At 42.3% G+C, this 57,671-nt stretch carries 46 protein-coding genes and 3 pseudogenes (1 of these 49 running past the window's edge); 28 read left to right on the top strand and 21 right to left on the bottom strand.

Translation table 11 applies throughout. The annotated features are described in order from the left end of the window. Positions 1–661, top strand: partial view of a D-alanine--D-alanine ligase gene (locus tag HWQ36_RS09210; protein ID WP_292700961.1) — the 3' portion only. 329 nt of this gene lie to the left of the window's left edge; only the last 661 of its 990 coding nucleotides appear in the window; the start codon falls outside the window, past its left edge; the stop codon is at positions 659–661. A 306-nt stretch (positions 662–967) separates the two neighbouring features. Here HWQ36_RS09210 and HWQ36_RS09205 read toward each other — a convergent pair whose 3' ends face one another. From HWQ36_RS09205 to HWQ36_RS09195, 3 genes are all read right to left on the bottom strand, one after another. Further along, positions 968–2,344 carry an MATE family efflux transporter gene (locus HWQ36_RS09205; protein WP_292700958.1) on the bottom strand — a complete coding sequence of 459 codons (1,377 nt, stop codon included), beginning with the start codon at positions 2,342–2,344 and terminating at the stop codon, positions 968–970. A gap of 331 nt (positions 2,345–2,675) precedes the next feature. Next, a complete protein-coding gene (obgE, locus tag HWQ36_RS09200; protein ID WP_292700956.1) occupies positions 2,676–3,704 on the bottom strand; it encodes a GTPase ObgE in 1,029 nt (342 codons plus the stop codon). Positions 3,705–3,771: 67 nt separating this feature from the next. Continuing rightward, a complete protein-coding gene (locus HWQ36_RS09195; protein ID WP_292700953.1) occupies positions 3,772–4,440 on the bottom strand; it encodes a Mo-dependent nitrogenase C-terminal domain-containing protein in 669 nt (222 codons plus the stop codon). A 298-nt stretch (positions 4,441–4,738) separates the two neighbouring features. Here HWQ36_RS09195 and HWQ36_RS09190 point away from each other — a divergent pair, with 298 nt between their 5' ends. From HWQ36_RS09190 to HWQ36_RS09165, 6 genes are all read left to right on the top strand, one after another. After that, a complete protein-coding gene (locus tag HWQ36_RS09190) occupies positions 4,739–5,839 on the top strand; it encodes a glutamate--cysteine ligase (protein ID WP_292700950.1) in 1,101 nt (366 codons plus the stop codon). Positions 5,840–6,362: 523 nt separating this feature from the next. Then, a complete protein-coding gene (locus HWQ36_RS09185) occupies positions 6,363–6,719 on the top strand; it encodes a hypothetical protein (protein WP_292700947.1) in 357 nt (118 codons plus the stop codon). Between the two features lie 475 nt (positions 6,720–7,194). Beyond that, positions 7,195–7,734 carry a Dps family protein gene (locus tag HWQ36_RS09180; RefSeq protein ID WP_292700944.1) on the top strand — a complete coding sequence of 180 codons (540 nt, stop codon included), beginning with the start codon at positions 7,195–7,197 and terminating at the stop codon, positions 7,732–7,734. Between the two features lie 154 nt (positions 7,735–7,888). After that, positions 7,889–8,656, top strand: coding sequence for a ChaB family protein (locus HWQ36_RS09175; protein WP_292700941.1), 768 nt, complete (start codon positions 7,889–7,891; stop codon positions 8,654–8,656). Between the two features lie 341 nt (positions 8,657–8,997). Continuing rightward, entirely contained in the window at positions 8,998–10,227 is a 1,230-nt protein-coding gene (locus HWQ36_RS09170; protein WP_292700938.1) for a transposase, read from the top strand. A gap of 245 nt (positions 10,228–10,472) precedes the next feature. After that, the gene (locus tag HWQ36_RS09165) at positions 10,473–11,495 is read left to right on the top strand and encodes an alcohol dehydrogenase catalytic domain-containing protein (RefSeq protein ID WP_292700935.1); all 1,023 of its coding nucleotides are present in this window, start codon (positions 10,473–10,475) and stop codon (positions 11,493–11,495) included. 336 nt (positions 11,496–11,831) lie between these two features. Here the strand turns inward: HWQ36_RS09165 and HWQ36_RS09160 are convergent, their stop codons facing one another. Together HWQ36_RS09160 and HWQ36_RS09155 are read right to left on the bottom strand one after the other, a co-directional pair. Continuing rightward, on the bottom strand, positions 11,832–12,842 hold the full coding sequence (locus tag HWQ36_RS09160; protein WP_292700932.1) for a hypothetical protein: 1,011 nt from the start codon (positions 12,840–12,842) through the stop codon (positions 11,832–11,834). A gap of 499 nt (positions 12,843–13,341) precedes the next feature. Continuing rightward, the gene (locus HWQ36_RS09155) at positions 13,342–14,961 is read right to left on the bottom strand and encodes a glycosyltransferase family 39 protein (RefSeq protein ID WP_292700929.1); all 1,620 of its coding nucleotides are present in this window, start codon (positions 14,959–14,961) and stop codon (positions 13,342–13,344) included. A 503-nt stretch (positions 14,962–15,464) separates the two neighbouring features. Between HWQ36_RS09155 and HWQ36_RS09150 the strand changes: the two are divergent. From HWQ36_RS09150 to HWQ36_RS09120, 7 genes and pseudogenes are all read left to right on the top strand, one after another. Beyond that, positions 15,465–15,608, top strand: a pseudogene (locus HWQ36_RS09150) (transposase); the annotation flags it as partial. Between the two features lie 386 nt (positions 15,609–15,994). After that, on the top strand, positions 15,995–16,408 hold the full coding sequence (locus tag HWQ36_RS09145; protein WP_292700926.1) for a secondary thiamine-phosphate synthase enzyme YjbQ: 414 nt from the start codon (positions 15,995–15,997) through the stop codon (positions 16,406–16,408). A 291-nt stretch (positions 16,409–16,699) separates the two neighbouring features. Next, positions 16,700–17,449, top strand: coding sequence for a hypothetical protein (locus HWQ36_RS09140; RefSeq protein WP_292700923.1), 750 nt, complete (start codon positions 16,700–16,702; stop codon positions 17,447–17,449). Positions 17,450–17,627: 178 nt separating this feature from the next. Continuing rightward, entirely contained in the window at positions 17,628–18,416 is a 789-nt protein-coding gene (locus tag HWQ36_RS09135; RefSeq protein WP_292700921.1) for a Nif3-like dinuclear metal center hexameric protein, read from the top strand. A 258-nt stretch (positions 18,417–18,674) separates the two neighbouring features. Then, a complete protein-coding gene (locus tag HWQ36_RS09130; protein ID WP_292700918.1) occupies positions 18,675–18,893 on the top strand; it encodes a hypothetical protein in 219 nt (72 codons plus the stop codon). Positions 18,894–18,942: 49 nt separating this feature from the next. Continuing rightward, positions 18,943–19,077 carry a hypothetical protein gene (locus HWQ36_RS09125; protein ID WP_292700916.1) on the top strand — a complete coding sequence of 45 codons (135 nt, stop codon included), beginning with the start codon at positions 18,943–18,945 and terminating at the stop codon, positions 19,075–19,077. A 409-nt stretch (positions 19,078–19,486) separates the two neighbouring features. Next, positions 19,487–19,798, top strand: coding sequence for a DUF6679 family protein (locus tag HWQ36_RS09120; RefSeq protein ID WP_012408115.1), 312 nt, complete (start codon positions 19,487–19,489; stop codon positions 19,796–19,798). 188 nt (positions 19,799–19,986) lie between these two features. Here HWQ36_RS09120 and HWQ36_RS09115 read toward each other — a convergent pair whose 3' ends face one another. The 3 genes from HWQ36_RS09115 to HWQ36_RS09105 all read right to left on the bottom strand — a co-directional run bounded on the left by HWQ36_RS09115 (position 19,987) and on the right by HWQ36_RS09105 (position 27,526). Continuing rightward, positions 19,987–21,657: an MBL fold metallo-hydrolase gene (locus HWQ36_RS09115; protein ID WP_292700909.1), complete on the bottom strand. Its 1,671-nt coding sequence runs from the start codon at positions 21,655–21,657 to the stop codon at positions 19,987–19,989. 1,207 nt (positions 21,658–22,864) lie between these two features. Next, positions 22,865–25,582 carry an S-layer family protein gene (locus HWQ36_RS09110; protein ID WP_292700907.1) on the bottom strand — a complete coding sequence of 906 codons (2,718 nt, stop codon included), beginning with the start codon at positions 25,580–25,582 and terminating at the stop codon, positions 22,865–22,867. A 141-nt stretch (positions 25,583–25,723) separates the two neighbouring features. Beyond that, positions 25,724–27,526, bottom strand: coding sequence for a ShlB/FhaC/HecB family hemolysin secretion/activation protein (locus HWQ36_RS09105; RefSeq protein WP_292700904.1), 1,803 nt, complete (start codon positions 27,524–27,526; stop codon positions 25,724–25,726). 920 nt (positions 27,527–28,446) lie between these two features. On the opposite strand from HWQ36_RS09105, the gene HWQ36_RS09100 reads away from it, so the two are divergent. Then, positions 28,447–28,638, top strand: a complete 192-nt coding sequence (locus HWQ36_RS09100) for a hypothetical protein (RefSeq protein ID WP_292700901.1) — start codon at positions 28,447–28,449, stop codon at positions 28,636–28,638. A gap of 90 nt (positions 28,639–28,728) precedes the next feature. Further along, a complete protein-coding gene (locus tag HWQ36_RS09095) occupies positions 28,729–29,880 on the top strand; it encodes an AI-2E family transporter (RefSeq protein WP_292700899.1) in 1,152 nt (383 codons plus the stop codon). A gap of 630 nt (positions 29,881–30,510) precedes the next feature. Here the strand turns inward: HWQ36_RS09095 and HWQ36_RS09090 are convergent. The 5 genes and pseudogenes from HWQ36_RS09090 to HWQ36_RS09070 all read right to left on the bottom strand — a co-directional run. Continuing rightward, complete coding sequence (locus HWQ36_RS09090) at positions 30,511–31,764, bottom strand: transposase (protein WP_292700897.1); 1,254 nt, start codon at positions 31,762–31,764, stop codon at positions 30,511–30,513. Between the two features lie 413 nt (positions 31,765–32,177). Next, complete coding sequence (locus HWQ36_RS09085) at positions 32,178–33,011, bottom strand: DUF928 domain-containing protein (RefSeq protein WP_292700894.1); 834 nt, start codon at positions 33,009–33,011, stop codon at positions 32,178–32,180. Between the two features lie 55 nt (positions 33,012–33,066). After that, positions 33,067–35,403, bottom strand: coding sequence for a CHASE2 domain-containing protein (locus tag HWQ36_RS09080; RefSeq protein ID WP_292701087.1), 2,337 nt, complete (start codon positions 35,401–35,403; stop codon positions 33,067–33,069). A 183-nt stretch (positions 35,404–35,586) separates the two neighbouring features. Then, positions 35,587–36,555 (bottom strand): DUF1822 family protein, encoded by a 969-nt coding sequence (locus HWQ36_RS09075; RefSeq protein WP_292700891.1) that lies wholly within the window; start codon positions 36,553–36,555, stop codon positions 35,587–35,589. 397 nt (positions 36,556–36,952) lie between these two features. Continuing rightward, positions 36,953–37,402, bottom strand: a pseudogene (locus HWQ36_RS09070) (transposase); the annotation flags it as partial. On the opposite strand from HWQ36_RS09070, the pseudogene HWQ36_RS09065 reads away from it, so the two are divergent. From HWQ36_RS09065 to HWQ36_RS09050, 4 genes and pseudogenes are all read left to right on the top strand, one after another. Next, a pseudogene (locus tag HWQ36_RS09065) lies at positions 37,383–37,631 on the top strand (DNA-binding response regulator); the annotation flags it as partial. The pseudogenes HWQ36_RS09070 and HWQ36_RS09065 sit on opposite strands and share 20 nt — an antisense overlap. A gap of 136 nt (positions 37,632–37,767) precedes the next feature. After that, a complete protein-coding gene (locus tag HWQ36_RS09060) occupies positions 37,768–38,622 on the top strand; it encodes a uroporphyrinogen-III synthase (RefSeq protein ID WP_292700888.1) in 855 nt (284 codons plus the stop codon). A gap of 102 nt (positions 38,623–38,724) precedes the next feature. Continuing rightward, a complete protein-coding gene (locus HWQ36_RS09055; RefSeq protein WP_292700886.1) occupies positions 38,725–39,024 on the top strand; it encodes a ferredoxin in 300 nt (99 codons plus the stop codon). A 451-nt stretch (positions 39,025–39,475) separates the two neighbouring features. After that, entirely contained in the window at positions 39,476–39,796 is a 321-nt protein-coding gene (locus HWQ36_RS09050; RefSeq protein ID WP_292700883.1) for a multidrug efflux SMR transporter, read from the top strand. Between the two features lie 351 nt (positions 39,797–40,147). Here the strand turns inward: HWQ36_RS09050 and HWQ36_RS09045 are convergent, their stop codons facing one another. Together HWQ36_RS09045 and HWQ36_RS09040 are read right to left on the bottom strand one after the other, a co-directional pair. Continuing rightward, on the bottom strand, positions 40,148–41,167 hold the full coding sequence (locus HWQ36_RS09045; RefSeq protein WP_292700881.1) for an iron ABC transporter permease: 1,020 nt from the start codon (positions 41,165–41,167) through the stop codon (positions 40,148–40,150). Between the two features lie 318 nt (positions 41,168–41,485). Further along, positions 41,486–42,112 (bottom strand): 4Fe-4S single cluster domain-containing protein, encoded by a 627-nt coding sequence (locus tag HWQ36_RS09040; RefSeq protein ID WP_292700878.1) that lies wholly within the window; start codon positions 42,110–42,112, stop codon positions 41,486–41,488. Between the two features lie 194 nt (positions 42,113–42,306). On the opposite strand from HWQ36_RS09040, the gene HWQ36_RS09035 reads away from it, so the two are divergent. The 4 genes from HWQ36_RS09035 to HWQ36_RS09020 all read left to right on the top strand — a co-directional run bounded on the left by HWQ36_RS09035 (position 42,307) and on the right by HWQ36_RS09020 (position 46,653). After that, on the top strand, positions 42,307–43,500 hold the full coding sequence (locus HWQ36_RS09035; protein WP_292700875.1) for an NAD(P)/FAD-dependent oxidoreductase: 1,194 nt from the start codon (positions 42,307–42,309) through the stop codon (positions 43,498–43,500). 223 nt (positions 43,501–43,723) lie between these two features. Then, positions 43,724–44,371: an HAD family hydrolase gene (locus HWQ36_RS09030; protein ID WP_292700872.1), complete on the top strand. Its 648-nt coding sequence runs from the start codon at positions 43,724–43,726 to the stop codon at positions 44,369–44,371. An 86-nt stretch (positions 44,372–44,457) separates the two neighbouring features. Beyond that, on the top strand, positions 44,458–45,600 hold the full coding sequence (locus tag HWQ36_RS09025) for an alkaline phosphatase family protein (RefSeq protein WP_292700870.1): 1,143 nt from the start codon (positions 44,458–44,460) through the stop codon (positions 45,598–45,600). A gap of 192 nt (positions 45,601–45,792) precedes the next feature. Continuing rightward, positions 45,793–46,653 carry a Tab2/Atab2 family RNA-binding protein gene (locus HWQ36_RS09020; RefSeq protein ID WP_292700867.1) on the top strand — a complete coding sequence of 287 codons (861 nt, stop codon included), beginning with the start codon at positions 45,793–45,795 and terminating at the stop codon, positions 46,651–46,653. 230 nt (positions 46,654–46,883) lie between these two features. Here HWQ36_RS09020 and HWQ36_RS09015 read toward each other — a convergent pair whose 3' ends face one another. Beyond that, complete coding sequence (locus HWQ36_RS09015) at positions 46,884–47,051, bottom strand: hypothetical protein (RefSeq protein ID WP_292700865.1); 168 nt, start codon at positions 47,049–47,051, stop codon at positions 46,884–46,886. Between HWQ36_RS09015 and HWQ36_RS09010 the strand changes: the two genes are divergently transcribed. Together HWQ36_RS09010 and HWQ36_RS09005 are read left to right on the top strand one after the other, a co-directional pair. Next, positions 47,050–48,363 carry a TldD/PmbA family protein gene (locus tag HWQ36_RS09010; protein WP_292700863.1) on the top strand — a complete coding sequence of 438 codons (1,314 nt, stop codon included), beginning with the start codon at positions 47,050–47,052 and terminating at the stop codon, positions 48,361–48,363. The two genes, HWQ36_RS09015 and HWQ36_RS09010, sit on opposite strands and share 2 nt — an antisense overlap. 217 nt (positions 48,364–48,580) lie before the next feature. After that, a complete protein-coding gene (locus HWQ36_RS09005) occupies positions 48,581–51,190 on the top strand; it encodes a chloride channel protein (protein WP_292700862.1) in 2,610 nt (869 codons plus the stop codon). 1 nt (position 51,191) lies between these two features. On the opposite strand, the gene HWQ36_RS09000 is transcribed toward HWQ36_RS09005, so the two are convergent. After that, complete coding sequence (locus tag HWQ36_RS09000) at positions 51,192–51,383, bottom strand: hypothetical protein (protein WP_292700860.1); 192 nt, start codon at positions 51,381–51,383, stop codon at positions 51,192–51,194. Positions 51,384–51,423: 40 nt separating this feature from the next. Then, complete coding sequence (locus tag HWQ36_RS08995) at positions 51,424–53,526, bottom strand: serine/threonine-protein kinase (protein ID WP_292700858.1); 2,103 nt, start codon at positions 53,524–53,526, stop codon at positions 51,424–51,426. Between the two features lie 646 nt (positions 53,527–54,172). Between HWQ36_RS08995 and HWQ36_RS08990 the strand changes: the two genes are divergently transcribed. Continuing rightward, complete coding sequence (locus HWQ36_RS08990) at positions 54,173–54,316, top strand: hypothetical protein (protein WP_292700855.1); 144 nt, start codon at positions 54,173–54,175, stop codon at positions 54,314–54,316. Between the two features lie 160 nt (positions 54,317–54,476). Here the strand turns inward: HWQ36_RS08990 and egtC are convergent, their stop codons facing one another. Then, positions 54,477–55,265 (bottom strand): ergothioneine biosynthesis protein EgtC, encoded by a 789-nt coding sequence (egtC, locus tag HWQ36_RS08985; RefSeq protein WP_292700852.1) that lies wholly within the window; start codon positions 55,263–55,265, stop codon positions 54,477–54,479. Here egtC and HWQ36_RS08980 point away from each other — a divergent pair. After that, positions 55,264–56,031, top strand: coding sequence for a nucleotidyltransferase domain-containing protein (locus tag HWQ36_RS08980; protein WP_292700849.1), 768 nt, complete (start codon positions 55,264–55,266; stop codon positions 56,029–56,031). The genes egtC and HWQ36_RS08980 overlap by 2 nt on opposite strands. A 276-nt stretch (positions 56,032–56,307) precedes the next feature. Here the strand turns inward: HWQ36_RS08980 and HWQ36_RS08975 are convergent, their stop codons facing one another. Together HWQ36_RS08975 and HWQ36_RS08970 are read right to left on the bottom strand one after the other, a co-directional pair. Continuing rightward, positions 56,308–56,634, bottom strand: a complete 327-nt coding sequence (locus HWQ36_RS08975; RefSeq protein ID WP_292700847.1) for a type II toxin-antitoxin system RelE/ParE family toxin — start codon at positions 56,632–56,634, stop codon at positions 56,308–56,310. Continuing rightward, positions 56,631–56,855 carry an addiction module protein gene (locus tag HWQ36_RS08970; RefSeq protein ID WP_292700844.1) on the bottom strand — a complete coding sequence of 75 codons (225 nt, stop codon included), beginning with the start codon at positions 56,853–56,855 and terminating at the stop codon, positions 56,631–56,633. The genes HWQ36_RS08975 and HWQ36_RS08970 overlap by 4 nt, the downstream gene beginning before the upstream one ends. Positions 56,856–57,671 lie beyond the last annotated feature (816 nt).

Below are 57,671 nucleotides of genomic sequence, written 5' to 3'. Positions count from 1 at the left end.
CAAAGCCCTTGCTAAAAGAGTACTGCGCGATCGCGGTTTGCCTACAGCCCCCTTTGAAGTAGTGAGTACCACCGCCGAAGCCGCAGCCGTATCGCTGCCAATGCCACTTTTCCTCAAACCTGTGGCGGAAGGCAGTTCTAAAGGGGTAACAGGGTGTTCTCTTGTCAAAGAACGCGAAGAGCTAGTAAATACTTATCAAGTATTACGCGAATTTTTTCAGCAACCCATACTGGTAGAAACCTTTCTTCCCGGTAGAGAAATGACAGTGGGTATTGTTGGCAACGGAAGCAACTCACGGGTAGTAGGTGTGATGGAAGTAATTTTTACAGATCAAGCAGAAACCTCCGCCTATACCACCCTCAACAAGGATGAGTATCTAGAACGGGTATCTTATCGTTTGCTCATAGATCCCGAACCACTGGCAGCACAGGCAAGGCAGCTAGGGCTAGATGCTTACCATACTCTTGGTTGCCAAGATGCTGCCCGCGTAGATTTGCGCTGCGATGCTAGCGGTGTGTTGCAGTTTATGGAGGTTAACCCATTACCAGGGCTACATCATATCCGCTCAGACTTGCCAATTATGGGACGTTTGGGTGGTGTGACATACACAGAAATCATTGCTAAAATAGTCAATTCTGCATGGCAAAGGTACAAAGGTTGAAGTTTTTAGGGCAGTTCAAGCAAACTCAATCTCATCCCAATTCTCCATGAAAATGCACTTGATTTTAATTAAACGAACCGCAAAGTACGCAAAGTATGCAAAGTATGCAAAGTAAGAGATGAGTCAATACGGTTCGGTTAAGATTTTTTGATGAAAATTTTAGATCACAAAGATGCGATAAATCGCTGTCAAGACGAAAGAAGATTATTGTAGAGACGGCGATTCATTGTATCTCTTGCCTTAACCGAACAGTATTGAGAGATGAGTTATCTAATAGCGGTAAAAGAGTAATTATTAAGTGCAAGTTTACAGAGAATCAATTTCAGAAGTCAAAAGATAAAAACGCCAAGTTAAAAGCACTGCACCCATGAGTAGCCCTACTACTAAACCCAACCATAAACCTATAGCACCCCAGCCGAAAGGGAATGCCATCAAATAGCCCCCACCTAGACCCACTCCCCAGTAAGCGAACATAGTGATTAACACTGGCACTTTGGTATCCTTCAATCCGATCAAAGCACCAGCAGCAATAGTCTGAATAGAATAAAATATCTGGACTAGTGCCCCCACAGCGAGGAAAGAAATTGCAGTTTTAACTATCTCGATATTATCTAGATTACTGGTGTCTAAAAACATTGCCACAATATAGTTGGGAAACAGCCAAAAAACTAGTGCCACAATGCTTACAAAGGGAGTAACAAACGCAATGCAGACAAATCCCGCTCTGCTTGCACCCTTGAGATCATTTTGTCCCTTCAACTGTGCTACTCTCATGGTGACGGCATAGGAAAGACCTATAGACACCGTTTCGACAAAACTTTCTGTCTCAATAGTAATTTCATGGGCTACTAAAGTCTCTGTCCCAAACCACCCCATCATTAAAGCAGTGGCAGTGAATACTCCAATTTCTGCTCCATACTGCAACCCCAAGAAGCATCCAGTTTGGAAGATATCCATAAACATATCTTTATCGAAGTGATGCAGAGCCGAATCAAGTTGGTAGTTTTTAAAGTAGTTATCGAAGCAAATCCAACTGGCGGTGGCGATAAAATTCAGCCAAAAAATGAGTGCGCTTGCCCAACCTATACCAGCTAAACCCAGAGTTGGCAAACAAAATTTGCCAAACATTAATACGTAATTAGCACCCGCATTTAATAATAGTCCAGACACCGTAATTACTGTTAAGAATTGGCTGCGATTGAGGGCAGAGCTAACTTCTTTTAAGATACAAAAACCAAGAGCAGCAGGAAACCCCCAAACAATAGACCGTAAATATGTTTGAGCCAACAACACATTGCTTTCTTCTTGACCAGTAAGCAGCAAGATATAGTCAAAGTGCCAAATAATAAACATCACAGGTAAGCACATCGTCACAGCTAACCAAATTCCTTGACCAGTAGCACGGCTAACTTGGTCTATTTTCCCTGCACCAAAGGCATTTGCGACACTCACACCTGCGGCTGAAAGAATAGAACGACAAACGGAAGCTAGAGTCGAAAAGGTAACAGCACCTAAAGCACCCGCAGCTAAAGCTTGGCTGTTAAGTAAGCCCATCATCACCCCATCCAATAAAGGAATACCCGCTTCTAATATTTGAGTAATTACTAGAGGAACTGCCAATTGTAGACAGGCTTGGATTTCTAATATCAGTTTTGACTTAAATTCTTTTAAAGTTAACTCCATTAGGGTGCTAAAAAAGTAACACTTAATATATTAAGATATTTTAATATTTAGATGCTATTTATAAAGTAGATATAAAGGTGAGTAAAAATCAAAGCTTACCATGATTTCTTGTTGTATTGCTGTCATAAATTACTACTTCCTACAAAAAACCTATGCAGAAGTATTGAACCAAAGCTTGCCTTTATTAATCATTCTTTGATGGAAAATAGACCTCGCTGTAGGGACAATTCACGAATTGCCCCTACGACAGATACAGTTTTTCAAATCATCTATATTTGGTCTTTCCTGTCAATGAAGTAGTAATTACGAATTACGAATTACGAATTACAAATTATCTCAATGCCTCCACTTCTTGAGGAACCTTCATTTGGTCGAGAATTCCCCAGATTTCTTGTAACATCGGCTCTAACCCGGTGCGAGTAACTGCTGAAATTACAAAAACCGGGGCGTAAGAGAGATGATTAAGTTGGGTAGCTAACGCCTCCAAATCGACAGTTTCCCGATCTACTGCATCAATTTTGTTCAGCGCCAAAATTTGCGGGCGTTCTGCTAAACCCCGTCCATAGGCTTGTAATTCTTCCTTAATTGTGTTGTAATCTCTAACCACATCATCACTAGTGGCATCAATCAAGTGAAGTAGCACTCGCGTGCGCTCGATATGGCGCAAGAAATCATGCCCTAATCCAGCCCCGTGAGCTGCTCCTTCAATTAGTCCGGGAATGTCGGCGAAAACAGTACCATCGCCAGTTGGTTTTCGCACTACACCCAAATTTGGGATCAGGGTAGTAAAAGGATAGTCGGCAATTTTCGGACGTGCAGCTGATAAAGATGAAATTAAAGTGGATTTACCAGCATTTGGTAAGCCAATAATCCCCACTTCTGCCAAAAGTTTTAACTCTAGACGCAACTGCTTGATTTCCCCTGGTAATCCGGGGAGGGCGTATTCTGGGGCGCGGTTACGGTTACTCAAGAAATGCTGATTTCCTAATCCGCCTTTACCACCTTGAGCAATCCGCAAAGTCTGCTTAGGCTCAATTAAATCCCCCAGCAATTCGCCAGTTTCAGCATCATAAATGGTTGTACCACAAGGAACTTCAATGATTAAATCTTTTCCTCCTGCCCCAGTGCAGTTATTTGGCCCACCACGAGTCCCTTTTTCTGCCTGAAAGCGATGATTGTATCTGAAGTCCAGCAAGGTTTGTAGGTTTTCGTCGGCTACGAAAAATACCGAACCGCCTCGTCCTCCATTACCACCAGAGGGGCCACCAGTCGGCACGTATTTCTCTCGCCGGAAGGCGACAATACCATCGCCGCCCTTACCAGCTTCAACTTCAATTTTTGCTTGATCGATAAATTGCATACTTAAATGATAGTGAAGAGTGAGGAGTTACAAATTATAACTCTTTACTCCTCACTCCTAACTCTAACTAAATATATGGTGAAACATCTTCACCACATTTATCAGCTAGATAAGAAAGGGCGCGGAAACGTAAGCCTACCAGTTGCTCATACAAGGGGTTAATTTTACACATTGGCGGGATATGGACAATCTTACGTCCAAATAAGGTGACATCCCGCTCAAAGGGACACTGGGAGGGAATCATTTTACACAAAAAGCGGGCTACTCTTGGGTCTTGGATATCTAGCCCATCGAGCCAGTCGCGCAGGGGGTGTAGTGCATTAATTTGACGCTTTGTAAGTGCAATAGCAGGGATCACTTGTTGTGGGTTCTCTAGGGTGTGGCGAAGGGCTTCTAGTAAATTCTCTGGCTGTTCTAAGGCTTGGCAGAACTCTTGTAGAACCTCATCTTCGCTGGGAGAATAAGTGCCATCTGCGATCGCTACCATTATCGCTGTCCTTAAGAAATTTTCTGCGGCTGGTGTACCTTTACCCAACACTGCGGCTAATTCTTCTGGCGTAATTACCTCTAGTGAGTCCCATTTCATCTTAGGAGCCAATTCATCTTTGGTGATGCTGGCTATTAATTCCTGTTCTTGGGCATCAAAATTACCATCTGCCCAAGCAATGGTGAGCAGCCCACGCAACCAAGCGGCAATCTGTTCGCTGCTGTAGGGGGATTGAACGGTACTTGTCATAAACTCACGTCTCAAGCTTTCCTCAGTCATTACTAAGCTACCCTACCCAGCGACTAGGAAGATAGTGACGGCAACACAGAAAAATAAATCAGAAAGGTTTTCAAATCGCACAAAGCCAATCTTAGGGTAAAATTCATTTATCCGATTATTGAGAATTTTTATAGTTAAAGTGAATTCGATTGGAGTATCTCAAATATTCGTGATACCTCTATACAAGGGTTCTGGATAAAGCATATTTAATTTTTGGAAATATTTATTAGTTAGATTAGGTTAATTCTAAGCAATAAAGGTATAGATAATGTTTTTCTTTGGCATTGAGCATGAAGTCGCTTTCCTAAACAAAGAAGGAAAATTTGCTGATTTTTCCCACACAAAATTTGCTGATTTTAATCAAATTATTGAAAAGCTACCCACATATCCCAGCGACTATCCTCAACTGCGCGTAGGTGATGCGGGTATTAAAATGAAGAGATGGTACATTGAAGGATTTGAAAGATTTGCAGATTCCGATGAAGTGATAGACTGTCATGTTAAAGGTATTGAAATTAGAACAACTATCCATTCTGATATTCAAGGCGCTATTACAGAATTATCAGAAAGTTTTCACTTACTACGTGAAGTTGCTGCTAACTTTGGCTTATCACCTGTTTTGGTCAGTTTTAATCCTTACAATCCGGCTTTTGAGCCTCAGCCTCCATTAAATGATTATGAAATCAAACAGCTAGAGGCTTATCCTGATGAACAAACTGCTAATATTCACATGGTGTCTTATGGGCCAGATTTAAATATTTCAGTGGCAGATTTGTCTACTGAAAGTGTGATTGATATTGGCAAAAAGCTAACTTATTACAGTCCCTATATCGTCCCTTTTAGTTATAGTTCTCCTTTTTATAACGGAGGTTTATGGGATGGGTTATCGGTACGAACGTTTATCAGAACCGGAAAAAGACCCGCAGCCTTAGTTTTTGTTCAGAAAGAAGAACAACTGATTAATAGTATACCTTCGCTAACAAAAATCGCCCGCATCCCGGCTGAAGTGGGACGCATTGAATTTAAGGCTTGTGATAGTTGTGATGATTTTTTGATCTATGCGTCTTTACTGACATTACTGAAAGGTTTGGTGTTAGATAAAACCTTGCTCGGTAGAGCAACTATACCCGATGCAGCATTACATCAAATTTCTGCAAAAGAAGGTTTTGACAACGAGGATATTTTTGAGAATGCGACAAAAGTCTTGCAAGCAGCCGAAGTTGCCTTGGGAAATGACCCAGATGTTCATTATTTAATGCGCTTAAAAGTACTGCTGGCGAAGCGACAAACAAGATCCCATGAATTAATACAAATGTTCAATCATGTAAGTTCAATAGAAGAGGTAATAAGGCAGACTTATCAAGTTTAAAAAAAGATTTATTTTCCCTCTTTTTTAAGGGGAAAATTTATATAAATTTATACTTTACAAATATCCTATAAGGTGCATACGTGTGAAAGTGCTTTGATTGGATAAATTCGAGCTAACTGAACATAAATCCCAGACTCATTAAGCTGCGACAACTATATTAAGTCGATATATCTAGAGACTGATTTTTATTGCAACCACAGATATAGGAAAGTTCATTCTAGAGATTGATGCAGGCTTTAGTATTTTCCAAGTACAAGTAGAAACAGGCAACCTTGAGAAAAGAATGTCAATATTAAATGTAAGAATTTTGCTACAGAATTAAGGTGGTATTTGCTTATTATCCCTTATTGATTCTATGCAGAAATCTAAAGACAATTCTTGGTCAGGTTCGTTTTACAAGAGCTTCCAGATTGAAGCGTTGCTTGCTAGTTTTATTATTGCTTAAATTTGCCAAATAAAGTTATAAGCTTCCGCTCTTTCAGTGAAACTTCTGCGTTGTTAAAGCTGTTATCGAGGATTTCCAATGAAGATTATTGCTTCTGTTTTATCTGTCTTAAGTCCAGTACGTTTTCTAGTTGTGGCTTTTACTTGCGCCTTACTATTGTTATCTAGTGCTTTTCCTGCTTTTGCGATCAATAGCTACCAAAGTGACCCTACCGAAGGTACTACACAACTGCTTGATATTCAACGCAAAACTGACGAAGCTGCTCAACAACCACCAGCAGGATTGGAAAAGGTTCAAAAGGAGTCAAACAAAGGACTCAATGAGGTTCAGGGAGATGCTGATATTGATAAGCAGAAGCGTCCTGAAAATTCACAGGGTGCAACCTCTGTGGAAGAAAATATAAAGAATGTCTTGGAAAAAGTTACAGGTAAGTAACTAAATTAATAGTCCTGGCAATTTTTGGGTAGTAATGGGTGATTGTGTAAAAGCAGGACCCATTACTAATTATTGATGTTAAGCTGGCTGACAAATTAAATAATTCGTAATAGAGCCTCCGGCATCCGCGTTAAGCGAAGCTATGCCGCAGGCTCTACGTAATTCTGAATTAACTATAGCAATCTTAAATCATTCGTGAAAAATTAGATCCCCGACTTCTCGAAGAAGTCGGGGATCTGGACATCGCGCATTTTCACAACTCATTTAAGATTGCTATATTACACATTTAATATTATTATGCTTTGAGTTTAAAGTTGCTAATTACTAGACTATTGGCTTAATACTACCTATTAAGACGTAGGCATAATTAGAAATGGGTAATTAATTTAAGCTGATAATGTTTCCTTGGGTTGATGTGGAATGTATATAAAATCTGAGAAGTTAGTAGATAAGTTTGCTTAGGGATGGAAAAACAATGCGTGCGATAAACATTGGGTTGACAGAAGAACAGCGTCAAGGTGTAATTAATCTGTTAAATAAAGATTTGGCAGATGCCTATCTACTGTTGGTGAAAACCAAAAAGTATCACTGGGATGTCGTTGGCCCTCAGTTCCGCTCTTTGCATCAGCTTTGGGAAGAACACTACCAAAAGCTGACTCTAAATATTGATGCTTTGGCAGAGCGGGTTCGTGCTTTGGGTGGTTATCCAGTTGGAACAATGGAAGGATTTCTGAAGATTGCTACTCTTAAGGAACATGCTGGTAGTGTTCCCACAGCAACGGGAATGGTAGCTAATCTAGTGGAAGACCACGAGCAGGTTATTCGTAACTTAAGAGATCATGTAGATCAGTCTGGTGATGAGTTCCACGATCAGGGAACTGCTGACTTTCTGACTGGACTTATGGAACAACATGAAGAAATGGCTTGGATGCTGCGTTCATTTATTGAAGGCGAAGCACTGGGCCCAGATGGTAGACAGCCAGCAGAAGGGGCTAAGACTCCTGTTGGTGTGTAGCTCATAACGTCTGAGTTAATAATGGGTGTTTGCGAAACCAATTAGAAGGAGGAATCAATCTTCCTTCTAACTGTTGTAAAAGAATTAATCTGCCTGCATCTACCTCTTCACGATATCAATGGCAAAAACAAAATAATACAGGGAGCGTATTTAAGTGACAGAAGTATACAAAGCAGAACGTACTATATCTGCTGTATTTAAAGAACAGAAGCAAATTGATGATGTAATTCGACGTTTACTAGACAGGGGTGTACCTAGAGATCATATTTCGGTCATGGGTAGAAACTTCCAGTCAGAAACTAGAATCGCTGGCTTTATTAGTAAAAAAGATGTGATTCTGGGAGGTTTGAGAACAGGGGCGGTTTTTGGTTCATTGTTTGGTTCTTTTCTCAGCTTACTCACGGGTGTAGGCGTACTGTTTATTCCATTTGTCGGCCCAATTGTAGCAGCAGGGCCTATTGGTGCAGTACTGCTGGGGGCTGCAAGTGGAGCGATCGCAGGTAGTGCAGGTGCAGGTCTAGTATCGGTTCTAACCACTTTGGGGATGCCAGAAGAGAAAGCAGCTATCTATCAAACCCGCTTACAAGCTGGCGAGTTCTTAGTGATGGCAGAAGTTCCGAGCGATCGCACTGGTGAATTTCAATTGCTACTCGAAAGTGCTGGTGGCGAAGAAATTAACACGATCGAAAAAACCTTTGCTCGCCCTTGTCCTGGACAATGCAACAGCCCACAAGACTTGTCTCCCGAAGTTCGCGCTCATCTTTCTGATGAAGCTCAACGCACATTTATTGAGCGCTATAACACTGTTTTCAATGAGAAAAATGACGAGTTCACAGCCGAACAAGCCGCCTGGGAGTCTGTTCATCAGCAATATGATGAAGATCAAAACGGCGTTTGGTCAAAAGCTAAAGTTAAAGCTTAAACTACTGGGCGTTAGCTTGAAGCAGAAGAAGCCCCACACCTGTACTGTACTCAGTCAGTGTGGGATGAATTATGGGCAATGAGGAAGTGACCAACAAACGATATTTAACGTAGTTCAATTAGAAACGTTGGTCGCTGACGAATTGCCAATCTTTATTGTTGGCTCTCCCAAGGTGTCAATTAATTCTTCAATAATTTGAGTAATAGTCTTATCCTTTTCAATAGCCAATAAGCGTAACTTGTTGATTCTGCGTTCACTCAACCTTACATGTAAATCTTTTTTCATTATTGGTACACAACGCGAACATATTTATGTTCTCATATTTGTAAGGAGGAAAACAAATGAGAACAGCATACCAGTACAAACTTCGCCCAACAAAACAACAAGCCGTAGAGATAGATAGATGGTTATCTATGCTTTGCGCTCAATACAACTATTTGCTGGCAGACAGATTTAACTGGTATGAGCAAAATCGTTGTCCCGTCAACGCTTGTCCTCTTGTTTGTCATCTTCCCCGCCTGCGTGATAATCCTGACTACTACAGTCAAAAGAGAACTCTTCCCGAACTAAAGAAAACTCATCCTCATTACGGTGAGATTTATTCGCAAGTTCTCCAAGATGTAGTAAAACGAGTTAAGAAAACTTTTGACCTTTTTCTAGGTGGTGATAGTAACGGGAAACGTAGCGGTAGACCGAGATTTAAGGCTCGTGACCGTTATCGGACTTTCACTTATCCGAGTATGAAAGAGACTTGCATACAAGGCAATCTAATTAATCTCCCAATGTTTGGCAAGGTTAAGGTTGTTTTGCATCGTTCTACCCCCGCCGGATTCAAAATCAAGACTGCATCTATAACCAAAAAAGCGGATGGGTATTACATAACCCTCAGCCTGGAAGATGCGACAGTTCCAACTACTAAACCGGACTTCAACCCAGATTCTATAACTGGAATTGATGTTGGCTTAAAGGAATTCTTAACCACATCCGTGGGTGAAACTGTTGCAATCCCTCAACATTACCGCTCATCTCAGAAACGTTTACGAGTCATTCAAAAACGTGTTTCACGTCGGCATATTGGCAGTAATCGAAGAAAGAAAGCAGTAAAACAATTGGGGAGGCAGCACAAGAAAGTTGCGGATAAACGCAAAGATTTTCATTTCAAAACTGCTAACAATTTATTGAAAAAATATGATGTTATTGCAGTTGAAGATTTAAACGTTAAAGGACTTGCACGTACTCGATTGGCGAAGTCTGTACTTGATGCTGGATGGTCAAGCTTTCTGTCGATACTAAAAAACAAAGCCGAAAATGCTGGTTTGTTGGTTATCACAGTTATTGCATCTGGCACAAGTCAAGATTGTTCTGGTTGTAACGTGAAAGTTCCTAAAAAGCTGCATGAAAGATGGCACGATTGCCCTAACTGTGGGTGCAGTCTTGACCGTGACCATAATGGAGCTATAAATATAAAGAATAGGGCGGTAGGGCATTCCGTTCTTAAAGCTCATCGAGTATCCGAAGCAATAGCTGGATTTGGTGAGAAGCCTACACTGTATTGTACTCAATCAGTGTAGGAGTATGTCACTAATTATATAAGAATCCGATTTGCTTAATTGTCTGTGCGGACTTCCGGTCTGATTCCTGATATTGTGTTTGTCTTCACAATACCAGGCGGACTTCGTTTGTATAGCCGCTTTCCCGTCAGCCTGCCGGAGGCATGATTATATTCGCCAGGGCTAGGTGCAAGATATAAGTTTATACCTATCAATTAGCTCCACCTGATAAAATCGGATGGAGCTAATTAAATAGGTTTAAAGCTTTGTTAGCAGCGTTACTTTATGGTAGGGAAGATTTACGCTTAGAAAAAGTTACTGATCCCACTCCGGCGGCTGGTGAAGTTGTTATTCAAGTGGGGGCTGCAACAACTTGTGGTACAGACTTGAAAGTCTGGCGGCGTGGTGGTCATGCCAAGATGTTGAAACCGCCGACACTTTTCGGTCACGAAGCTGCTGGGCGAATTGTTGCCTTGGGAGCAGGTGTTACAAATTGGCAAGTGGGCGATCGCATTGTCGCTAATAATTCTGCCCCATGCATGAATTGCTTTTTTTGTCAACGCCAAGAGTATTCATTATGTCCGAATCTAACATGGAATAATGGTACCTTTGCGGAATACTTGAAAATTCCCGCACCGATAGTAGAGCATAATTTGTTGCAGATTCCCGATGAGTTGCCGTGGGAATTGGCAGCCATGACGGAACCCTTAGCTTGTGTGTTGCATGGTGTAGCCCGTTCTAATATCAAGCCCAAAGATCGAGTAGTCGTCTTAGGAGATGGGGCGATTGGGCTGATGTTTGTGGCGGCGTTGAGCAAAAAAGCTGAGGTGTTGCTATGGGGAGGTAATCACCATCGGCTAGAAATTGGTCAGAAATTGGGTGCAACCCAGACCTTTAATTATCATCAAATCCCGGATATTCCCAGTGTGGTGAAAGAACTTACTCAAGGATGGGGCGCAGATGTGGTGATTGAAGCCACAGGTGTACCAAGTGTTTGGGAAACTGCGATCGCTTGCGCCCGTCCTGGTGCAACAGTTAACTTATTCGGTGGATGTCCACGGCATACCACTATTACCGTTAATACAGAACAGCTACACTACAGCGAACTGACTATAAAAGGCGTGTTTCACAATACACCAGAGTATGTGCGGGAGGCGTTGGCACTAATCGCTAGTCGCAAAATTCCCTTTGAGTTACTTATTAGCGAACAACGGCCATTAAAAGATTTAGAACAGGTGTTTTGTGAGATGAAGGCGCGACAGGTAATTAAGGTAGCGATGATTCCTTAGATGTCATTTGTAAGGGCTTTAAGCCTATTTACGTTTCGTAATATACTTAGTTTTTTTCGCGCCAACTGTACTTAGGTGGACAAAAATATTTACAACTTAGTACAGCTTTGCATTAATCTTAGCGAATTAGCTCTAAAAATACTCTGCTAGGACTTACGCATTGACAGGAAAAACCAAGTATAGATGATTTGAAAAACCAGATCCATCTACAGCGCTGGTCGATTTTCCCATCAAACAATGATTAATAAAAACCTGAAACGACGTATTTACCTTGCTACACAACATGATTATTTTGTACAGTGCCTAAATCCTAAGTTAGACATGACGAAATTAGGTCTAAGAAGTAACAATGTCCGGGAATACTTGCGGTGAAAACATTCCCCACAACGACTCATAGTAAGGTTGAAAGTAAGCAGCCTGTTCCGGTTCTAAACGAGAGCGGATTTCGATACCAAGTAAGTGAATTAATTGCCGCACCAATTCCCAGCTTACCTTCAATTTGGGATACAGCATCACACATAGTGGAAATAGCTCTTGTTGAACAGCACTAATGTTGTTTTCCAAAATACATACCCAGAGATAGACCTGAAACATCTCCGTATCACGGATACTTGAAATCCTAATGTTAGTATCACTTAAACGACCTGTGTAGGAGTAATAGGTGGGATACAACTCCATCACCCGTTCTACAATCTTGGTCGCAATCTCAGTGCATAACGGCAAGAGTTGCTGGACTGCTTTTAACTGTGGTGCGTCGCAAGCATATTCTGCTGCTGCCTTGTAAGCACGCTGAAGCGGCATATAGAAATGGTCATCAATCACTTTAAAATAAGCACTCAGCAATGGTTGCTGCGCTGGCGGTGCCAAGTTGAGGAGCATTTGTCCGCTATAGTGGAACTGTATACTAATGAACCCAATCACTCGTGGATCATTTACTATATACTTCTGCCGAATGTTTCCCAAATCCTTTGCAATCCGAGTAGAAAACTTCGACGGAGGAATCTGTTCAGCATAAGCTGAGAGGGCAGTTTTATAAATCTGGTGGGTATCCTTTGCGACTTCCCACGGATTAATTAATTCAGGATCAATTTGATGCCGAATCACCTCTTGAGACAAAAGTGCTTCTGTTCTTCCCCACGCTTGAAGACTTGTAGTTCGGAGTTCCTGCATTAACGTTGTTGCAACCTCACTTGCGATTTCACTCCGCTTGAGAACTTCGACGCGATCATCTTGTTGAGCTAGCTTTCGCAAATACTTCTTCGCCCATACTTCTGAAAATGGCTGGTTTGCTGCTGTCTCAAGCCCTCCTATTTCTTGTGGTAAGAATGAAAGATTTTGTAACTCCATAAACACCTAGTTCTAAATTTAATGAATGAAATATTTTCTAATATTTAGAGTATAAAAAAATCAATCTCGCTGTTAGAACCGCAAGATTACGGAGTTTATCATTTCTTCAAACTAAATTATAGATTTTTTATACTTGTTAGGAAAAGGCGATCGCCAGATGATTATTAGCTTTTAAGCGATGAGTTTATTTATCACAGTAAAAATTTATACAAAGATATCGAATAATTTAACAAATAGGGATTTCAGTACTTAAGTATATGAAGTATTAACTGTGATAAGACAAAATTTGTGAGAAATTACTTTCTTGGGAGGGAATAGGGATGAGGGAGCAGGGGGCAGAGGAGCAGGGAGATGAGGGAGACGAGGAAGATGCGGAGCAGGGGAGCAGGGGGAATGGGGGGATGAGGGAGATGCGGAGCAGGGAGCAAGGGAGAAGAGTTTTTCCCCTGCCCCCTGCCCCCCGCCCCTCTGCCTCTTTTCCATGCCCAATGCCCTAAACTTAAAGACGATTAATGTCTTTCGTAACTAATTTCCAGCCTTCAGCTTGGTCAATTAGCTTCATCGAATCTAGCTGGAGATTGTTGAAAGCAGATGCATGAAGCAGGAAGTAAGGTTGCTCGTTGTAGTGCCAATAATATTCCAGTTCGCCAACAGAAGCGGGAATGATGGTGCGATCGCTATAATAATCCAACGAGGGACGATGGTAGGGAAAAGATGTGTAAATCTTCCTCGTAGCTGGATTTGCCCGCACAATCATGGCGGCGACTGGTTTGACTGGATAGGCTTCAGATAATTCCCAAACCCAGTAGTTAGATTTCATTAACAGCAGCAGCGAAAGATAACTTCCCCAAAACAAAATCTTCAGAAATTGCCCGTCGCCTCGTTCTGCCAAAATAGCTGCTAAGGTCATTGTTAAAGCTACTGCGGCAAAAATCAGTTGTAAATCTGTTTGTGATGTTGTACCCCAACTGAAATAAATGCTACCAGCAGAAGCGACTACTGCAAGTATTGCCAAACCAGCAACCCAAGCACGGGGATAGGATGAAAGTAAAGGCGAATTTTCTGTCTCTGATAATTGGATACCAAAAGCTAAAGCCAAACTAGGGTAAATCGGGAATAAATACCAGGGGACTTTGGTAATCATGAAAGAAATTACCAATAAATAAACACCACTCCACGCCATTACTAGTTTTGCCCAACTAAGGTTGCGATTTTCCCAGGTTAAGCGGACAGTTTGCGGTAAGAATAATAACCACGGCCATGTGTATTTGAGAAGTTCAACAACATAGTACCAAGGTGGTTCAGGATTGCTTTCTACGAATGAGCCAATTCGACCGAGTGATGGATTTACAACGCCAATTTGGGCGAAAGTGTAACCATAATGAATTAGTTGGGCACTATACCAAGCAGCTACAGGCACAATGCCAATGAAGATTGCTATCCACAGATAGTAACAGGTGAGCAGCCGTGGCGTATCCCAAAACAAAAATACGATTGCGATCGCACCTAGCAACACACCTAGCAGTCCTTGAGTTAGGCAAATCAACCCAAAACTGACACCAACACCAAGACAATAACGTAAATCTCGGCGCGATCGCAACACGCACAACATCATCACCATCAAAAAACTTACCATTGCCCCATCCAACATTGCCAACCGCCCATGACGCACCACAGGTAGCATTGTTAGATAAATCAAGGCGCTATAAATAGCAGCCCAACGTTGGCGAAATATCTCTCGAGCAATGCAATACAGTAAAGGTACAGATGTCGCTGTTAAAATTGCTCCAGGTAGGCGCGTTGTCAACTCATTTTCGCCTCCTAGAGAATAAGCCCAAGCAATGAGCAAATGCATTAAAGGCGGCTTGTTATGATATGGTTCGCCTCCTAGCGTTGGGTAAAGCCAACGCATTGAACCTGCTGGGGCGTGCCAAATTTCACGAGCAACCTGTGCCACAGTCCCTTCATCCCAATCTCGCAGGGGCAATCCTCCCAGATTGATGCTAAACAGTAACACTGCTGCCAACAGCAATACTATTAGCCATACCCAATCAATCCATCTGCCAACCGTGCGATGCTGTTTTTCTAGATGACTCCAAATAAAGCTTCCTTCTTGCATATTCTATGTTAATCATTTTACTTGCTGGTTTGATTACATAGAGACCAAAACAAATCTCCAATGTTGCCACCCAGTAGCAACGTATATTCTTAACAATTGCTAGTTTCCAAGATTAACTCAACTTTATCTAATTAGCGCTACTTTTTGAAAAATTTATCTTAGTTAGTGAAAGGACATATAAACTGAGAGATGATAAAAATAATACAGTCAATAAATTATTTATCACCTGTTGCTTAATCCGTAAATTAACTTGTATTTATTTTGTTTTGAACAGAACGCTTAGTTTAATTTTTATCTACTTAGTTTTTATCTGACTAAATTCAGAAATATACGGAACATTTGTTACAGTGTTTTAATGACGTGCTGAACATTTAAAGAAATTAGTTTGTACAAGTTCTGCTACTGCCGCCCGTAAGATGAAGTTGGGATCACGTAACGAATATCAGGCACTTGTAGAACGTCGTCATTAACAACAAACTCCACAGTTTTAACAAAACGATGCACGTCGAGATGGTGTTGAGGGTACTATTTCCCAAGGTGTCGGCAGATTTGATTTGCGACGAACACGATATTTTGGACTAGCCAAAACACATTTACAACATATCGCCACTGCTTTTGCAATCAATTTAAGTCAGTTTTTTGACTGGTCTAATCATGCTACTCCGGCTCACACTCATACTAGTTCTTTTGCTAAATTGCGTGTTCATTGTGCTTGACTAACAAGTCCTAAATTCATGAGCATTTGTTCTCCAGGGACACTTCAAACTGCCGAATTGTCACAAATTTTCATGCTCAAAAAGAAAGATGCACTGATTTGAAGCGCATCTTTTGGAGAGGACTTGTTGATTGTTCAAAACCAACCCCAGTTGCTCCTTGTGGGGTAATACCCCCTATTCGCCAGCTGTATCCTGGACATCGCGCATTTTCACAACTCATTTAGGATTGCTATATTATAACTAAATAGAACAACGACCAAATCAAGCAGACTTAACTGCTAATTAGCTTTTACCGTCATCAACAATTACTGTTTTAAATGACTCACTACCAAAAGTTACTAAAAATTTCCACCACTGCCAAATCTTTTTACAACATTACCGCTAAAATTGAAGCCACAGTCGCAGAATCGGGGGTTGAAACTGGTCTTTGTACTTTATTTTTGCGCCACACTTCAGCTAGTTTAGTTATTCAAGAAAATGCCGATCCTGATGTTCTTGTGGATTTAGCCAATTTTATGGCAAAACTCGTCCCAGAATCAGGCAAATACATCCACAATGCAGAAGGCCCCGATGATATGCCAGCACATATTCGTACCGCACTCACCCACACATCTGAACATATCCCCATTAATCGAGGTCATCTAGTACTGGGAACTTGGCAGGGAATTTATATTTGGGAACATCGCCAGCATAGTCATCTAAGAGAATTGGTTATCCACATTTCTGGATAGTTGATGCTCAAGCTTGATTTAAGGTTTAGTTTTGTAGAGTTTAAATACTCTGGTTATCCTGTCCACTCTTTAGATATAATCTCATAAACTCACGGTGAGATGCATTAAACAAATTTCGCCGTGATATTTTTGCAATAAAAATTACTGGTGCAAAAATAATTAGACACACATTAAATAATTCGTGTAAATTTGTAAGTTTAAAAGTTAAGTTTATTTTTGATTATTTAATAATTTACTAGTTTCGATATACACTAATATTGAGTGTAAGCTGTTTGGGTTATTTCAATTACTATGAAGCAAGAACTGACACCAATTCATACTTTTCAATATATTGATCAAATCCTTGCCCAACAGTCTATTAATTTGTTATCACTTAATCCACAAAAGACATTAATTACGAGTTTTGCAGAGTTAGAAAACTTAATTACTGAGCAAAACATCGATATTGAACTTATTACAAATCTTCAGGAAACTCTCGAAATCATAGTCTGTACTCAGTTACAAAACTTTCCAGAAAACATATTTTGGGATTTTGATTTTCTAGTCAGTAGTATGCTTAGGCAAGCTTTAGTAGCAAATGAGGGTGCTATTCCTTTTCTAAAAATTTTTGGTGAAAAGATGGTTTCTCTGATAGAAATGTTCGGAACTAAAACAGAAATTCGTTTTCGTTACGTTCACGATTTTATGTATGGTTTTGAGTGGGCAAGGTGGGTACAAAAAGAACCACAAAAACGCGCATATATAGAGCCTTTTAGTCTGGTTTTTTTGGATTATTTACTCGCCAAAGGTAAAGAACTTGTACAACGGATTAATCACGGTCAGGTCGTATCTTATAAACTATGTGATACAGGCTACCGGAATCCCTTCACTTTTTCTCGTGAACCAGAAGACGAATATCGTCTACTAACTTATCTAGCTGAGGAGCAACTTATTCCAGTAGCAGTGTGGAACTGGAATGCTAGCCCTGTATGGAACAAACCTTTCCAAGAAATGCGTCAGCAATTAGCATTAAAATTAAATATTCAACCACAAAAACACTGATTAAGTAGGTCGGCGAAATTAAAGCTAACTGATGTTCGCGTAGCGTCACCGACAGGAGAAGGCTGTCATTTGTCATTGGTCATTAGTAAGGGCTTTAAACCTATTTACGTTTCGTAACATATTTGGGTTTTTTCACGTTAACTTACTTAGAAATTAAAAATTGCTGAAGAAAATAATTATGAAAATTGCCGATTTAATTACTTGGTTTGAAGCATGGGCAAATCCCGCTTGGTGTGAAGGCTGGGATAACTGCGGCTGGCAGATTGAACCAGGAGTGTTGCAGGAAAAAGTACGGGTTTTGGTTTGTTTGACACCGACTTTGGCAGTAATGCAAGAAGCGATCGCAGAAAATGCTAATCTGATATTCGCCCATCATCCCTTAATTTTTAATCCTCTGAAATCTTTACGCACTGGTGAAGCGATCGCAGAAATGGTACGGTTAGCTTTTACCCACAATATTGGTATTTACAGCGCTCACACCAATTTCGACCAAGTGCAGGATGGTACTGCTGACGTATTAGCTCAAATTTTAGAACTCAAGGAAATTACTCCCATAGTACCAACACAAGCAGGATTAGGATATGGTCGTGTTGGTTTGCTGGAGCCATTTTTGACACTACAGGAATTACTCGCAGCTATTCAAACCCGACTTGCTCCCCCTAATTTGATTTTTTCCCCAAGTGCTGACTTACAGCAAACAATTTCACGAGTTGCTGTTTTAGGTGGTTCGGGGGCTGGTTACATTTCAGCCGTCGCCAAAATTGGTGCCCAGGCTTATCTGACTTCTGACTGTAAATTTCATCAGTTTCAAGAAAGCCGCGATCTCAATCTCATTTTAATCGATGCCGGACATTACGCTACCGAACGTCCGGCTTGCGATCGCTTGGTGCAAAAATTCCAGTCCTTAAACTTAGACTGGGTGCAATTAAGTCAAAAGGATGAAGATTTCCGCCAGTTTTTTGCTTGATTGCTTATGTTTCACTATATTTTGGTATTGTCAAACTATTTAGCTTACCAAGATTAATGCTGAATATATTTGTATTAAAATCTCACCGTATACCCCTATTGATCCCATCTAAAGCTCATATTTACTACCATTTCTGTGATATCGATCACTGATTACGTGTAACTATAATCACATTGTATTCATGTTCCATATCAACTAGTCGCAGAAAAAAATGTTCCACACTTGATGTAACAAATTGTTTACTCTGTCCTAACCAAGATGATTCGCACAATCGTTGAATCTGCTTTCCAAACTGGATATCTTAGTGTTGAATCTGAGGGTTTACTCCAGCAAGTGCTAGCTACTAAATGCTATCAGTCAGAGGATTTGCCAGACCTTGCAGCCCTATATGACGCAGTTCGTGCAGGCAAAATTAAACGAGAAGCATCATCATCAAATGTGTTTATAGAATTTCCCCCACCACATAAATCTTGCTGAATCCTCCAAAAGAACTAGAGGAACCGAGTTAAGCTGGTTGCAAGTATTTATGCTCACTCGCCATTCCATTCTCTTACCCATCATCAGGCAAAAAACCTTAAAAACTCAAAACTCTTTGGGTGTTGTTGCTGAAAACCATCAAGGTCAGCAAGAGAATGAGTTAAGATCAGATACAAGTGGGTAAAAGTAAAGCCGAGTCCCCGGACTTCCCAGTAATGCCAATGAGTAAAAGTAGGCAAATTAAACAACCGCAATCAACGATTGTTTTGGAGTATTATTTATTACATAATGGTAAGAATGACTCACCAAGAAATATGAACCTGGTTAGGACAGATTCCGAATTGTTTGACTTCTATGAAGCAGACGTTCCTTAGAATAAGCTGGAAGGAGATTGAATTCATTGCCAGAGCAACCCATGATTTATGACTCAACATTTCCCAATATTTTGACAACTACAAGCAAATTTTGGGATTGGGTGATAAAGCGTACTTGTTCTCAACGGTGAAATTAGCCTCCCAAAGGTGTAATGTAATGGGGTAGAACCCAGATTTTGACAGGTTTAACTACGTTGTTTAAAAAGGCAGAAACAGTACATGCTACACCGCAAGATTTATCAACTCTGTTGCGATGGGCGCGAGGTATGTGTTTTCTTGCGGGACCAGCAACGCTGGATTGAACGCGCCCGCATCATCGACATAGAGGGAGATTTAGTGACCCTACGCTATGAAACAGAAGAAGAGGACGAAGTTTGTTCTTGGGAAGAAATGGTTCGCCTCGAGAGCATTGGTGCTGTAACGCAAAAACTGGCTTCAGTGCCACGCGGAAATGTGGAACCTCTGATGACTGAAGACTGTCCCGAAGCTGAACGCATCCACAACCGTTACACTGACTCGAATCCAGAATAATCAGTGTTGAGGAGCCAGCACTGAAAACAGTTTTTCCGTTGGAGGTGACTGGTTTCTGAGGTGACTGGTTTCTGATTCTGCCAGCTTAATTCGTGCAGCCTCTCCCCTTACCCCAAAAGGAGAGGCTAGCGTCAAGAGAAAAGCGACTGGCTTTGCCTAGTGCCGAGTTCTAAGTCATAAATCCTAACTCAGGACTCAGCACTAGATAAACCTTCAAAAGCAGGACAGTAACCTTCGAGAGTTACCTTAAAGTTATACAACGGCGAAGCTGGGTTCCAACACCTCTGCCCCCTTTGATGTCGGCAAGTACCACAACAATCGACATCTGTCCATGTATAGCGATCGCTATTTTGACTCAGAAGTTCTCGTTGAGACAATCCCCTTAAGACTAGTTCTTCCCCTTGCCAACGAGCTTCGATTAAACCAGTATCGGCAAATTGTCGCCAACGCGGATCGGTAGTAATCATATTGGGTAGGGTAATTGTGATTACTGTTCCCAACTCTGTCAGTTCGCCTTCGTAGTTAGTCTCTGGTGCTGCCGGTTGTAAAAATGTGTCGCCGATAGGCAGTTCTACTAAAGTGTTAGCCGCCGGAGAATGTACATGGTAGCGGTTTTGCAACTCTTCTAAGCTAGTCAGGTCTGCTAAATAAGCAGGAGAACCGTGGACAAAAATGACGTGCTGGGGTCGCAAATTATGAATTAGCTGCGTAGTACCAGGGCCATCACTATGTTGCGCTAAGAGATAGCTTTCAACAGTGGTAGGCGCTAAATATTCTTTATTAACTTTTATATCAATTTTTTCTGGGAGAAGGATCAGCCAAGGGCCGGTGTCTAGTTGGCAGTGCTTGCCCAAATCATCTGTAGAGTCGGTGAGGACTATACAAGGTGACTTGCCTACTGTGGGACGATGTTCTGCTTGTAAACGACGCACGCGGGGACGTACCCGTTCATCCCAAAATAAGGGTTGATGCCGGGCGAAGTTTTGCACAGATGGGGGGAGGTGGGGTAGCAGTTCGAGGTAAGCATCGCAGCCAGTAGCGACAGCACCATCCACCCAGATATCTAAATCTCTTCCGGTGAAATGGTGATGAGAGCGTAACAGCATTAGCATCTCTTGACCCAATCCTAAAGCAGGAGTGGGAAGAATTACAGAACAATGGTCAGCGATCGCCCGATTAATTCGCTCTGCTAGTTGATTTTCCTGGTTGCGGCGGTGAGGATGACGGGATGTGCCATAACTGCCTTCAATGATCAGCACATCCAAGTCTAAGCCCCGTAGTTCTTCTAAACGCAAACCTTCTACCAACCGGGAATTTGATAAGAAAAAATCCCCTGTATATAATAGCTTGTAAGTCCGCTGCTTGGTGGTGTAGGTAAGGAGAATAGCCACTGCCCCTGGTAGATGCCCGGCGGGAAATAATTCTGCTACTAAACCATCTTGAAATTCCACAGGCGATCGCAACGGCAAAGCATGACAAAATTTGGAAATTTCCTCAGCATCTTGGTCTAGCCAATTCAGTGGCAGTAACTTGCTGGTTACTTCGCTACCATAGATAGGTAACTTGGGAAAAGCTTTATGCAGTGCCAGTAAGCCTCTGGAGTGATCTGGGTGGGCGTGACTAATCAAAACTAAATCTGCTGGTAGGGGAGAACTAGATCCACGTTCCGACTTAGTAAGCCCCTTAGCCAGCGATGAAATATCTTCCATACCACAGTCTAACAGGATGCGGTGTGGCCCCATCTTTACCAATAAACACACACCCTCATCGTGATGCTGGACACTATAGGGCAAACATTCTAATTCAGTACCCACTTCCGCAGCATCTACGCTAGAAGATGCCGACAGATTATCCCTCATGCTGTCCTCCCCTCCAACCTCATCATCATGGACATATCCCAAAAGCCAAAAGTTACACAAGTTTTGGTTTTGTGACTTAGGGGTAAGTTTTAGCGTGCGCCCCTACACCCTGAGAATACAGATTTTTGATTGGGGAGGACGCCTCCTCCGAACCCGCACTGGTTCGGAAAGGTGGGCTAACGAGAAGCCATCAAACTAGGAGCTAAAAGAGTTTGCCTCTTGTGTGTTTTCCCTTTGCAACTTCAGAGCTATCTTAGCAAACTCACCCTGCGGGAAGTCGCCCAAGCCTCTACAGATTTATCTCAATGTGCAGAACCATTGCCGTGATAGTTATCTGAATCATAGAATCCGTTTTTCGTGCCAAAGAATAAGCACGAAAGCGTGAAGATAACTGTTAATCCAGCTAGAATCAGCTTTACATCCATTTGTTTGCTGCCCCTTACTCAAGACTTTCTTATATTAATTTAGTGCTTCCGCAATCAAACCGGATCGCTAGAAAATCTTTACTATGGTTATGTGGATTGGGCAATAGGTAAACTTACCACAATCAGTCAGATTGTAGAACTTTTCGGTTCACCTGTCCATCCATCTAGATTTCAACTAAAATTTTCTCTGTTTGCGGGGTGCGTAGCCAACCCCATCGAGTCAGATGGCACTCTTCGGATTCTTCAGATCGGTGATTAGAATGCGATACTCACTTGAATCATCATTGTAAGTGATGTGCAGTCTAAGAGGATGTTTGAAAAGTTTTCTTCTCGGTAACAAAACGTTGTAGATCCCCCTAAATCCACGCCACTTGCTTCATTTGGGGAGACCCCAAGACCGCAGTGGCTCCCCTTAAAAAGGGGGACTTGGATTCCGGTTCCCCCCTTTTTAAGGGGGGCTAGGGGGGATCAGTTAGTGCAAAGATACAGCCAACCACTTTTCAAACAACCTCTAAGGGACTGACAAATAAAAAAACATCCTAAATTTTCTTGTGGGATGGGTGTTCGTACTACGTGCCGCTACGCTAACACCCGTCTAATATTCAGGGCGGGCAGGATGCCCACCCCACAAGATGGATAATTTATTTCTTGTCAGTCCTATTTTGGGATAGTTAAGTATTTGTACTGTAACTGCAACAGTATTACGGTATGCAGATATGTCGCGGATATCATCCCAAGTGCGTTTCTAGTCTACGTCATAACTGGACTGGGGACGGCTATAATTAATTTTTGGATATAGCAGCACAAGTTAATAATTGTTGCACCTGAGCAGGGTGTTTATCTGCTAATAGCTCAATTTTTCCTAGTGCGTTACGATGCCAAGACGTAGCTTGGATTAGTGTTTGTCCTGTTATAGGTATTTGGGCTGTAACGTTATCTGTTTGGCGATATGCCGAGATATCGCGGATATCTGACCAGGTGCGATCGCTTGTCACATCTTGACTGGGATTTTGCGGTACACCACCCCGTCCTGTTGCTACAAAACGGCTGCCTTGACTTGCAGAACAACCATTGGCTATTTGCTGCGATGGATCGGTAACATTCGCTGGTAGTTCCACTAAACCAGAGTTTGGATTCACATTCGGTGTCATGATTTGGACAGAACCATTAATACCAAATTCGGAACTTGCTGTAATGTCGCTCTGGGGTGTAAGTTGAGGGCGAAAAGCACCGCCAATCAATGATTGAGTGGTGAGGTTAATATTACCACCCTGACCTTTGATCGCATTGGCAGTGATATCACTATTATTGGTTTGAACGATGACCTTACTGTTAATTGAAATGTTGCCACCACTAGCCGTACTACCAGCATTCGAGCTAATTTGACTACCATCCCGCATCAGCAAAAGTGAACTAGTCAAATTGATATTTCCTTGACTACCAGAGGCTACTTCAGCACGCAGCTTTCCCTGTTCACTCAGTCTGATGGTGTCAGACTGAACCACTAAGTTGCCAGCATTACTGTTGTTGTTGCTGCTGACCACAATTTCGGCTTCATCCCGTACAGTCAGGCTGTTTGCATTGATGCGAATAGAGCCAGCATCGCCATACCGAAGCCCCTGAGAAACTGGTAAATCTTTGGTCGATGTGTTATCCGAAAAAGCATAGAGACCACTCTTGCCACCTGCATCCAAGGCATAGGTGAAATTGAGTTGCACTGGAGAGCGGGATTTCCCCGCCAGTTCAACTCTATCTGCATTAATTAAAATCCAGCCAGCATTGCCTTGGGCTTCGGAGGATGAAGAAATCTTGCCACCTTCAAGTAGTTTGAGATGTCCCACATCAAAGGTAATATTGCCTCCTTTCCCAGTGGATCTATCTAGACGCGGCTTGCCATTTTCTTCCAGCACATAGGCAGACGCAAAAAACCGACTGACTATACCACTGTTGGCATAACCAGCGATGGTGACTTCATTTGCCTTGACATAAATGTTTCCAGCATTGCCTTGACCATAAGTACCTGTGCGAATTGAGGGGCCATTTAATACTTCAATCTTGCCCGCTTCTAAAAAAATGCTGCCACCTTGTCCTGTGGCATTTTCACGAATGCTAGTACTCATACCTGTGAGATAACCTGGATCGTTGGTGCTAGACTCGCCAGTAACGCTGAGTAAATCACTAGCTTTGACGATGATATTGCCGCCATCACCCGAACCACGGGCGGAAGCCCGCAGTTCTGCCCCATCTTGAATCAAAACCGTTTTTGCCGTGATTTCGACGTTACCCCCATGACCTTGCGATCCTTCTTCGGTATTCGCTGCCAGGGTGCTGGCAAATCGGTTATTATTACCGTCGGTGGTATCCCGCAGCAGTTCTACCCGGTCGGCTTGGACGATCGCACTACCACCCTTACCAGCACCAAAAACACGTGTGCGGATGCGGGCCCCATCTTGGACTTTGAGGGTGGGTGTAATCAAGCGAATTTCACCGCCGTTACCTGTTGCCTTCGGTCTAACATCGGCAGCGATGTTGGTGACGGTACTAGAGGTAGGGGCTGATCCGGCGATCGCTATACTATCAGAACCTTGAATCAGAATACCCTGACCATTACTGCCTCCACTGGTGTTGGCGGTGATGGAGGAGAGTCCGTCAATTGTCACTTGCTGTCCGTTGATTTGAATCCGTCCCCCACCGACACCATCGGCATTGATTTGCGCGCCGTTGGTAATCCGAACATTTTGAAACTTTGAATAAGTAGGATAGCTAAATTGCCAGCCTGATGCTGTTTGAGCCAGGTTGACTGTTGTGTTACTGGCTAAACCAGCTACTTCTATCTGACCAGTAGGGGCGGTGATTTTCCCCCTATCTATAGTGACTTCGCCACCCAGTAAACCAATAGTTTTGCCTGTTTTAAGGATCAATCCTGTGGTACTGGCTTGATGGGTAATGGTTCCCGGATTTTGCCCAAATTGTAAGCCAATGGGCACTGCGATCGTTAATAATGGCATTGCACTGGAATTTGTGGCCATAAACTCAGATCCATCTGCAAATTTGATGCTATTTGCTGTAGTGCCGACAAACGATCCACTAATATCCAACTTGGCATTTTGCCCAAATATAATGCCGTTAGGATTCATTAAAAACAAACTTACCAGATTACTACTATTTACTGTACGAATTAACCCATCAATATTAGAAACATTCCCACCTGTAACCCGACTAAATATAGTTGTAATATTTGGTGTGTTAACTAAATTAAAGGTTGCAGAGCCACCAGTTGGGACAGAGAAATTACTAAAACTGTGAAATAAATTGCTACCTTGATTTATCCCATTCAGAATTGTAAAATTATTACTATTTAGGTTGACAATCGTATTGGTAGTACCATCAGATGTAACCTGAGCGATCGCAGGTAGTACCACGGAAGTTAAGAACCCGGTTGTAAGTATAGATAGAAATGTATTAAGCCAGAGGCTTGTTGCTTTGCGAATTGCTCTCATACTGTCAATCCTCTCTTTACCAGATGCTATTATGATTCCCAAAATGGCATGGTACTGAAACACCTTAAAAAATCAAAAGTGCCGAGTATTTTTTACTGGACTCAGCACTCTCAAGACAGAATTTTGATTAAGTACTAGAGATCAAAACGGCGAATACTTTACTGAGAAATACAGCCCATTTTCTTGGAGCGATCGCCTTTCACCATCCACTGAGATTAGGGGAATGCCCCAATCTAGGCGGGCCAAGAAGTCATCACCCTGTTTCCACAGCAGCCCCAACCCAGTACTAAGCAGCGTACTTTGTGATGGATTTTCGCCCTTAACATTCCAGCCTTTACCCACATCAATGAAGGGTGTAAGTTGCAGCATGCCGTCAATCTTTTTAGCGCGGACAATGGGGACTCGAAATTCTGCCGAAAACAACAGACCATTATCTGTAAGTAATGCGTCTTGGCGATAGCCCCGGACACTTAGTTGTCCACCAAGACCAAATTGCTCTAAAGGCACTAAGGAATCTGTTGCTAATTGGAAATCGCCCCTAGCTAAAAATAATGTGTCTGGTGCTAATTGTCGTACCCACTGCGCCTGTCCCCGCCATGCAAAAAAGCGGCTATCTGGTTCATTATCACTGACATTTGCATCGAACCAATCTACACCAAAGCTCAATTGCGATCGCGCTGCAAATACATATTTATTACTTCGCTGGGTATATTCTTGAAAAAAGCGTAGAGCCGAAATATTAGTTTTTCCGTTTGCATCTGCACCTGGTGAGAGGCGAAACGGCCCAATATTATCAATACCCAACTCAGTTTGGCTTGACTGACGCGAGAATGACAGCCCAACTGCCAACTCTTGGGTTGGTTTTTGCACCAGTGGTTGGCGATAGCCCAATTCGTAAGACTGGGAATTTGACTGGATATCAAGGACGCTGAATGGTTCTTCAATAACGCGGTTCCATCCCTGGCTAAAGCCAAAGGATATAGTGCCATTGTGGGCATTAATCGGTAGTGTGTAATTGGCATTAATGCTATTACTGCCATCAGTATTTGCATATCCTACACTCAGAGTATCGCCCAAGCCCAATAAATTGGCTTCTTGTAAATCTATTCCTCGGCGAAAACTGCCCACACTAGGCGATCGCCCATTATCCAAGCTTGCCGTCAGCTTAAAAGTGTCCGCTTCTTCAACCTCAACTTGCAACACATTGTTTCCCGGATGCACGCCTGTCTGCAATTCGGCTGACAGGTTTTGAATCCGTGGATCGAGGCGGAGTAGTTGTAGCTTTTCTAGTAGGCGTGGTACATTTAGGGGTTTGCCAGCACCAAGTTGGATGCGATCGCGAATGTATTTACTACCTAATCGTCTGTTACCAATGATTTTGATTTCTTGCAGACTGCCCTCGATCACCTGAATCTTCACTGTTCCAGCTTCTAGTGTCTGTGGTGTAATCAATGCCCCTGTAGTCACATAACCGTTATCAGTGTAAAGCTTGGCGATCGCATCTTTGATTTGCAATAATTCTGCAAATGTCACTTCTTTTCCCACAAAGGGATTGATAATAGCGGCAAACTGCTCTGGTTTGAAAACTGTACTACCAACAATTTCAATCCGATCTACCCGAAATTTAGCATTAGAATCATCCTGACTCGGAATTGACTCATCTGGTATTGTTGGCAAAGGAACCAATTGATTGTTATCTGTTGGCATTGGCAACACATTAGCAGGTAAGGGAGTGACAGGAACTTCTTCTAACCGACCAGGTGGTAAGGTCTCAGGATTAGGAGTTTGGGCAATGACCTGCTGATAATTACATAACACTGCTACTAAAACAAACCCAAATGCCAGAGGTCGCAGTTCAGAGATAATACTTACAGGCTTGTTTAATCTTTGTAGCGTAGAAAATACTGGTTTAATACTAGAGTTTTTAATAACGACTTGCTTCACCGACACCCTTCTCCTTAAATTTACTAAATAAGAATTCAGGAGTCAGAAGGGGAGCCGGATGTCTTTTTTGGTCATAATTTCAGTTGGTTATTCTGACCAAAGAAGCAGTAGCAAGTCCGCTAACCTCCGAATAGAGAAGTTTAAGACCCACGCTAAATAGGCAGATTTAGTGGTCTCGATTTTGACCAAAGCAACAGAAACGTCTCGGGAGCATCACGTTTTGGCGGATCGTCCTCAGACTAGAAGTCTGGGGCTATACAAACTAAACCCGCCTTTTCTTCGGAATACGCGAACGCGGGTTTCAGAGAGTCCGCGAAGGCAGACTTCGTTTGTGTAGCCGCGAGCGATTTCCAATCGCCCGGTGTTTCTTGCCATTTGTGGATGCTCCCAACGTCTCCGGCTTCGCTCCTGTTAGCGATAGCGGGGCGTTTAGCCCATTCTGACTTCTGAATTTTTCTTCTTTACATTCAGTTCATCCCCGATACTTTGGTGTAACGAGTGACGTAGTACTATTTATAATGGCTGTATTTTTTACAGGTATCCTCAGAGTAAATACTGCTTTTGCTCAATAATGGTAAAGTTAAGATTTAGTGAATTAAGACTCTAAGCGATCGCTAATGCACATACAGCAGTTTTCTTTGGCATAAAGTAAAGCTATGGGTTTGGAAGCAGGAGACAATAGGGGACTTCCAACAAATAAATTATCCAATCTTGTGGGGTGGGCATCTTGCCCGCCCATAGGCCAAGGCGGGCAAGATGCCTACCCCACAAAGAATGATTGAGTATTTTTTTATTTGGAAGTCACTAGGTAGAAACTCTTTATAAAAGTTTAAAAAGATTGTATCTGTGGGTTTATTGTAGAAACTGGACGGTGCAACGCCAACTCGTGTGTACCACAAAAATTTTTATGCCGTACTTTTATGGGAAATCAATTAGGATTTGTTCTGAAACTGCTTTTACTCTCGGCTTTGTTATCTCTATTAATTAAGTATGCGGGGCCAAATCTATCAATTCCGGCGACAGGAACCAACGCGCTAATTATAGTATTGTTGCCGATTGTGATTATAGCGATCGCGCTACTGTGGCGATTCCAGGCACAGAAACAAAATTAACTCAAACTATGTACGCACAAGTGACTGAAATCAGCTAACCTAGCTGAATTACAACAAAATTGCATCTCGCCACCCGTTGGGAGTTAGCCTGTGAACCTCGGTCAATGGATCGGCTTAATCGCCATAGTTCTTTCTTTATACATCCTGTGGCAAATTCGGGAAGTGCTTTTGCTCATGTTTGCCGCAGTTGTCTTAGCCACTACCTTAAATCGGCTAGCAAAACGCTTCCAACGCTTTGGGATGAAGCGTGGATTCGCCGTTCTCCTGGCAGTAGCTATCTTTTTCGCAGGCATTGTGGGTTTTTTCTGGCTTATTGTCCCACCATTTGCACAGCAGTTTCAAGAACTAACCTATCAGGTTCCTAAAGGGTTTGGGCGCTTTAATAGTTGGCTTGATGCCCTGAGAACTCACATTCCTAACCAGTTGGTTCCTTACATCCCAGATATCAACAGCCTCATCCAACAAGCACAACCATTCGTCAATCGGGTACTGGGAAATTCCTTTGCCTTTGTATCTGGATCTTTGGAAGTCGTTCTCAAGATTTTGCTAGTGTTAGTTTTAACAGGAATGATGTTAGCCGATCCATTAGCCTACCGGAAAGTATTTGTGCGGCTTTTCCCCTCATTTTATCGGCGGCGGGTGGAAGGAATTTTAAATAAGTGCGAAGTCTCTTTGGAGGGATGGATTACAGGTGCTTTCATTGCCATCTGTGTAGTAGGGGTAATGAGTCTGGTTGGTTTATCAGTTTTGGGTGTAAAGGCAGCACTCGCTTTGGCGATTTTAGCGGGATTTTTTAACTTGATTCCCAACCTGGGCCCAACGATGAGTGTAATCCCAGCAATGGCGATCGCTTTCTTAGATGAACCTTGGAAAGCGATCGCTGTTTTTATTCTCTACTTTATCATTCAACAGGTTGAGAGCAATTTCATCACGCCTGTGGTGATGGCGCGTCAAGTCTCATTACTACCCGCCATCACCTTAATTGCCCAACTATTTTTCGTCACTTTCTTTGGCTTTTTAGGATTATTTTTAGCACTACCCCTGACTGTTGTCGCTAAGATTTGGTTGCAAGAAGTGTTAATTAAAGATGTTTTAGATGAATGGGGAAATAACCATAAAAAAGAGACTGAGTTTGTGATGGTTTCTGAATCTCCTGAAGTAGAGGACTATTGGACAGCAGATATTCCCGATGTTAATCGGGAGAAACGAATTGATGATGATATTTTGCAAAAAGAAGATTAATCAATTTTGGATTTTGGATAAAGGTAAGTAGCTAGGCGTAAGAGACCGGCAAGAAATAAATTATCGATCTTGTGGGGTGGGCAGGATGCCCACCCTGAATCTGGGACGGATGTTCGCGTAGCGGCACGTAGTGCAGACCCCATCCCACAAGAAAATTTGGGATGTTTTTTTATCTGTCAGTGCCTAAATAAATTAAAGTTTGTAGTAAGGACTTTAGTCCTAATAATCCTAGTTGGTAGTGAGCGGTTTATCGCTCACTACCAACTAGGATTTTATTTTATGTTGAATTATGGCTAACTATTTAAGTAGGTCGGCGCAATTAAAGCTAACTGGCGGATGCTGTTATTGGTCACTTGTACTGAGCGACTTGTGCCGAGCCTGTCCTGAGCGTAGCCGAAGGGCGAAGTCGAGGTAAGCCGAAGTATTTGTCATTAGTAAGGGCTTTAAATCTATTTACGTTTCGTAACATACTTGGTTTTTTTCGCGCCAACTTACTTAGTTGTTCTGGGAATGTGTTTCTTAGTCTAAGAGGATGTTTGAAAAGATTAGGCGAGTAGAATGATGCCTCCGGCACGCCAAGGGCCAACGCTACTACACAAACAAAGTCCACCTCCGTGGACTAAGAGGAAATCAAGAGTTTGTGACATCTCCCACCACTGAACGGAGTACCGTTTCAGTGGGGGCTTCCAAGACAATCCGGCTATTGCTTAGGAGGCTCTTGGCTTTAAGAGCGGGATGACCCTCCGCTCTGTTTTTTATATTTATAGCGGCATTGTGGTCACGGTCTAAACTACACCCGCAATTAGGGCAATCATGCCATCTCACATCTAGTTTTTTAGAAACTTTCACACCGCAACTAGAGCAGTCTTGACTAGTGCCAGAGGCTTTGACTGGAATAACTAACAAACCAGCATTTTCGGCTTTGTTTGCTAGTATCGACAGAAAGCTTGACCATCCAGCGTCCGTTATAGATTTAGCTAATCGTGTTCGCGCAAGTCCTTTGACGTTCAAATCTTCAACCGCAATAACATCATATTTTTTCAACAGATTGTTCGCGGTTTGGAAGTGAAAATCTTTTCTTTTATCAGCAACTTTCTTATGTTGCTTGCTCAATTGTTTGATAGCTTTATGTCTACCAATACTACCTTTTTTTCTACGAGATACTCGCTTTTGAATAACTCGCAAACGTTTTTGAGATTTCCGATAATACTGAGGAATTTTGACCACTTCGTTATCGGAGGTTGTCAAAAACTCCTTCAAACCAACATCAATCCCAGTTATAGAACCTGGGTTGAAATCTGGTTTAATTGAAGGCACAGTCTTATCTTCTAAACTCAAGGTTGCGTAGTATCCATCTGCCTTTTTGGTAATGGAGCAAGTCTTTATCTTGAATCCATCTGGTATAACCCGATGCTGTACTAGCTTTACCTTTCCAAATTTAGGTAGAGTTATAAAACCGTTATCAATACAGTCACTTTTGATAGTTGGATAGGTAAAAGTTTTGTACTGATTAGCTGCCTTGAACCTTGGCTTTCCGCTCCTTTTCCCATTCCAGTCACCACTAAGAAATCTGTTCATCGCTAACTCTACTCGTTTAGCTGCATTTTGCAACACCTGGGAATGTAACTCTTTGTACCAAGGACGGTCTTTTTTTAGTTGAGGCAATGAATCTTGCTGACTATTGTAATTAGGGTTGTTTCGTAACTCTGGTAGATGACAAACAACTAGAGAGCAAGAATTAATTGAGCATCGATTTTCTTCGTACCAGCGAAATCTATCAGCCAGCAAATAATTATATTGACAGCGAAGCAAGTCTAGCCATTTATTAAATTGAACTATTTGCTGTTTTGTTGGGCGTAGTTTGTAATGGTACGAAGTTCTCATTTGTTTTACCTCCTTTAATGTATGGTAACATAAATGCAAACACGCTGTCACTGCATTATGAAAAACAACTCATTGCAAATACGACTATCAGACAAACGGAAACATAAATTAATGCAATATGCGGTTCAACAGGACAAAACTATAACGTCCTTGATTGATGATTGGATTGACTCCCTGCCGGACATAAAGATTGGCAATTCGTCACCGACCAACATTGCTGATTGAACTGCGTTCAATGACGACAGAAAAGTCACTTCCTCATTGCCCACCTTATATCCCACCACTGATTTTGAGTACAAAATTCAGTGGGGGACTTACGGTGTAATAGTTAACCTGCGAAGGCAGGTAAAGTCTCGTGTAGCCGCGACTTCTAGTCGCCCGGCTAGTAAGAAATTAGACTTTTCAAACAACCTCTAAGGTTGCTCCGATAAAATTGGTTCTGCTGCAATATCATTTAAATGGATGCCGCCTAACAAATTCTGCCACTCAGCTTGTAATTTTGCATCTTTAGGATTTTTCTGGCGCAGTTGAGCCAGTGTTGTAAGTGCGTCGTACCATATCCCATTTTGGGCATAGATAGCATAGCGCTTTAAAAGTTCTGTCGTTTCTAGCTCTTTGACTGTGGCAGAATTCAGTTCAACTCTTTGTATTACCCCTTCGACAAAAGTCGGGGGAGCATTCTTTTCCTGGTCGCAGTTAATGGTGAAAAACCAGCGATATTGTTTGTTTAGTGCCAAGCTAGGAGAAGTGGTAGGCAGAGATACGCTGATGACTCCTGGTTTCTCTGGTAGAACGATCGCTTTTTTGTAAATCTCGTTAGAGTCTTGATCTTGCAGCACAAATTCAACTGCATAAGGAGAATTTTTGGTATATGGCACATAGAAAAACCAACTTGGGTGTTCTAGGGTTGTCTTTCCCCAGACATTGATTACTGAGTTAGCTTCTTGAGTAAAGGAAACTAAAGCAGTCAGGTCATGTTTAGTAATTGGACATCCTGGTATGCTGCGCTTCGCTCCACCACGAACGCGACCTCCAGGAGGAGGGCCAGGTGGAATTGGAGGTTGATTAAATGTGGCTTTAGTAGGGCTTGTTTTAGCTTCCGAACGTAGGCGTAGCCCGCCGTAGGCATCGCTAGGTGAAGAACCAAGGTTTGGTTTCGCCAGTACTGGTGTCAGGCTAACTAATAAATTGGTATAGCTAAAAGCTACTACTAAAAACAGTTTTATCGCTTGTGAATTTGACTTCATAAAAACCCTTCCTGAACTATATTAGCCTTGTCGATTTAATCAAAAAAATCTTTTCCTATTTCCTACTCGCCACCCGCACTTTAGTTGCTGAATTATAAATTGACATCATGCTAACCGTGGCTACCAGCGACAAAATCGACGGGATAAATGGCACCCAAGCACCCGAAATTAACAGACCAAAGCAAACTATATACAGCACACCAGAGCTAATACTAACTGCCAATGCCAACCAAGGTAAGGAAAGCTTTCGCCAAGCCAAAACTCCCCCTACCAAAGACCAGCCCCAAATCCAGACTGCCTCAGCCCACAGCGACCAAACCCGCAGCAATGGCCGCCCATCCTGCACAGCACTGAGAATCTGGCTGATCATGTGGGCTTGGACTAACACTCCGGGCATTTGCTCCTGAAAAGGAACGCCATAAGGTGTAGCCCAGGTATCTTGAGAATCCCCCTTTGCTGTCACACCAATTAAAACAATCTTGTCTTTGATAGCACTGGAGTTAATTGGACTGGTTAAAAATTGGGTCAGCTTCACCTGTTGGGCTATCTGTTTTGGAGAACGGTAGTTAAGTAAGATTTGACCGCCATTAGCATCAATATCGTGATAGCCGCCAGTGCGAGACTTCAGATTCGGAAAAATAGTTTTACCGAGTTGCAAATTCCCTTCAGGGGTGAACTTTGGTTGAATTCCTGAAGGTTGCAAATAGAGAAAGGCCAGTTGTAGACTGAATGCAAAGGTAGCAGGACACAACGATGTCGGTTCCTGGTTCATGAACAGCAAATGGCGACGGATAACTCCATCAGGATCGTGAATAAAGTCACTGAATCCGAGATTTGTTTTGGGGATTTCTGGTGGCGGCTTAATACCTGTGATGTTTGCTGTGCTATCACTTCCTTTGCATACGCCAACTAAATTCTGAGTTTGTTGGAGACGAGTAATTAAATCTGGTTGTTTGGCTGGAAAATCACGGTAGATATCCAAGCCAATGGCGCGAGGTTTGTATTGATTCAGTTTTGCCAGTAATTTGTTGAGAGATTTTTCGGAAATGGAAGCTCCAATCAAGGATTCATTATTCTGTCTTTGAATTGCCAGATCGTCATCATCAATTGTAATTACCAGCAGGCGCGAATCTAATGCCTGTGCAGGGCGCGATCGCATTATCTGGTCAAAAGCGGGAATTTCTAGACTTTCCAGCCATCCTATCCATCTCACCCCAAAAACCAAGCCTGTAATCGCCAAGCTGGATAACAAAGTTGTTGCTAATCTGCGTTTGGTAGACAAAACTAAATTCTGTCTCTCTTCAGGTTTTTTTGTATACCTTAATTCATCCCAAGTGGGTGGTGTCTGCGCTGGATTTTGGCAAATCATTGGTAGCCAAGTTGCACAGGGAAATCGATCCTCAAGTCCTTGCAATCGTTCCCGTGCTTGGCGTACCGCTTGATATAAAGACTCGCCACCAGCAAAACCTTGGAGAAAATACTTTAAGAATTCCTTTGCAACCTTGTCTGGGACTGGTTCACGCATGACGATTATTTGAGGAATTTGCAAATCAGCCAATTCTCGCGCTAATCCTAATCCATCACAGGAGTTGAATATAGCTAGTTGCAAGCCGTTCTCAATGGCTTTTTTCAGAGCATACTTTAATTCGCCAATGGTCAGACTATCAGTTTTATTCAGGTAAATTCGTCCACTTTCTCCATTTTTGTTACTGGAACTGTGCCCAGCAAAGAAGAGAATATCCCAGTTTTTTCCCCAAAGATGCTCGGTTAATTCTTTCCGTTGTGGTTCTACCAAAAAGCTGACTTCTGCGTTACCACACTGTTGGAGTAAAGCTTTATCGGCCTCAGTATCAATCCCCTGACTATTGCCCACAATTGCCAAAATATTGACTAATGGATTTTTGGTGCGTGGCTTGTGAATGCGATCGTAAGATGGTGAAGAAAGAGCGATTTCAGCCTTGGGGTAGCGTTCTAATAACTCCCACAGATGCCAAGGCAATAGCTGCAATTGGCTATTTTCTGTTTGCAAAATTACTCGTACTTCTTCTTCGGACGACAATCTTTCTAACCATTTTTCTCTCAGAGGGCGAAACTCTTCTGCTCGCAACCAGGTATTAAAGCGGGCCCGCAAGATATGGGAAGTGTTTTCGCAGTCTTGAATCATCGATACATTCGTCACCTGCATTTTATCAGCATGGAGACGATAACGATTGCCTATCTGCCGATAACTAGACTGCCAATGACTATAATAAAGCGGCATTTCGGGAAATGAAGGTAGTTTACCCGTGATTTCTGTTGCCGCCCGCTCGTGTTCTTCACCAATTTGGAGGGTGACAGCAAACCCCTGCTCAAAACTACCCTCTCCGAATTTCAGAACCACTAACTTACCCATGACCGTCACTATCCCTCTGTGCAGAATCATCCCCTGTTCTAATGTCTCATAACAAGCTCCACAAGCTTTTGCAGACTTTTTTCAAAATCCCCAAAAATCGGCTTGAATTTTTAATTTTTAATTTTTAATTAACCAATTACCACTTAATAAATTACCGACAAAGAGGGAAAATAACTAGATGTTTTAAATCCGAAAATGTTCAGTAATGCTAGTATCATTAATAGCTACCCTAACGCTAAATTGTTCTGTAGCTTCACCGCGAAACTGTAACTGAATGTAGTTATCTGATTTTCTCGATTGAGCGTCTAGAAATACTGCTCCCGAACTATCTAGAACGGTGAGATGAACTCCGGGTGGTAAGTAGATTTGATTCCCAGTGGCGTGCAATTGTAGATGGATACTGGTTTGTTGATCTTTTTCTGGGCTGATTTCCACAATCAACATGACGGGTTGGTTAAGAATTTGAATACCTAAATCAATTAGTTTTGCCCGTTTAGTAATTGATTCTGGTTGATTTAGGGCATTAAGTTCTAAAGTTTCGGTACTACGAAAGGCATAATCTGGTCTGAGTTCCGGCAAGTTCCACAAAGATTCAATAGTTTGCCAACCTGTCTCAAATATACCAGTAAACCACTGACTTAAATTCACGAGTGAAGTAACTGGAGATTGGCGCAGTTCTCCCAAGTGGTCGATAAACGCTTCCAATGGTTGCAGTTGTTCTAAAGGCAGTGTTTCAGTTGTGACACTAGGAATAAAACCAAGCAGCCTCGCTTCTTGGAGTGATTCATCAAATTGAACTACTAAATAACCCACCCGTTCTTCCCAGGTTTCTGGGGGAATGGAACATATCTGTTGATGCTGATGGACAGGGCGACACTCTAGACGGCCAACTGAGGGCACTTCTAAGTCAGCGACATTTCCACAGAGGCGCATGATGGGGTTCCAGCTGTCGCTAGCTTGGAGGTTGGTAGGAATATCCATCATTTCTAAGTAGTCATTCACCACCCACACAGCTAGCGTATTCAGCCGAACTTGCTCTGCTTTTTCAAAATTTGGCTGTTGGTTAGCAAATTTATGAGCAGTGATGCGAGCTAATTGAGGAATCGGTAATGTTAAAGCGAAATCGTCTAGCTGGTAGGTGGAGTTATTCATAAATCAATCTTTAGTGATCAATGCTGCTATGTATATATCATCCGCATTCACTAAATTTATGCCACAAAATAGAGAATGATTATTAGAAAAATTTAATTAGGGATTGGGAATTGGGAAAATGCGATCGCCACCGGAAAGGGTGGGTACGCCATCGCACCGATCTAAAATATCGTTCGGGAATACTCCAGATTCACAGGTGTACAGAACTTAGAACGGGAAATTGCCCCGTCGAATTAGTGAAGGAACTACAACCATAACTTTCAATCTTGGCTGGAGTAGCTCTCTAGCCCGTCCAGTTTATAGAACGAGCTAGACGCTCGATAGTTTTGCTTGCGTCCACCTTTCATCTTGCTGAGGAAGACACTGCAACTTGCTATCTTTGAGCTAAATAATTGTACTATAAAAGCTGCCTCAATTCCTCAACTGAATTTACGGTTTTGATGGCTTGTTGAATTGCTTTCAATTGCTGTAAATCTGTAATTTGATAGATGATTGGTATTAACTCTAAGCCAGGATTGCCAAATTTTATCTCTAATAACGTCTCAAGACACGTCTGAATTCCACGGATTTCTCCGCGTGCTTCTCCACGGGCTTCTCCACGGGCTTCTCCTTCGCGTAAAATTTCTTGATACCAAGGTGATTCGCGCAATACAGCCATATCCCACCTCATGATTTCCTGAACTAAGGCACTCTCTAGTACAAAAGTAGCAAAAAAAGCTAAAACTGTTTCTAGTTGGTTTAATTGTTCATCTCTACGCAAAATTTGCAATGCTTCCCGGATTATGGATTCATTCTCCCCGCCTTTGAGAATTGGTACAAAGAGAAGCAATAATGGTAAAGGTTGTTCTGGGTTTGCGATCGCAGATAAAGGATTACCCGAAGATGAAATGCTCATGCGAGTTAATTTAGCACTTCAGGGTGCAACTCACACAAAAGACATCAAAACAGCAATCGAACTCAAGCCGGAATGGTTGGATGTGTTGCGTTTGGCTTTTGAAGAGAGTTTGACAGATAAGGCGATCGCCGACAGAATGTATAAATCGGAACGAGCAGTGCGGACTTACTGGACGAAGATTTAGGATGTTTTGGGGGTGTATCCTGAAGACTGCAAGCAAAGTGGTAATATCTTCAGAAAATTGCCAGCGATCGCTAAATTGATGATTTAGATCCCCGACTTCTTTAAGAAGTCAGGGATCTGCTTATGATAAATAAATGTACACCCAATCACTACAAATTAATATGCTCACTCCATCTAGAGATTTACCTCTATATGGCAAGAGAATTTTAGTAACAGCACCGAGAAATTATGCTTATAGGTTATCTGAACAAATTATCAAACAAGGTGGTTTACCTGTTTTCATGCCTACAATCGAAACCTGCTATTTATTAAACTACACTAAGTTAGATGCTGCTCTCAACCACATAGCCGAATTTGATTGGATTATCTTTACAAGTAGAAATGGCATTACTGCATTTTTTCACCGCATGAATGATTTAAATATTCCTATATCTGTGGTAAAGAAATGTCAATTATGTGCTTTAGGAAAAGATGCCGAAAGCTTATTGTCTTTTTGTGGCAAGGTAGATTTAATCCCAACAGAATCTAGCCCAGCCGGAATTGTGGCGGAATTAGCGAAAATTCCGCAAATTCATGACAAAAAAGTGTTGATACCTGCCCCAGAAGTTGTTGGTTTGCCTGAACCTGATGTTGTACCCAATTTGATTACGGATTTGCAACAATTGGGCATAGAAGTAACTCGCGTACCCACATATATTACACAGGGCTTAGACACAAGTATCTACAGTATTGAATTAAACCTGATACATCAAGGAATGATCGATGTCATTGCCTTTAGTAGCACGGCGGAAGTAGAAAGCTTTTTGATAATGGTCAACTCGCAAAGCGACTATGAAGGCTGCATTATCGCATGTTTTGGCCCTTATACAACTGCCAATGCGCGAAAGTTAGGCATGAATGTCTCCATCGTGTCTAGGGATTATAGTTCATTTCAGGGATTTGCTGAAGCGATCGCAGAATTTTTTACTCTCACTTCCAATTCCCACTAAGCACTTCAGGATGTAGAGCAATCAACCACATTAAACTCTAGACTAGCAGCACATAAACCCGTAGTATCGAATATGGAGTTTATATGAGCTAGGGATTGTTACATGGCAACTTATAAGGTCACATTAAAGACCCCAGACGGTGAACAAACAATTGAAGTTCCTGATGATGAGTACATCCTAGAGATCGCTAACGAAGAATATAATCTGGACTTGCCCTATTCCTGTAACGCTGGTTCTTGCTCAACCTGTACCGGAAAGCTGATTTCAGGTACTGTTGATCAATCGGATCAGAATTTCTTAGACAATGATCAAATTGATGAGGGATGGGTTCTTACCTGCGTTGCCAAGCCTACTTCTGACTGTGTAATCCAAACTCATCAAGAAGAAGCGCTTAACGGTTAACTAAGAAATGTAGATTTAATAAAGAGCAAATATTGTAGGGTGCGTTAGAACATTCGTCCTAGCGCACCTAAAATCTGAGGTGATGCCGTACTCTCGGCGATAATACACTCTACAGGATTTAGAATTTTGCACTTTCCTAACAAATCTGTATAGCCTAAGTCATTCACACTAAAAAGCGCTCTCCAAAAGGGGAGCGCTTTTTATGTTATTTAATAAATAGCTAGCAGAATATAAAGAGAAAATTAGCTAGATGATGCTAGATTAACTTTGACGACTTTGTTCTTTTATTCTTCAGCTTTGGGTAGCGTCAGGTTTCAAATACCATCTTTATGATTTGCTGTGACGTTGGCATTAGGGTATTTGTTCAATCAATAATATCAATTAAAAGTGTTGTATTTTCTTGTTTTCATAGAGATAATAAAAGACTGCTAACAAACCGCTCACAAAAGATATGTCAACAAGTTGGATTTATCTCATCGCAGCAATACTTTTTGAGGTTTCAGGCACAACTTGCATGAAGTTATCAGAAGGATTTACTAAATTAGTTCCTTCAGTATTAATATTTGTTTTTTATGGACTTTGTTTTAGTTTTTTAACTCTTGCTCTCAAGAGACTGGAAGTAAGCGTGGCTTATTCTGTCTGGGCTGGGTTGGGAACTGTCCTAATTGCAATCATTGGTATTATTTGGTTTCGTGAATCTGCTACATCTATCAAACTTTTGTCAATCGCCCTAATAATTATGGGTGTAATTGGTATAAATGCAAGTGAATAAATGAAAAATACCTCGTCTATTTTAAAATAGACGAAGTAAATAAACCAAAACCGATCATTTTGCTTGTTGCTGTTGTAGTGAATACACCAGCATTTTTATTGTTCCGTTAGCAAAGCAAAATGAGCAGACTTAGCTAAATGCTTTTAAAAGTATAGTAAACCTCGGTAAATATAGCCCACAAGTCATTTACTTTTAATACTTTAGCAGAGACAACCAAGCTCATACAGCCAAATTGGCAGGTTTTTTATACACTGAGGCGTAAAAAATATTATTTTATCTTATAGACGTTTTCATGTATTTAAACTACATCTATCGTAGGGGCAATTCATGAATTGCCCCTACCCCGTAGTCTCAAAATTTATTAAACCCAGCAGAACGACGATAAAGTAACCAGATAAATAGCGGTGAACCCAGCAAAGCGGTGACAGAACCTACTGGTAGTTCTACTGCTCCTAATCTAGAGAGTAAATCTGCAAAAGTCAGTAACCATGCACCTGCAAGGGCGGAAAGTGGTAGAACAAAGCGATGATCTGTACCAACAATGAGGCGGACACCGTGGGGGACAACCAGACCAACAAATCCAATCAAACCACTGATACTGACTGCACCTGCGGCTAAGAGAGTGGCGACACCACCAATTAACAGGCGCGATCGCGTCAACGAAACCCCCAAACCCACAGCCAAATCATCTCCCAAAGCCAGCACATTTACTGATCGCGCCAGCAAACATCCGCCGATCAATGCAACAATAATGTAGGGGCCAGCCGTCGCAATTTCTTGCCAACCCCGTCCATTAAGACTACCAACTAGCCAACTGAGTGCAATTTGAATTTGACCGTCTTCAGCTAAAAGTAGCAATGTACTTTGTACAGCACCAAATAAAGAACTTACCGCCACACCGCCTAAAATTAACCGCTCAACCGAAATTCCCGACCCCGCACGACCGAGTAAAATAACGATCGCAGAAGTCAAAATTGCTCCCATCCACGCTGCTAGAGGAATTGCGATTGGGAATATTTGCCACACAATCATCACAATCACAACTAATCCAGCACCCGCAGAAATGCCCAAAATAAATGGATCGGCAAGGCTATTGCGTAACATTCCTTGTAGTAATGCTCCTGACATTCCCAAAGCCGCGCCGACAATGAGAGCAGCCGTAATACGCGGAAGACGTAAATCCCAGAGAATTGTCTGTTTAACCGGATCGCCTTTGTGGAGTATGGCTTGCCAAAATTCCGACATACTTAAAGGTACTGCTCCTTGAGAAAGCGATAGCGCTAGCGTTACTAGCAGTGCTGCACTAAGGAGTAAAACAGCCCAAAGTACGCGGTGTTCAGTAAAAATTGTCTGAAATGGTTTAGTCAACATAATTCGTAATTAATAATAGAGCCTCCGGCACGCTACGCGAACGTAATTCGTAATTATTACCCTAAAACTGAAGTCGCTTGCTCAGAAAAAGGAACCATGCTTTTTATCTCCATCAATAAATTGAGGCACTATAACTTTCGTTAGGGACTGACAAATAATAAAAATACTCAACTACTTCTTGTGGGGTGGACATCTTGTCCGCTCATAGCCAAGGGCGGACAGGATGTCCACCCCACAAAATTGGATAATTTATTTCTTGGAAGTCCCTTACGAATTACGTTCGCGTAGCGTGCCGGAGGCTCTATTACGAATTACGAATTATTCCGTCAATTCCAATCCACCTTGATAGCCAGTGACAATGCGGCCACCATCTTTGAGGATGTGGACTTCTATCTGATCGCTAGCCCAAGTAATCTGGTCTTGGAAAGCCGGGTTTAACACCCGAACCCGTTGATTGCTAGAAGAGACTGGAGAGTTGGGAGAATTAATTGCCAGAGATTGGACAAAAGGCCCGTCAATCAGGATATCAAGTTGTTCTAACAATTCTTGAGAACCTGGCGGTGCAGATTGAGACTGTAGTTGCTTGAGAGTAAACCCAGTAAAAGACATTACATTTAACCCAGCAGCTTTTACTTTACGGGCTAAAGATGCCAATGCAGTTGCTTGCCAAAACGGTTCTCCACCAGAGAATGTTACACCCATATTGCGGGGATTACTGAGAATATTTTCCGCAAGGGTATCAACAGCAATCAATTGGTTAGCTTCAAATGACCAGGAGTTAGTATTAAAGCAACCAGGACACTCACGAAGACAACCTTGTACCCAAACAACTGCACGACAACCAGGGCCATTAACTTCTGACTGATCGACATAACCCATAATGTTGAGATAGCCGGGGGGAATATCCGTGAGTGCTAGCGATGGGTCAGTTGGCTTAATTTCCATCCCTTTAACTCCTTTTAGCTATTGCCTGTAACCGTTAACTATAGCGAATCGACCGTTAGATAACTGTCACAAATGACTAATGACTAATTTCTCAAAAACTTGATGGGATTTTGAAAAGTCCGCTTTAACTGACTAGACTGAAGTTAGTTGCCCAGCTTGTATTGATCCTATTGATCCTTTTATAGATAAAATCGATGACTCAACAAACTTCTAGAATTTGTATCCTTGGTGGAGGCTTTGGTGGTCTTTACACAGCCTTACGCTTAAGCCAGTTACCTTGGGAATCTACGCAAAAACCCGAAATTGTTTTGGTAGATCAAAGCGATCGCTTCCTATTCTCCCCTTTACTTTACGAATTACTCACTGGCGAACTACAAACCTGGGAAATTGCCCCACCCTTTGAAGAACTTTTACAAGGCACTGGGGTGCGTTTTTATCAAGGGATCGTGTCTGGAATTGACATCGACCAGCAACAGGTAAATATACATGAAGGGTCGCAAATCCCTTACGACCGCTTAGTGCTGGCGCTAGGAGGCGAGACACCACTAGATTTAGTCCCCGGTGCAACTGAGTACGGCTACCCATTCCGTACCATCTCTGATGCCTATCGTTTGGAAGAACGCCTGCGATTTTTAGAAGAATCCGATGCTGATAAAATTCGGGTGGCAATTATTGGGGCTGGCTACAGTGGTGTAGAGTTAGCCTGTAAGTTAGCCGACAGACTCGGTGAAAGAGGACGCTTTCGGATCGTTGAAATTGCCGAGCAAATTTTGCGAACTTCTCCAGAGTTTAACCGGGAAGCAGCAAAAAAAGCTTTAGAAGCCCGTGGCGTGTTTCTGGATTTAGAAACAAAAGTCGAATTAATAGAGCAAAATAGCATCACCCTAGAGTACAAAAACCAGTTAGACACAATTCCCGTAGATTTGGTAATTTGGACTGTGGGAAATAGAGTTGCGCCCGTAGTGAAATCTCTTCCCCTCAAGCAAAATCAGCGTGGTCAAATCAGCACCACATCCAATCTACAAGTTATCGAACATCCAGAAATCTTTGCCTTGGGAGATTTAGCAGACTGTCATGATGTTGAAGGACAGCAAGTTCCCGCCACAGCACAGGCGGCTTTTCAACAAGCTGATTATACTGCTTGGAATATCTGGGCAAGTATCACTAATCGTCCCCTCCTTCCCTTCCACTACCAACAGTTAGGAGAAATGATGACATTGGGTAAAGACAACGCCACCCTTACTGGTTTGGGAATTAAACTAGATGGCCCATTGGCATCAGTCGCCCGACGGATTGCCTATTTATATAGATTGCCAACTTTAGACCATCAACTCAAAGTTGGTTTTAATTGGCTAGTCCGTCCAATTATAGAAACCCTATCTCGGTAACTTAATTGGGAATGGGGAATCGGCATTGGAAAGAGGCAGAGGGGCAGGGGGCAAGGGGGAGAATAAAATAATTATTCTTTTTCCCCTCTGCTCCCTGCTCCCTGCCGCCTTAAAATGCTTTGCTTTATTTTCGCCAACCTACTTAGCAGATGCTAGACTCTACCCACAGAAGCTTTTGACAAGCCAAAATCTAAAATTCTACATTCAAAATATTCAAAATTTGATGGAACAACCGAAAGTTATTTTTTTAGATGCTGTGGGCACACTCTTCGATGTTAAAGGCAGTGTGGGTAAAGTTTATAGTCAGATAGCCGAGGAATTTGGTGTGACGGTTCCAGCCGAAACATTGAATACAGCCTTCATCAAAAGCTTTAAAGCAGCGCCGCCGCCGATATTTCCAGATGCAGAACTCCAAGATATTCCCCAACGCGAGTTTGATTGGTGGCGGATAATTGCCCTGAACACTTTTGAAAGTGCAGGTGTTCTCAAGGAATTTTCTGACTTTTCGGCTTTTTTTAGCGAACTTTACATCCACTTTGGCACTGGCGAACCGTGGTTTGTCTATCCTGATGTTCTACCAGCTTTAATCAACTGGCGGCGGTTGGGGGTTACTTTGGGGGTACTGTCGAATTTTGATTCCCGAATTTATTCAGTATTGCAAAGTTTGGGATTGAGAGAGTTTTTTACCTCCGTCACCATTTCTACCCAGGTACGTGCAGCTAAACCCGATCCTCAAATTTTTGCTATTGCTTTAGATAAACATAAATGTTCCCCAGAGGCAGCATGGCATATTGGCGATAGCATTGTAGAAGACTATTATGCAGCTAAAGCGGCTGGACTCAGAGGCGTTTGGATCAACCGGGGGAATTGAGGGGATATTTTAGCGATCGCTATTTTTTCTCGAATCTAAACACAACACAGCATATACTCAACAGCTGATAATACTAAATATTAGTTATGTCAGCACACCAAACGCCTCAAAAGGTTATTTTTGCGCTTTGTTTACTTAGTTTAAGCCTGAGTGCGATCGCTTGCTCATCAAATTCTCAAGTACTCACAAAGGCGGAACCCAGCAAAAAAACCATCATAAATGAAAATACCGCACTAGCCTCTGTTCCAACAAAAGAAGATAAAGCAATCCCTAAATACGATCGCATTTTTGTGATTATTGAGGAAAATAAATCCTCCAATCAGATTATTGGCAACTCCAATGCACCAATAATCAATCAACTGGCAAAAACTTACGGCTTTGCTAGCAACTTCTATGCTGAAGTTCATCCCAGTGAGGCAAACTACGTCGCTATGTTAGGCGGTAGTACTTTTGGTATCCATGACGATGATGCTTTTTATTGTCAGGTTGGTAGTGCCGACAAGTTTTGTCAGAATTCTCAAAAATCTGACTATGTTAGTCACACTGTCACCTCTAAAAGTTTAATCGACCAACTAGAACAGAAAGGTCTAACTTGGAAGGGATACTTTGAAGATATTCCCACCCCAGGTTCTAAGGCTGTTGTTGCACCTAGTCTAAACCGGGCGCTGTATGCCTCAAAGCATAACGGTTTTATCAACTTCAAAAAAGTACAAGACGATCCTAATTTGTCAAGTAAGATTGTGGGTTTTGACCAGCTTGCAACTGACCTAAAAAGCGGCAATGTTCCCAATTATAGCCACATTATATTTAACCAATGCCATGAAATGCACGGTTTACAAGAGTGTCCTAATCTGCAAAAACTAATTAAAACTGGTGACACGATGATTGGTAATGTTGTCAAACAAATCACCACCTCAAAGCTTTGGGCTGCCTCAGGGAATAATGCGATCGTCATTACTTGGGATGAAGACAATAATCCACGCGACAAAAAAGACACACAAGGTTGTTGCAGTTTTGATCCCAAAAGTAATGCTAACTTTGGTGGTGGGCACATTGCAACCATTGTAATTACTAACCACGGTTCACGGAGTGTAGTCGATAAAACACCCTATAATCACTACTCCCTATTGCGAACCACTGAGGATGCTTTTGGAATCTACGAATACCTGAATTTGGCGGGCGATACAGCTAAAGGAGTCAAGCCCATGACACCTCTGTTTGGGAGATGAGGGGGATGAGGAAGATGGGGAGCAGGGAGCATGGAGCAGGGAGCAAGGGAGAAGAGTTTTCCCCCTGCCCCCCTGCCCCCTTCCCCCTGCCCCCCTGCCTCTTATGCCCAATTCCCAATTCCCAATGCTGCCCCAACACTCGTATGATCAACATATCAGGAAAATATAACAGCCAGATTTTTACCGTAAAACATGGGCAGTATTTGGGAAATCGATTTTTACTCTCGTCCGATTCTGGACGATAATCAGAAAAAAATTTGGGAAGTCTTAGTCTGCGAAAGCCCTTTGGATATAGGAACAAAACCAGATTCTTTGTTTCGCTATGCTCAATATTGTCCCAGTACCCAGGTAAACTCGGGCTGGTTGCGGACAGCATTGCAAGAGGCTATTAACCAAGCTGGAAAAGCACCAATCAAAATCCGCTTTTTCCGTCGCCAAATGAACAACATGATTACTAAAGCCTGCCAAGATATAGGCATTCCCGCCCAGCCTAGTCGCCGCACTTTGGTTCTTAACCAATGGCTAGAAGAGCGGATGAAGGAAGTGTATCCTCAAGAGGCAGGGTATCAAGGGGGGACTAATCCCTCAGTCCGCTTGGAGAAACCTTTGCCGCAACGTTTACCAGATGCTTTAGAAGGGCAACAGTGGGTATTTGTTACCTTAGATGCTGCGGATTTGGCAGAGATGCCAGAGTGGGAAATTGGTTTTGGTGAAGCTTTTCCTTTAGAATTGGCGAAAGTTTCACCCGAAGCTCGTATTCCTGGTATTTTGATTTTCTCACCGAGAGCCTTGCCTTTGTCTGGCTGGATGTCTGGTTTGGAGTTGGCTTTCTTAAGATTTGACACCAGTGAAGAGGCGAGATTGCTTTTAGAAACTGGTGTTAATGAAAGCTGGATTGTGGCAAATATCAAAAAACCTCAAGTCTTAGCAGAGGCTAAAGGTTTTGAAGAAGCCAAGCAAAAAGCTAACGGAGTGCATTTTATCGGTGTACAGTCCGATCCCAAAGCACAATCTTTTGCTGGTTTTTGGCTGTTGCAAGAGGTTAATCTTTGAAAATGGGAATTGGGAATTGGGAATTGGGCACTTGTACTGAGCGACTTGTGCCGAGCCTGTCCTGAGCGTAGCCGAAGGGCGAAGTAGAGGTAAGCCGAAGTATTGGGCATTGGGGAGATAAGGGAGATAAGGGAGAATAACCATATCCAATGACAAATGACAAATGACAAATGACAAATGACTAGATCCGTTGAGACATGACAATGATTTGGGATAATTAACTGCGTCCATCAGTGTTGAGCTGCGGTTCCAAATCGTAACTGTAAGGAAACGCTGATGATTTTTGGATAGTTATCTGCGTCCATCAGCAGAAAGCCCGATCGTTGGTTTTTAACGATCGCACTTTCTCTAAGGTGCGTTGATATGCGGTTCAAAATCCACAATTCACTAAGAGTCATGGGTTCTGAAAATTTGTCACAAGATACACTAGCCGAACAGTTGCTGGAACTAGCTATAAAATCTGGAGCAGAAGCTGCTGAGGTGTATCAGTCGCGATCGCTTTCTCGTCCAGTGTTTTTTGAGGCAAACCGGCTCAAACAGCTAGAAACCAACCAATCTGAAGGTACAGCACTACGGCTTTGGCGAAACGGTTGTCCAGGACTGACGGTGGCTTACGGTTCTGTCTTAGCCGAAGTGATGGTGGAAAAAGCTCTGGCATTAAGTCACCTAAATGAACCGGAAACTATAGAATTAGGCTCTAACTTTCAGCCCTCATACCCAGATTTAGGCGAAAGTGTACCGATAGAGGTTTTGGTAGACTGGGGCAAAGAAGCGATCGCCCTGATCCGTGATGCCTATCCTGATGTTGTGTGCAATGGTGACTGGGAATGTGATATTGAAACTACCAGAATAGTCAACACCAAAGGTTTAGATTGTCACTATACTGATACAACCCTTAGCTGCTATGTATCAGCAGAATGGGTACGTGGCGATGATTTTTTAAGTGTTGGTGATGGTCAAACCAAGCGGGGGGAACTCTACCCTGAAAGATTAGCTAACCAAATTTTACAACGGTTAATTTGGGCTAGTGAAAATATCTCACCCCCTACTGGTCGTGTCCCAATTTTGTTCACATCTAAAGCTGCTGATATGCTTTGGGGTACTGTGCAAGCCGCTTTGAATGGCAAGCAAGTCTTAGAAGCAGCTTCACCTTGGGCAGAACGTTTAGGTAAGACAGTAGTTGCCCCCAGTCTCACTCTCTACCAAGATCCAGAAGCTGGCCCTTACAGTTGCCCTTTTGATGATGAAGGTACTCCGACTCAATCTTTAGTATTTATCCAAAACGGGATTTTACAGCATTTCTATGGCGATCGCACCACCGGCCGCCAACTGGGTACTGACACTACTGGAAATGGTTTTCGCCCTGGTTTGGGCAGCTATCCCACCCCTGGTTTATTTAATTTTCTCATCCAGCCAGGTTCGGCATCACTACCAGATTTGATTCAACAACTAGATGATGGCCTGATTGTGGATCAAATGCTGGGTGATGGTGGCAGTATTTCTGGAGATTTTTCGATCAACGTGGATTTAGGCTACCGCGTCCAAAATGGTCAAGTAATTGGGCGCGTTAAGGATACTATGGTTGCAGGTAATGTTTACACAGCCCTGAAGCAATTGGTTGCACTGGGCAATGATGGTGACTGGAATGGTTCTTGTTATACTCCATCTCTGATAGTAGAAGGGCTATCTACCACGGGGAGAAGCAATTAAATAATTCGTAATTCGTAATTCGTAATTCGTAATTGGGGAGAGTGCTTTAGTATAGCAATCTTAAATTATTTGTGAATAACAAGATCCCCGAATTCTTTAAGAAGTCGGGGAGATGAGCCTTGAAATAGACTTTTAAAACATCCTCTGAGATTCCACCGAACAGCTTTTTAGTATAGATTTGTAATCAAAAATCCAAAATCTAAAATCCAAAATTGGTATGAATCAGCGTTTTCGCACCTGGTGGCAGCCTAGAAGAGGTTTAGCGATCGCCGAAGCTTGTGTTATCGGTTTGGTTGCTGCTTTATCTGCGGTGTTCCTGAAAGTAGGATCGGGATGGCTGGGGACATGGCGAGTCCATACCACGCACTTTTTCCCGGCATGGCTGGTACTACCTGTAATTGGTCTTGTCCTGGGATTTCTGGCTGGATGGATGGTGGATAGATTGGCTCCAGAGGCTGCTGGTAGCGGTATTCCGCAAGTCAAAGCTTCTCTTGCCAATGTGCCTGTGAATTTATCCTGGCGGGTAGCGGGTGTGAAGTTACTCAGCGCCATCATCGCCATCGGTTCGGGCATGACTCTAGGACGGCAAGGCCCTACTGTCCAAGTGGGGGCAGGTTTGGCAGCAGGGATGAGTCGTTGGGTTCCCACTTCCCCAGATCATCGACGGCAAATGATTGCAGCAGGTGCGGGTGCGGGTTTGGCTGCTGCTTTCAATGCCCCGATCGCAGGTGTATTATTTATCGTTGAAGAGTTACTCCAAGATTTATCAGGATTGACTCTGGGAACTGCCATTATTGCCTCCTTTATTGGTGGGGTGATATCCCGACTTTTAGGTGGTGGCTCTCTTGACCTTAACCTGCAATTAACGCAATCTTCCAGCCAATTCTCTATCCCAGAAATTCCCTTTTTCATACTGTTAGGGATCTTGGCAGGGTTGCTTGGCGCATTGTTTAATCGCGGCATAATATTTAGTATTAAATTTTATAGAAGATTACATATCAGCTTACCTCTGCGGGTAGCTTTAGCTGGATTTATCTCTGGTGTGGTCGTGGCTATGCTCCCTCCATCCTTCCGTGATAATACGGGATTACGGGAGTCCTTAATTACTGGAGGTTCTCATCCTACAGTAGCAGCGATCGCTTTTACCGCCCAATTCATCCTCACGCTCATCGCATTCGGTTCGGGAGCGCCGGGGGGATTATTCGCTCCCAGTCTGATTTTGGGTTCTTGTTTAGGACATATCATCGGTGTAACTGAGTTATATATCACCGGAGTTGGTTCTCCTGCTACTTACGCCTTAGCGGGGATGGGGGGATTTTTTAGCGCCGTTTCCAAAGTGCCAATCACAGCAATTGTGATTGTGTTTGAAATGACTACAGATTTCAATCTGGTACTACCTTTGATGATTGTTTCTGTAGCAGCTTATCTGGTTGCAGATAAGGTAGTACCTGGTTCACTTTATGAGAAACTTTTGGAGTTAAAAGGTATTACTCTCACCAAAGAAGTTCCGATGGAGGGAGCATTAACTAAGTTAACTGCAAAAGATGTGATGCAAGAACGAGTCGAAACTCTGGATGCAGAGATGAGCTTGGAAGAAGCAATGCAGTCCTTTGCTCGTTCCCATCATCGCGGTTTTCCTGTGGTAGAAGATAACAAGTTAGTAGGGATTGTGACGCAATCAGATTTACTAAAAATCCGCGCTCGCAATTTAGCCAATGATATTTTCTTAAAAGAAATTATGACACCTGTGCCGATAACGGTAACACCGACTCACACTTTGGGCAATGTGTTGTATTTACTCGACCGTTATCAAATCAGTCGCTTACCAGTGGTGAATGGACGGAAACTGATCGGGATTATTACCCGTGCAGATATTATTCGGGCGGAAGCAGATCATCTCAATTGTGGAAATGGAACTCCTAAGCTGCAACCAGAACCTTCATACATAGTTTACCAAACGCGATCGCCCAGCACTGGCAGTGGTAGATTATTAGTGCCAGTAGCTAATCCCGAAACCGCAGGTATTTTGTTACTTATGGCAGCAGCTATTGCCCGCGATCGCCATTATGAAATAGATTGCGTACAAGTTATGCTGATACCCCGCCACAGTTCCCCATCAGAAACACAGGTAAGAACAGCAAAAAGTCGCCGCTTGCTAAGACAGGCAGAAGTCTTAGCAAAAAAGTGGAAAATTCCCTTGCACACGCAGATTCGAGTTACCCACGATGTCTCCCAGGCAATTTTAGAGACAATCAACGAGCAACACATCGACCTAATTTTAATGGGATGGAAAGGTAGCACATCTACCCCTGGTAGGATTTTTGGCAGCGTTGTAGACACCATAATTCGCCAAGCCACCTGCGAAGTAGTTTTAGTAAAATTAGGCAAAACTCAATACTCATCGGGAGCATCCCCCCCTCCCCACTTCAACAGCTGGCTAGTCCCAATGGCTGGTGGCCCCAATTCCTCGCTAGCGATTAAATTGTTACCTGCTTTAATTACATTGGGAAACAATCCGCAAATTCGCTTAACACAGGTGTTTACGCCTTCTGAACACAAGCCGGATATGTCAGTTTTAGAACAAGCCATCGGCCATTTGATGCGGCGGCGAAAATTATCCAGTACTGTAGTTGCGCTCCCAGTGCAAGCTGATTCAGTCGCTGAAGGTGTGATTAACCTAGTTAAAACCGAAGGTTACGATGTTGTAGTTTTGGGGGCTTCCGGCGAAGGATTGTTGCACCAGGCGATTCAAGGTAATATTCCTGAAGCGATCGCATCTGGCGTAGAAAGTACAGTAATTTTAGTCAGAGGTGCAATTAATAAGTAAACTAATGATAAAATATACCGATAATCAAAGTAAGAATTATTGGTATTAAGATTGGAATCGCTACAATAAGTCCCCACTTACCAAACTTAATTTCCTCACCCTCGGATTTTAGAAATGCAATCCAACCGACAACTCCCATTAAAACCCAAATAAACCCAAAGGAAAGAAATATAACAAATACTGAATCTTCCATTTTTATTTATTTTTACTTGCTGCAAAAATTTTTGCACTTTTTAGTGAATCGGCTGCCAAATCTTGAGAATGTTTTCACCACTTCCACCACCCGCAATAGTTTGTCCATTGGGGCTAATAGCGATCGCATAAATATATCCAGAACCCGTCTCTAAAGTGCGAATTTCCTTGCCTGTTAACGGATTCCACAGTTTAATTGTCTTGTCACTACTACCACTGACAAGGGTAAGTCCATTTTGAGTTCCACTGGGCAAAAAGGCAACAGAATTAACCTTATCTTTATGTCCCTTTAAAGTGCGGATTTCCTTTCCTGTATTTAGATTCCACAATTTAATTGTTTTGTCTTTACTTCCACTAGCAAGGGTGACACCATCAGGCGCAAAAGCAACTGAAAGAATCGACTCTGCATTTCCTTTTAAAGTGCGGATTTCCTTTCCTGTATTTAGATTCCACAATTTAATTGTCTTATCCCAGCTACCACTAGCCAGAGTTTTACCATCAAGACTAAAAGCCACAGATGGAACACCATCAGTATGTCCCTCTAAAGTACGGATTAACTTTCCTGTCTCCAGATTCCACAGTTTGATTTTCATATCCTTACTAGCAGTACCACTAGCAAGAGTTTTGCCATCAGGACTGAAAGCTACAGAAGTAACTCCGTCGGTATTTCCCTCTAAGGTGCGGACTAACTTTCCTGTCTCCACATTCCACAGTTTGATTGTCTTGTCCGCACTACCACTAGCAAGGATTTTACTATTAGGACTGAAAGCTACAGTCCAAATCCAATTGGAATGTCCTTCTAAAGTGTGGATTTCCTCTCCACTAGCCAGGTTCCATAACTTGATTGTCTTATCATCACTGGCACTACTAAGGGTTTTACCATCAGGACTGAAAGCTACGGAATTCACATCGCTGGAATGCCCCTTCAGAGCTTTGGGTAGAAAATCGCTTGGGGGCAAAGAAATAGACGGAGGAATAGACGGAGAAGGAGAATTAGGCAAAGAAGGAGAATTAGACGGAGAAGGAGAATTAGGCGGAGAATATTCGCTCATTGCATGGGGACGAGTCTGGAAATACCAAACTCCCCCCAATCCCAATACCAAAATGCTAGAAATTAACAGCAGTTGATTTTTTAACGTGTTATTTAGTTTTAATAAAACTGGCCTTTTGTTTGCTTGGCTAGCTGTAAATGTTGGTGTAAGTAGAGTTATAGGCACTGATGACAATGGTGATAGCCCAGGTGTCAAGTCAGCGACGACTTCATCAGCCGATTGGTAACGCTTTTGGATGTCTAGTTGTAACAGCTTATCCAAAATTTTACCCAACTCTATAGACACAGAAACCCCGTCCTTACCTGGACTGATTAAATATTGTCGCCAAGATGCAACCCAACTATAGCCTTGTTGTACCCACAGTTGAGATGGGCGAACCCCAGTCAGTAGATGAAAACAAGTCGCCCCTAAACTGAATAAATCACTGGCTGGGTAAGCTTTGCCATCTTGCATCTGTTCAAGTGCAGTATAACCGTGTGAGCCAATAACAGTGCCCATTTTAGTCTGCACTGTTACCGTCAGCTGCTTAGAGGCTCCAAAATCGATTAGCACTAATCGCCCGTCACTTTGACGACGAATAATATTTTGTGGTTTGATATCCCGATGAATCACTCCCCGCACATGGATAAACTTCAGCACAGGCAGTAAATCTAGCAAAAGTTCACGAATCTCTGTTTCGCTATAGCTTCGGTGCGTCTCCCATTCTTTAAGTAAGTTTTGCCCATTGATAAATTGCTGCACTAAAAATAGATAGCCATTTTGCTCAAAATAAGCCAATAAAGTTGGAATTTGCGGATGTTCGGCGAGTTCTTGGAGTCGGCTTGCTTCTTGTTTAAATAGCTCAATGGCCTTTGTTAGTGGCCCAGTTCCCTGAAGTTTTGGTGCGAATTGCTTAACAACACAGCATTCATTCAGCTTGTGTACATCTTTTGCCAAATAGGTTCTACCAAATCCGCCCTCATCTGACAACACTTGAGTGGGACGATAGCGACCTCCCAGCAGAGGTATTAATTCTACTCTACAACTGTGGCAATAGTTGTTTTTATCAGGATTTAGGGGTTTTTGGCAATCGGGATTCACACAACAGAGCATACTGGGAATCCATTTCAAAGGGAGTATATATTCATCTTAAGTCATGCAGTATTCTCTCGTTAGTTAATATCACTGAAATCCTATACAAATCCCCGATTTCCTTACCTCATCAGGTATTGAAGAATTTAAATAATTTGAAAAAAGTTGTGCTTGAGAGATGCCTTTTGAAGAATTGATTAGCGCAAATCCAACAATAATATAATACTTACGCATTGATAGGAAATACCAAATATGGATGATTTTAAAAATCACATTTGTAGTATGAGTAATCGCTTTGCGTCTAATTTGCGGGTAATTCTTATTCTCTTTCGGATTTGACACTCCCTGCAGCTATTGCTGAGGGGATTCTAATTTCATCCTAGTTACTTGATCTACCAGGGTTTCGCCAAGTAGAGTAGAGGTTATATAGGACTCATATTTGATTTCTGAAAAAACTCAGTACACCTCTAACTCCCTTCTTTTCTGTTCCCTGTTCCCTATTCCCTATTCCCTCCCTACACAAGTATGTTCATTAATCAAATCGGATTCCTATACCAATTTAATGTGAAGTTGCACATATTTCGATCCCCCTAAATCCACGCCACTTGCTTCACTTGGGGAGCCACTGCGGTCTTGGGGAGCCACTGCGGTCTTGGGGGTTTCCCCCATGAGCAAGTGGCGTGGTTTCCCCCATGAGCGACTGGCGTTGGAAACCCTCCCGCAGCGCTGGTTCACCATTTCAAATGGCGCAAAAGCCTGGAATACAATTCTTTTGACTTTTGACTTCCGCCGCGCTGTACTAGTCCATTAGCGTTACTTCGAGAATGCTCTTCCCTAGAAGAAGCAAGATTCAGAATAATTATTGCTGTATTAGTGATTCGCACTACTTTTCAACATACCTATACACACATCAATCAGTAGATAGTACAGGGGATAGCCTAGATAAGGTTTGAAAAATAGCCTCTTTTTTACTAAATTTTCTCAATTTGGATCTCACAATCTGCTCCCACAGTAATGATGCTATTTTCTGGAAAAGCATTCCAGTTACCTATAAATAGAGGTTCGGACGCAATAATTACAGAATTTGAAAAAGTCGGATCGTCTCGAATCCAATAAAGAGATGGAGCCGGAGAAGTTGTAGCAAATCGAGAAGCTATCAGGCGATGTCCGTCACTAAAGATTATATTGATTGAGGCTTCTACTTGATAGCGCTTTGCCATCTCTAATAGTGTTAACAATGTAGTACGTAAAGCATACTCTGGAGGTCGATGTTTGTTAATTTGACTTTGTGAAAGTAACAATGCAAAAATATGTTCAGAGTCAGTATTGCCATTAATTTTTTCGTAAAAATCTTGAGTTAAAGTGCTGCGGATTTTTCTGTGTAATGTTTTGCGGAAATTTTCAATTCTTCCATTGTGAATAAATAGCTGTTGTTGATGTTTAAAGGGCTGACAATTAGCAAAATCTACAGCTTGTTCGGATGTAGCACTGCGGACATAAGCAAGTACACACTTGGATTCAACGTAACGGCTGAGACTGGGTAAGTTTATGTCATTCCAAATAGGTAGGGTATTTTTGTAGGTAAATGGTTCGATATCTTTTTGGCTATGATACCAACCCACACCAAAACCATCTGCATTTACTACCCCAGAAGTCATTTCGCGGGGTTTATAACTCTGAACTATGAGTGAGTGTTCTGGTTTATACAAAAGATGCTCTAAAGAAACAGGCGAACCAAGGTAAGCAAGTAAACGGCACATGATGAATATTCCACCTTCTATTAACACAATTATTGGGCAACAGCCTTACCCGCTTTTATTCGCCATCATTAGTGGTTCCCACTTATATGGTTTTCCGTCTCCTGATTCTGATTATGACTTGCGTGGGGTGCATATTTTACCAGTTGAAGAAGTTGTAGGATTAGAAACTGGGAATGAAACTATTGAAGTTTCAGAATTTCGGGAAGCTTTAGAAATTGATTTAGTAACTCATGATGTCAAAAAATTCTTTTTAATGCTGCTTAAAAAAAATGGCTACGTGTTAGAACAACTATACTCACCTTTAGCATTAATAACTTCACCCGAACATGAGGAATTAAAATTTATTGCCAAAGGTTGTATTACCCGTCATCATTATTACCATTATATTGGTTTTGCGGCAACACAATGGAAACTTTTTGAAAAAGAACACACATATCGATTAAAGCCCTTGCTTTATGTTTATCGAGTTTTATTGACTGGAATTTATTTGATGCAAACAGGTATAGTTGAAGCTAATCTCATTAAATTAAATGAGGTTTTCAATTTACCATATATTCATGATTTAATTGCCCAAAAGCTAGCAGGTAAAGAAAAATCTGTTGTGTCAAATGTGAATGTAGATTTTCATCAAATAGAATATGACCGTCTGCGTAATAAGTTGCAGGAAGCATACGAATCTAGTCTATTACCTGAAGTACCTTCAGCGAATGCGGCTTTGCATAATTTGCTGGTACGCCTGAGAGCTAATGTAAAATTACGGGAATAAGTTTTATTTTTAAATCCTATTTGAAAATTTTCTTGTTGCTTTCAAGACTTCCAACTAAAAAAATCAGACTTACGCAAAACTACACGCTGTAGGGGCAATTCATGAATTGCCCCTACCTGAGAATCATGGTTTCGGCTATTGTTTGCGTAAGTCCTGAATAAATATCCAATTTGTAGGGATTAGATAAAAGGAGGTAACACACTGTAATATGTGAACTAAAAGCACCCTAAAAATATCGGATAATTTATTTTTGGGTATATCGCCTTACAGAAAACCTCAAAAAAAGCGATCGCTTGTAATTATAGTGTTAGGTTCGCGTCTGCCACGATTTTGGATCTCTGCGACCATGAAAATTGCCGTCACTATTACTCGACTCGACACAATCCGATAGTACACAGCATAGGGAAATCGTCGCACTACTGCTCGTCGAATATCACCGTAGACAGTTACATAGGATTCTGGCATCTGAGAAATTCGATTCACCGTTTCGTCTACACAGTCTAAAAACTCGTCACCCAGACCAGGTTTCTGACTCTCGTACCAACTGTGTGCATCATTGAGTTCTTCTCGAACCTCTGGACGAAACACCAGGACATAATTCATTGCTGCCCCTTAATTGATGCTTTGATTTCCTCCCAAGTCAGCACATTATCTGGATTTGAATTATAGTCAGAAGTTCGACGATCAAGCTCTCGCTTTTGTGCATCGGTTAAATCAGGGTAAACTTGCTCCACAGCGATGGTATCCCAAATTGCCTGTACAAGACGGATTCTATCTTCAATACTGAGAGTTGCGATTTCGTTCAAAGTAGCTGTGATATCCATGCTGATTAACTTGGAGTGAGGAAGCAAATGGTACACCTTAAATATAGCGGACAAGATTTTGTCCATCAAATTGAACGCTGTATCTAGCTTTGATGGCCAACAGAGCGATGTCTACGACGGTCACTGAGCGAAGTCGAAGTGCGGGTTACGCCTACGCTTTGCAGAAAACCTCAAAAACAATGCGATCGCATTTTGTCCAAGAGTGAGCGATAACCTTAGAGCAAATTGCCCAAGCCCTTGGGTCAAGAGTAAGCAGTCTTACCCGCAAATAGCTGCCGCTAACCTGTCTTATTTTTCTACATCCAGTCAAAAATCAAATAAATGCAGAAGGCAATGTAAACCAGAGATGGAAAGTACTCATCCGAGAAGTATTGGCTCACCGAAGAAGCTCCGGGGCAGGGGGCTCTTAGCTGGGGGAGCAAGCCCTGCCCAGGAGCCGTGGAGCGGGGCGGAACATGGGTATGAAGCCCCACCCTTCTAGGGCGCTCTTACTCGGGCGGAGTACAAGCTCCGTCTCCAGTTTTCCCCCTTGCTCCCTGCCCCCGCTCCCCTGCCTCTGTTGACCTCTCATCTGTTGACTTTTCAATCTACTGAGTCTATATCTGAGCGCAATTCCATACCAAATATTTGTATTTTTAACCTTTTGCTAGCTGTTTCTTAAACTTATCGGGATAGGTTGAAGTTGATAAGTACGAATTAATACTAATAAAGTATGTAGCTATTTTTTGCTATTTACTTCGGTCTTTCATGCTGATCTTGTCTTAAACCACGTCTATCTTGAAACCTGTAGTTCAACTCTAATGAATAAGGATTTGC

The organism is Nostoc sp. NMS2, from assembly GCF_017115105.1.
In the GTDB taxonomy this organism is placed as follows: Bacteria; Cyanobacteriota; Cyanobacteriia; order Cyanobacteriales; family Nostocaceae; genus Nostoc.
Note: the sequence above shows the minus strand (reverse complement) of the source record. Positions and strands in the feature narration are given on the sequence as shown.

Coding starts and splice junctions, on each gene's coding strand:
- HWQ36_RS09205 (WP_292700958.1), bottom strand. CDS start 2,344: ATGGAGTTAACTTTAAAAGAATTTAAGTCAAAACTGATATTAGAAATC.
- obgE (WP_292700956.1), bottom strand. CDS start 3,704: ATGCAATTTATCGATCAAGCAAAAATTGAAGTTGAAGCTGGTAAGGGC.
- HWQ36_RS09195 (WP_292700953.1), bottom strand. CDS start 4,440: ATGACAAGTACCGTTCAATCCCCCTACAGCAGCGAACAGATTGCCGCT.
- HWQ36_RS09190 (WP_292700950.1), top strand. CDS start 4,739: ATGTTTTTCTTTGGCATTGAGCATGAAGTCGCTTTCCTAAACAAAGAA.
- HWQ36_RS09185 (WP_292700947.1), top strand. CDS start 6,363: ATGAAGATTATTGCTTCTGTTTTATCTGTCTTAAGTCCAGTACGTTTT.
- HWQ36_RS09180 (WP_292700944.1), top strand. CDS start 7,195: ATGCGTGCGATAAACATTGGGTTGACAGAAGAACAGCGTCAAGGTGTA.
- HWQ36_RS09170 (WP_292700938.1), top strand. CDS start 8,998: ATGAGAACAGCATACCAGTACAAACTTCGCCCAACAAAACAACAAGCC.
- HWQ36_RS09160 (WP_292700932.1), bottom strand. CDS start 12,842: ATGGAGTTACAAAATCTTTCATTCTTACCACAAGAAATAGGAGGGCTT.
- HWQ36_RS09155 (WP_292700929.1), bottom strand. CDS start 14,961: ATGCAAGAAGGAAGCTTTATTTGGAGTCATCTAGAAAAACAGCATCGC.
- HWQ36_RS09145 (WP_292700926.1), top strand. CDS start 15,995: ATGACTCACTACCAAAAGTTACTAAAAATTTCCACCACTGCCAAATCT.
- HWQ36_RS09140 (WP_292700923.1), top strand. CDS start 16,700: ATGAAGCAAGAACTGACACCAATTCATACTTTTCAATATATTGATCAA.
- HWQ36_RS09135 (WP_292700921.1), top strand. CDS start 17,628: ATGAAAATTGCCGATTTAATTACTTGGTTTGAAGCATGGGCAAATCCC.
- HWQ36_RS09130 (WP_292700918.1), top strand. CDS start 18,675: ATGATTCGCACAATCGTTGAATCTGCTTTCCAAACTGGATATCTTAGT.
- HWQ36_RS09125 (WP_292700916.1), top strand. CDS start 18,943: ATGCTCACTCGCCATTCCATTCTCTTACCCATCATCAGGCAAAAAACC.
- HWQ36_RS09120 (WP_012408115.1), top strand. CDS start 19,487: ATGCTACACCGCAAGATTTATCAACTCTGTTGCGATGGGCGCGAGGTA.
- HWQ36_RS09115 (WP_292700909.1), bottom strand. CDS start 21,657: ATGAGGGATAATCTGTCGGCATCTTCTAGCGTAGATGCTGCGGAAGTG.
- HWQ36_RS09110 (WP_292700907.1), bottom strand. CDS start 25,582: ATGAGAGCAATTCGCAAAGCAACAAGCCTCTGGCTTAATACATTTCTA.
- HWQ36_RS09100 (WP_292700901.1), top strand. CDS start 28,447: ATGGGAAATCAATTAGGATTTGTTCTGAAACTGCTTTTACTCTCGGCT.
- HWQ36_RS09090 (WP_292700897.1), bottom strand. CDS start 31,764: ATGAGAACTTCGTACCATTACAAACTACGCCCAACAAAACAGCAAATA.
- HWQ36_RS09085 (WP_292700894.1), bottom strand. CDS start 33,011: ATGAAGTCAAATTCACAAGCGATAAAACTGTTTTTAGTAGTAGCTTTT.
- HWQ36_RS09080 (WP_292701087.1), bottom strand. CDS start 35,403: ATGGGTAAGTTAGTGGTTCTGAAATTCGGAGAGGGTAGTTTTGAGCAG.
- HWQ36_RS09075 (WP_292700891.1), bottom strand. CDS start 36,555: ATGAATAACTCCACCTACCAGCTAGACGATTTCGCTTTAACATTACCG.
- HWQ36_RS09060 (WP_292700888.1), top strand. CDS start 37,768: ATGTACACCCAATCACTACAAATTAATATGCTCACTCCATCTAGAGAT.
- HWQ36_RS09055 (WP_292700886.1), top strand. CDS start 38,725: ATGGCAACTTATAAGGTCACATTAAAGACCCCAGACGGTGAACAAACA.
- HWQ36_RS09050 (WP_292700883.1), top strand. CDS start 39,476: ATGTCAACAAGTTGGATTTATCTCATCGCAGCAATACTTTTTGAGGTT.
- HWQ36_RS09045 (WP_292700881.1), bottom strand. CDS start 41,167: ATGTTGACTAAACCATTTCAGACAATTTTTACTGAACACCGCGTACTT.
- HWQ36_RS09040 (WP_292700878.1), bottom strand. CDS start 42,112: ATGGAAATTAAGCCAACTGACCCATCGCTAGCACTCACGGATATTCCC.
- HWQ36_RS09035 (WP_292700875.1), top strand. CDS start 42,307: ATGACTCAACAAACTTCTAGAATTTGTATCCTTGGTGGAGGCTTTGGT.
- HWQ36_RS09030 (WP_292700872.1), top strand. CDS start 43,724: ATGGAACAACCGAAAGTTATTTTTTTAGATGCTGTGGGCACACTCTTC.
- HWQ36_RS09025 (WP_292700870.1), top strand. CDS start 44,458: ATGTCAGCACACCAAACGCCTCAAAAGGTTATTTTTGCGCTTTGTTTA.
- HWQ36_RS09020 (WP_292700867.1), top strand. CDS start 45,793: ATGGGCAGTATTTGGGAAATCGATTTTTACTCTCGTCCGATTCTGGAC.
- HWQ36_RS09010 (WP_292700863.1), top strand. CDS start 47,050: ATGGGTTCTGAAAATTTGTCACAAGATACACTAGCCGAACAGTTGCTG.
- HWQ36_RS09015 (WP_292700865.1), bottom strand. CDS start 47,051: ATGACTCTTAGTGAATTGTGGATTTTGAACCGCATATCAACGCACCTT.
- HWQ36_RS09005 (WP_292700862.1), top strand. CDS start 48,581: ATGAATCAGCGTTTTCGCACCTGGTGGCAGCCTAGAAGAGGTTTAGCG.
- HWQ36_RS09000 (WP_292700860.1), bottom strand. CDS start 51,383: ATGGAAGATTCAGTATTTGTTATATTTCTTTCCTTTGGGTTTATTTGG.
- HWQ36_RS08995 (WP_292700858.1), bottom strand. CDS start 53,526: ATGCTCTGTTGTGTGAATCCCGATTGCCAAAAACCCCTAAATCCTGAT.
- HWQ36_RS08990 (WP_292700855.1), top strand. CDS start 54,173: ATGAGCAAGTGGCGTGGTTTCCCCCATGAGCGACTGGCGTTGGAAACC.
- HWQ36_RS08980 (WP_292700849.1), top strand. CDS start 55,264: ATGATGAATATTCCACCTTCTATTAACACAATTATTGGGCAACAGCCT.
- egtC (WP_292700852.1), bottom strand. CDS start 55,265: ATGTGCCGTTTACTTGCTTACCTTGGTTCGCCTGTTTCTTTAGAGCAT.
- HWQ36_RS08975 (WP_292700847.1), bottom strand. CDS start 56,634: ATGAATTATGTCCTGGTGTTTCGTCCAGAGGTTCGAGAAGAACTCAAT.
- HWQ36_RS08970 (WP_292700844.1), bottom strand. CDS start 56,855: ATGGATATCACAGCTACTTTGAACGAAATCGCAACTCTCAGTATTGAA.